Genomic DNA, 56,509 nt, shown 5'->3' on the forward strand with positions numbered 1-56,509 from the left:
GATGCCGTTCTCGAGCAGGTTCTGGACGAATGGATCGGCGATCCGCCGCCAATCATGCTCCTGATGGCCGCGGCAGTTGACGACGCCGTCGAAGCGCAGCCGTTCGACCGCGCCGGTATCACGCCAGCGGATTTCAGCGACGATGCCATTTGCCTGCGGATGGAGTGCCAGCACCCGTCCCGCTCGACCCGTCCAACGGCCTTGGCTTCGCGCCAGTGCCACGCGCTCAAAGCTCGGTGGCGCCGCGCGGTGCGCGGTGACATCCCAGAAGGCGCGCAGATGGCGTGCGAACTTCAAGCGCTCCTTGTCGGTGGCGCCTTGCCACAAGGCCAGGATCCACGGCCGGATCGTCAGCGGCAGCCCTTGCCAGTCCAGGCCGGTGGGTTCGATTGCCCGGCGTTCGGCCTTGACCAGTGCGAGAAGCGCCCTGGTGGTTTTCGGCAGCGGCCGCCCGGCGAGGAAATCGCGCCACGCTTCCACGTTGCGCCGAGGTTCGACGATCTGTCCGCGCCGCGACACGACGCGATAACCGCCCTTGAAGCCGCGCGCTTCCATGCTGGCGACGACGTCGACCATGCTGAGGCTGGAGCCGATCAGCAGCAGTTCCTTGCTGCCAGCGAGCCGATCGAGCGCCGCCGAATCCCAGGGATTGGCGATATAACGGGGATCGCCGACGACGGCTGCTTCCGTGGTGGACGGCTGGCTCTGGAACACCCCGGTTGCCAGTACCGCCTCATCCGCCAGCAATTGCTGGCTATCGCTGGTGCCGACGCATACCCCGGACGGACCCGTCAGCATGTCGACGGCGGATGCCTTGATGTGGCGCAGCGAAGAACGCGGATCTGCTTCTCTGATCGCTCTCGTCAGTTCCGACAGGACATAGCTGCCGAACAGCCAGCGCGGCGGGCTTGAGTCCGGGACATCCTCGGGCGGTGTCCAGCCGTGCTCCGGCCCATTCGCCATAAGCCAGCGAACGAGGTGATCGGGATCGTCCGGATGCAGCGAGAAGATGCGCGCCGCGCCGTTGACGAGGTGTTGTGGATCGACGGTGCTATAGGCGACGCCGCGACCAAGCTCGGCCCGGCGCTCGATGATGGTGATTGCCAGCGGCTCAGTTGAACGGTCGAGCAGCTTGATCGCGGTAACCGCGCCGGCAAAGCCGCCGCCAACGATGATGATTGAACGAGGGATCGAGCGTAGCGGGGAGGAAGGGGTATGAAGCATCAAGAACCTTTGCGACGCCGGTGGTCGTGGCTCCAGCCCATCGCCCCGGCAACGATCATCGTGCTTTCCCGTAACCGATGTCAAAAAACAATAATTGCCAGCTGGCGAAAGGCATTCTTTCACTCAGCGGGTTTGGCAGGCGCTAGATAGGAACGCCCTTTGCGACCAGCCCGAGAACCGCTGATGACTGAAAATCGAAAGATAAGGCTTGGAGCCTTTGTTCGCGGACCGGGCCATCATGTCGCTGCCTGGCGCCATCCCGATGTGCCTGCCAATCCGGGCCTGAGCTTCCAGCACTATGCGGACGCCGCGCGCACTGCCGAGCGTGGCCTGTTCGACATGGTGTTTCTGGCCGACAGCCTCAGCGCGCGCAATGGCGAGCAGCCGATCGAGACCTTCGAGCGCACCGGCCATGTCGTGCATTTCGAGCCGCTGACGCTTTTGTCGGCGCTCTCGACCATCACGCAAGGGATCGGGCTCGTTGCGACCGCCTCGACCACCTATTGGGAGCCGTTCCACTTGGCGCGGCTGTTCGCTTCGATCGATCATCTCAGCGGCGGCAGGACAGGCTGGAATGTCGTCACCTCAGCCGATGCGCCGGCGGCGGCGAATTTCAGCCTCGACCAGCATCCCGTTCATGCCGACCGTTACGCCCGCGCCGAGGAATTCGTCGCTGTCGCGCAGAAGCTTTGGGACAGCTGGGACGACGATGCCTTCGTCGCCGACAAGGCTTCGGGGATCGCCATCGACCGGCGCGGCATCCACGCCCCGGACCATGTCGGCCGGCATTTCCGCGTCAAAGGGCCGCTCAACGTCGCCCGCCCGCCGCAGGGCCATCCCGTCATCGTTCAGGCCGGCTCTTCCGATGCCGGCCAGCAGCTGGCGGCGCAGACGGCGGAGGTGGTTTTCACCGCCCATCCGACCATCGAATCGGCCCGAGGTTTTTACAGCGAGCTGAAAGGCCGGTTGGGCTCCTTTGGTCGCTCTGCCGATTCTTTGAAGATCATGCCCGGTGTCTTCCCGGTCGTCGCGCCGACGCGCACGGAGGCCGAGGACAAGTTCGATGCGATCCAGCGCCTGGTCGATCCTGTGGTTGGTGTGGCGCTGGTTTCAGGATTGCTCGGCGGTGTCGATCTTTCCGGCCATTCACTCGACGGACCGTTGCCGGAACTGGGCAGTTCCGATGCCGTGAAGAGCCGCCTGAAAGTCGTTTCCGAATTGGCCGCGAGCCGGAACCTGACCATCCGCCAATTGTATCTCGCCGTTGCCGGCGCGCGCGGCCATTTCCAGATCGTCGGCACGCCAAAGGATGTGGCCGACATGATGGAGGAGTGGTTCGCCGGTGGCGCGGCGGACGGCTTCAACGTCATGCCGCCGATCCTGCCGACGGGCCTCACCGATTTTGTCGACCTCGTCATTCCGGAGCTGCAGCGGCGGCGTCTGTTCCGGACTGCTTACGAAGGCGGGACGTTGCGCGAGAACCTCGGCCTTGCGCGTCCGATCCGTGGCGCCGCTGAACAGCAAGAGAGGAAAGCATCATGAGCGACAGGACGATCGATTCGAAAATGTTTCGCCAATGGCTGGCGGATGGCGAAGAACTGGCGGTACTAGACATTCGCGACAGCGCGACTGTCGGATACGCATCGCCGCTGTTCGCCACCAACCTGCCCGCGGCTCAGGTCGAGGCCGAGATCGACCGCTTCATCCCGCGCAAATCGGTGCGCACCGTGCTGGCGGACGACGGCAGCGGCGTTGCCGAGCAACTTGTCGAACGACTGGTGGGGTATGGCCGTACTCAGCTGTTTTCGCTGAACGGTGGAATTCCGGAATGGACGCAAAGCGGCGTTGAAGACCTGCCGACCTTCGATACGCCGGGCGTCGATTTTTCGCTGGCGATCCGCGACGAGAAGGGAACCCCGGTCGTCAGCGTTGAAGAGCTCGCGGTGCTCAGAGGCCGAGGCGCCGACGTGGTGGTGCTCGACAGCCGCACGGTGGCGGAGTTCGAAAAGGACCATGTGCCGGGCGCCATCAGCGTGCCGGGCGCCGAGCTGGTGCTACGCTTCGCCGACCTGGTGCGTTCACCGGAGACGAAGGTTGTCGTCTCCTGCGCCGGCCTGCCGCGCGCCATCATCGGGGCGCAGACACTGATCGATGCCGGCGTGCCCAACCGGGTCGCCTATCTGCACGACGGCACCAGGGCATGGCGCGAGGCCGGTCTTGCACTCGAAACCGGCAAGACCGCAATCTATGGTCCGGCAAGCGAGGATGCCAAGCGTTTCGCCGGGGAGCACATCGCAAAGCTTGCCGAAGGCGACAGCTTTCCCCGCATCAATGCGGCCACGGCCGCAAACTGGGCGAAGGACGAAACGCGGACGACCTACCTGCTTGACGTGCGCACGCCCGACGAGTTCGCCGAAGCGCATATTCCGGGGTCGATCGCGTCTGAGGGCGGGCAGTTGCTCGGTGTCGCCTATCGCACCATCGCCGTGCGCGGCGCCCGCGTCGTGCTGATCGACGATCTGCTCGGTGTCCGCGCGGCGACGACGGCGCATTGGCTGCAGCGGCGCGGCTTCGAGATCGCGATCCTCTTGTACGACTTCCAGTCGACCAGCCTGGTGGAAGCGGCGTAGGGCAGGAGCACTGTCAGGCGATTTTTTCGGGGGCCACTATTCGGCGGCTTCCGATTGGCGGCGACGGCCCGCCAGCACGTTCTTCTGCATCGCCGTCAGCGAAGACCGCACGGCTTTGGCGCCGTGCTCCAGCATCTTGGCCTCATACTCCGACAGCGCCTGGAGAAGCGGCTTGTCGCCGCGTTTGGCGGCCACCAGCTCTGGCACCAGCAGCCCGGCGTCGTAGATCGCGGTGTTGCCGCCAAGCGCGCGAAAATAGGTCATGGCGTGGATGGCATCGCCAAGCAGCGTCACCGGTTTCGTCGGCCAGGGATCGACAGGTTCGGAGCTGTGGACATGAAGCAGCGCCACCGTCGATGGGTCGGTGTAGCGGATGAGGTTGAGGATTTCCGGGTGCCAGTGGGCGATCTTCGAGATCAGCAGGTCAATCAGTTCTGAACCGGAGAGCTTTGCCAGCGCGTCGTCTGTGGCAAGTTCGTCCTTTTCATAGGCGGTGTTCCACCAGACATAGCTGGTGGTGTTGTTGAAATGGAAGCCGGAAAAATCCTTGTGGGTGGCGTCGTCCAGCCCGATCAGTCCATGCTTTCGGAATGCGTCGACATTGACCCTGTGGCTGGTGACCATAAGCCCATGACCTTCGGTTGGCCTGACGCCGGCATTGTAGTCGAGTAGCAGCGGCGAGATCTGGTGAAGGGCTGCGGCATGCAGCGTCATCTTGCCGGCCAGACGCCTGACGCCGGTGTCGAAGCTTCGCGCATGCGGCACCAGTTGCTGGCGCACCCGCGAGCGGGCGCCGTCGGCACCGACCAGCACGTCGGCATGGATTGCCGAGCCGTCCTCGAAATGCGCGACGACCGAACCATCCGGCTGCTCGTCGTAGCGAGAGAAGACCTTGCCATAGCGCATGATGCCGTCGAGGCCGGACAACAGCACCTGGCGCAGCGTGATACGGCTTACCGATTTTTCGATATGCGTGTCGTCGGCCTCGCCCGGCGCGTTGCCGCCGCCCCAGGCATCCTCGCCCAGGATGTTGAAATTCTCGTCGAGCAGGATGTTGCGATCCGGCGCCTGGCCGAGCGTGGCGACAAAAGCGTCGTAGAGTTCCGGCGGCAAATTGGCGATCAGGGAATCGATGCCGCGCTGGCGGATGCGCAGACGAAAACCCTGGACATAGTCGGTGCGGGCGCGGTCCTTCTCGAAGACCGCGACACTGATGCCGTTCTTCTTCAGGCCTTGCGCCAGTGTCAGGCCGCCGGGGCCTCCGCCGATGATGGCGACTTCGACATGTTCTGTTGTCATGGCGCTCAACCGACCGCCGCGAGCTTGGGCTTGCCCGCGGCAATAGCCGGCGTCTCGGCCAACTGCCGGGCGATATGGCGGCTGAGCGTCGCCTTGGCGGCGATCGTGCGGATCATGTGGTTCTGCGGTGCGTGGGAACGGGCGGTCAGCGCATCACGGTGGTGGCGCTCAAGCTGGAAATCTCTGTTAAGGCCTGGATTGCCGGCAAGCTCCAGCGCCAGCGAGGTGACGGCAACGGCATTGTCGATGACGACATGCCTGACCGTCATGCCGTCGGTGCCCACAGGCCGGCCGGCGTCGACATCTTCGGCGAGTGAACGCAGCAGCCGCGCGCTGCTCGCAAGCCGAACCTCTATGTCGCCCAGCCCTGACTGGATGTGCGGCACGGTCGACAGCGGCGCACCAAGACTTGCCGGCGCGTGCGTGCTGACAAAGGAGACCAGCCGGTCACGGGCAGCACGGGCGGCACCGTGGTAGACAGCGCCGATCAGCGAAAAGAAGAACGCCGTCGCGCTTTCCTCGCGCCTCAGCGGCTCGGATGCCGGCTGCGCCTCGGTGATGTCTTCGGCAGGAACCGCAACATTATCCAGAATGATGTCGTCGCTGGCCGTCGCCCGCATGCCGGCGGCGTTCCATGTCTTTTCGACGCGAAATCCAGGCGCGTCGGTCGGCACCAGGAATGAAGCCAGACGCGGCTGCGGCTCGTCGGTCAGCGCCAGCAAGTTCACCCATTTCAGAATAGGAATGCCGGTGACGTAGTTCTTGTGGCCGGATATCCGCCAGACGTTGCCGTCCCGCCGGGCAATGGTTTCGGGCGGCTTGCCATGAGCTGGCGAGCCGATCCGGGGCTCGGCCTGGGCGGCGTTGATCAGGGCAGGGCCAAGGCGCCCGGCCTCGACAATCCGCTGAACCAGATGGCGCGGCCATTTTCCGGATTTCCGCATCGCATACTGGCTGTTGTAGTGCATGGCCAGCACCAGCGCTGTCGACGGCTCGCCACGACCGATCTCGGCGATCACCGCCTGTGCTTCCGTCAGCCCGCCACCGAAGCCGCCATGTTCGCGCGCCGTGACCAGGCCAAGCAGCCCCGCCTGGTGAAGCCGGTCGAAATTGGCGAATGGGAATTCCCCGGTCGCGTCGTGATGCGCGGCGGTCAGCGCGAAGTCGTCGGCGAGGCCGGCCACTTTCTCGAGGAGTTGCGGAAACTCGGCAATTGTCGACATCATGACGTTGGCTTTCTCTCAGGCGGCGGCCCGAATGTTCACCAGATCGAGCGGCCGGCGATCGACCCAGTGCTCGACGTCGAAATCGCCGGCGAGGAAGCCCCAGTCGCGCAGGAAATCCTTGTAGTGGGAAACCGCTGCGACGAGCTCAGGCTGCAGTCCGAGGCCGAGATGCTTATGGACATCCGGGCCATTGGCGGCCAGCACCTGTTCCTCGGTGGCCCCGGCTTCGCGGGCAACAAAGCGCTGCGTCTCTTCCGGATGCGCCTCGGCCCAGGCACTGGCGCGCAGGATGGTCTCGATCAGTCGCGCGACCAGATCGGGGCGTTGTTCCGCCAGCAGTTCATCGACGGTCAGCACGCGCGGCGAACCGGAATTGATGCGGATGTTCGGGTCGGGGTGGAAGCCGAATTCCACGACCTGGATGGCGCCGATCAGATTGGCGACATTGATCCCGGCCGTGCCCTTGACATAGATGGCGTCGACCTCGCCGCGGATCAGGGCTGCGGCTTCCTCGCCATAGGGCTGCTTGCGCTTGAGGCCGAACAGCGACGGTCCTTCCTGGCCGTCGAGCACGCTGTCGGCCAGCGCTATGTCGACGATCTCGACGTCGCCATAGCCAAGGCCCTCGAGCGAGAGCGCCGAGACCAGTCCCTTCAACGCCGTCGCTCGCATGAAGTCGACGATTCCCTCGGGGCGCCGGGCGATGCCGAAGCGACGGCCTTTCAGGTCCTGGATTGTCCTGATGCCGGAACCGGGCAGGGCGATGATTGCCTGGAATTCGTCGGTCCAGGTGATGCCGACGAGACGCGTCTTGCGCCCTTCGGACCGCGCGCGGATCGGCGGCACGTTGCCGCCGTGGCGGAACGACCAGTCGAGCGTATGGTTGAAATGGCTCTGGCGGATGTCGCGATTGGGCGAATCGATGATCGACTTCAATTCGATCCCCTCCTTGCGAAAGGTCTCGTCGAGAAGCCCGAGCTGTGCGGCGAGCCCGACAGGCGTCGGCACCGGGCAGCGTGTGTACCAGATTTCGGAGATCGCAGTCGCGGTCATGATGGCTCCTTAGGTGTTGCGCAGGCCGGCCTGCTTCATCAGCGGCAGGATGTTCTCGCCGAAGAATTCGAGGTCAGGCTTGAAATCGAAGAAGGACAGCTGCAGGCCGTCAATGCCGGCGTCCTTCAACTTGACGAACTGGTCGACGATCTGTTCGGGCGTGCCGATGAGATAGATGTTGCCGCCGACCTTGGCGTAGGGATCGTCGCGGCCCTCGCGTCCTTTCCAGGCCTGGGCATCGCTGTTGAAGGTCTGGAAGCCTTTCGGCGTGCGGCTGTCGGCATGAGCGACGATCTCATCGGCGACCGCCCAGGCCTCCTTCTCGGTCGGCCTGCTGATGACCAGCGGGTTGAGCAGCGTGCGCACGGTGCGGCCGACGCCGAGGGCTGCGTCCTTCACCTTCTTCGTATGCGCCGGCAGCGCTTCCAGCGCGCTGGCGATGTCGGAGCCGGCCGGGCTGGTGACGAAGACGATGTCGGAATAGCGGCCGGCAAAGGAAATGCCGGCGTCGGAGCCGGTGGCATTGACCAGGATCGGCCGGCCGTAATTCGGCTTGGGCGTGACGAAGCCGCCATTGAGCTTCCAGCTCGATTCTCCGGAGAATGAGAAATTCTCGTCGTCCTGCCACAGTCGCTGCAGCACTTCGACGAACTCGGCGGCGAGTTCATAGCGGCGGTCGTGCTCGATGCGGTTCCAGCCGAACATTTCATGTTCGACGGCGCGATGGCCGGTGACGACGTTGATGCCCCAGCGGCCGCCGGAGATGTGGTCGAGCGTGGCGCCGAATTTCGCCAGATGCAGCGGATGCCAGGGACCGTAGAGAACATGCATGGTCGAGATCAGCATGATCTTCTTGGTGATCGCGGCCATGGCCGCGACGGAGACGAAACTGTCCAGCGCCTGGCCGTTGAAGACACCGCCATAACCGCCCTTGGGCAGCCACTGGCTGAGCGCGAAGACGAGGTCGAAGCCAAGCTCCTCGGCCTTCAACGTCAGGTCGCGATTGTAGTCGAAGCGCCAGTCGGTCGAGCGCGGCAAGGTCGAGTTGGTCCAGCCACCGGCCTGGATCGGCAAGAATAGCCCGAGCAGCACCGGCTGCTGAAGCGCTTTCGACAGCGGGCTGTCCGGATAGTCGGTCGGCGCCTTGAAGAAGGGCGTGCCGACGATGGAACCAGGCTTGTGGGCGAGCGTCATGGCGAACTTTCTCGGGTGGAGGAAGGGAACCCGTGCGAAGGACCGCGCACGGGTCAGGCTCAGGCGACGATATGGGCGGTTGCGAGGGAGCCGGCATTGCCCTCGGCGCCCACCGTGTGACCGGCTATGCGCCTGTTGTAGAGGGTGATTTCCGGTTGGCTGACGATGCCGATATCGGGCAGGTCCTCGACAAGGATCTGCTGGATCGCGGCCCATTGCTCGAAGCGCTTTTCGTGGTCGACCTCGACGGCGGCCGCTTCAAGAAGTTCGTCGACCTTGGCATTGCTGTATTTCGAACCGTTGGAGAACGGCACGCCGGGTTTGAAATTTTTCGACCAGTAGAGGCGCTGTACGCCTACCGTCGGGTCGAACAGATTGCTCATGCCGTTGAAGGTGAAGTCGAAGTCGCGGTCGGTGTAGATGCGCTTGGTGTAGGTGGCGAAATCCTGGCTGCGCACGGTGACCTCGATCCCGACCGCGGCCAATGCCTGCTTGATGTAATCGGCGCCGCGCTTGTAGGTTTCGCCGCTCGGGACATAGTCGTGGACAAGCTTGAGCCGGGTACCGTTGGCGTCGCGCGGCAAGCCTGCTTCATCGAGCAGTTTATCGGCGGCGGCCGTGTCGACCGGATAGGTCTTCAGGTCGGCGACGAACCACTTCTTCAGATTGGGGTTGATCGGGCCTGGAATGGTTTCGCCATAGCCATAGTTGATCGTCTCGCGGATGACGTTGCGGTCGATGACATGGGCGAAGGCACGGCGGACGCGAACATCCTGGAAATAGGCTTTCTCCAGGTTGAATTCGACCCGGCTGATGCCATTGGAATATTGGTAGCCCTGCTTCTCGAAGCCGATATGCGGCAGCGTCTCAAAACGCTGCAAATCGCTGTACGGAATCGGCGTTGCCGGCGCCAGATCGATCTCGCCGGTCTCCAGCGCCAGCGCGCGCGCCGAAGCGTCCGGGATGAAGCGCACGATCAACCGGTCGAGATAGGGGCGCGGTGCGTCCCAGTAGTCAGGATTGCGTTCGTAAACGATGTGGCTGCCGCGCACCCATTCTTTGAAGACGAACGGGCCGGTGCCGACCGGAGCGACGTTGACCGGATTTTCGGCTGCCTTTGTGCCGTCATAGAGGTGCTTCGGCACGATTGGCGTTTCGGCCGCAGCCAGGGCCGTGATCAAGTAAGGCGCCGGCCTCGACAGAACCAGCGCTACGGTCAGCGGATCCGGCGTCTGGATGTCTACAAGGTTGAGGAAGGTGTTGCGGCCGCGCGGATGAACCTCTCTGATCGTGGTGATCGAATAGGCGACGTCGGCGGCGGTGAACGGCTGGCCATCATGCCACTTCACGCCTTCGCGCAGCTTGAAGGTGTATTGCAGCCCATCGCCACTGACTGACCATTGTCTGGCCAGGGATGGGCGCGGCGTGAGATCGAAATCATAGGTCAGCAGGCCCTCGGTGGTCTTTGCCGAGACGTAGACCGAATTGAATGCCGTGTGGGCGATGGTCGTCAGCACAGGCGGCTCAGCCGAGAGCACCAGCGTCGCCGTTCCACCCTGTTTCGGCTCGGCGGCGTAGGCGCTGCGCGATGCAGGCAACAGGGTCGCTCCGAGCGCGGCCGCCGAGATGCCGAGGAACCTGCGGCGGTTCGGACTGAGGAAATGAGACATAGCGTCCTGGTCCTTTTTTGCTGCCGGACCCGATCGGCCGATCGTCGGCCGCCAGGCTAAAAATCCGTCGTTCCAAGAGCGGGCCCGTTTGCGAAAAGATTTGGCCGACCTGCTCCCGCGCTTAAGATTTCATACTTCAAACAGCTAAGTTTGTAGTATGAAATAAAATTCTATTCTGCAATGAAGCCATTTGCAGGATAAAATTTCTTAAATCAGGTTTGACAATGTCTATAAATCTTGTCAACTAAAAAGCGCGGAACTTTCCGGGAAACAGCAAACCCGCATCGTCAGCCACAGCCGGGATAGCGAAAACGATGTCGACCCTGACGCGCATTGGCAGAACCTTCCGGCGCACCGCCATCCAGGCGGTGCCGACCGTTCTGGGCATCGTCATCCTGAACTTCTTCCTGCTGCAGCTCGCGCCCGGCGATGCCGCCGATGTCATGGCCGGCGAGGCTGGCTCGGCCACTGTCGAAACGATGGCGGCGCTTCGCCAGCGCTTCGGGCTCGACAATCCGCTTCTCGTCCAGCTGTTCAACTATCTCTACAATCTGGCGCATTTCAGCCTCGGCTTTTCGCCGCGCTACGGCATGCCGGTCGCCGACCTGATCGGCCAGCGGCTGCCCGGCACGCTAGTGCTGATGGCGGTGGCTCTGGCCGTCGCCATTGTGCTCGGCCTCGCCCTTGGATCGGTGATGGCGGTGTTTGCCGGGCGCCTGCCGGATCGTGTGCTCTCCGTTATTTCGCTGCTGTTCTATTCAATCCCGGGTTTCTGGATCGGCTTGATGCTGATCGTGCTGTTTTCGGTCAAGCTCGGCTGGCTGCCGAGCGGCGGCTCGGGAACCATCGGCAGCAACCTGACCGGCCTTGCCGGGCTCTGGGACAGGGCGCGCTACATGATCCTGCCGGCACTGTCGCTGGCGCTGTTCTACGTGGCGATCTATGCGCGGCTGACACGAGCGGCGATGCTGGAGGTCCAGTCGCAGGACTACGTGCGCACCGCCGCAGCCAAGGGCCTGCCGCCGGCCATCATCACCATTCGCCATGTCCTGCGCAACGCGCTGATCCCCATTACCACCATGGCCGGCATGCATGTCGGCGGCATGCTCGGCGGCGCCGTGGTTGTCGAGACTGTCTATTCCTGGCCCGGCCTCGGGCGTCTCGCCTTCGAAGCGGTCATGGGCCGCGATTTCACCGTGCTGCTCGGCATCCTTCTGTTGTCGTCGCTGCTGGTGATCATCGCCAACGCGACCGTCGATCTTCTGCACGCCTGGCTCGATCCCCGCATCGGAGTACGCTGATGGCTTCCACCGATTTCGCCGCGGGCGATGCCCGTTCCCGCCGTCTCCATGCCGATGCCCGCGGGCCCGCGGCACCGCCTGAACCCGAGGCAAAGAGTTGGAGCAATCTCCACGCGCCCGACGCACGCTCCGCTTCGGCAGCGTCGGTGCCGATAGCCGCTGGCGGGCGTGCGCTGAAGGTTTTCCTGCGCAATCCCAACGCCATGTTCGGCGTTGTGTTCCTGTCACTGGTCGTGCTGGCCGCACTGCTGGCACCAGTCCTCTATCCGGCCGATCCGCTATCGATGGTGGCGCGGCCCTTCCTGTGGCCGGGCCAGAACCCAGCCTTCCCACTGGGCACGGACTCCATGGGCCGCGATGTGCTTTCGGGCATTCTGCATGGCGCACGGATTTCGCTGTTCGTCGGCCTGGTGGCGACCGCGCTCGGCCTCAGCTTCGGCATCCTGGTCGGCGCCGCCGCCGGCTACTTCGGCGGCTGGATCGACGACCTGCTGGTGCGCCTGATCGAGATCTTTCAGACCATACCGAGCTTCGTGCTGCTGGTCGTCATGGTGGCGATCGCGCAGCCGACCGCGCCTGTCGTGACAGTGGCGATCGCCGTCATCACCTGGCCGACGGTGGCGCGGTTGACCCGCGCCGAGTTCCGGGCCATCCGCGAGAAGGATTTCGTCATGGCCGCCCGCAGCCTCGGCTACGGCCATGTCCGCATTATCTTCCGCGAGATCCTGCCCAATGCGCTGCCGCCGTTGATCGTGACCTCGTCGGTGATGGTGGCGACCGCGATCCTGATGGAATCGGCGCTGTCCTTCATGGGCCTCGGCGATCCCAACGTCGTCAGCTGGGGCTCGATGATCGGAGCGGGCAGGGAATTGATCCGCACCGCTTGGTATCTGACAGCGCTTCCGGGATTGGCGATCGTCTTTACCGTGCTGGCGCTGAACCTGATCGGTGACGGCCTCAACGACGCGCTCAACCCGCGCTTCTCACAGGAGCGATAGAGATGGCGGCTCCTTTGCTCAGGATCGACAATCTGACGGTTCGCTTCCCGACCGCCGAGCCGGTCAGCCGGCTGAGCTTCGAGGTCGGTGAGGGCGAGACGCTGGCGATCGTTGGTGAATCAGGCTCCGGCAAGTCGCTGACCGCGCTCGCCCTGATGCAGCTTCTGCCGCGCTCGGCGAAAATACCCAATGGCAGGATCGAATTCGCCGGCAAGGATCTGCTTGGTCTCGACCAGAAGGCTATGCGGAGCCTGCGCGGACGCGAGATCGCCATGATCTTCCAGGAGCCGATGACGTCGCTCAATCCGGTGCTGACCATCGGCCGGCAGATCACCGAGGTGCTGACGCTGCACGAAGGCATACGCGGCAAGGCAGCGCGGAACCGTGCCATCGAGCTTCTCAATCTGGTTCGCATTCCCGATCCGCAGCGGCGCATCGATGACTATCCGCACCAGCTTTCCGGCGGCATGCGCCAGCGCATCATGATTGCCATCGCCGTCGCCTGCCGGCCGCGCCTGCTGATTGCCGACGAACCGACGACGGCGCTCGACGTGACCATCCAGGCGCAGGTGCTCGACCTGCTCGATACGCTGCGCCGCGAACTGTCGATGGCTGTCATGCTCATCACCCACGATCTTGGTGTCGTGGCACAATGGGCCGACAAGGTCGTCGTCATGTATGCCGGCCGCAAGGTTGAACAGGCGCTGCCGGACGCACTGTTCAGAACACCCCTTCACCCCTATACGCGCGGCCTGCTGGCGGCGTCGCCGCGGCTGAAGACCAATCTCCACTACCGCGACGCCAGGCTGACGGAGATTCCCGGCAGTATCGTCTCGGCCGCCGGCGAAAAGGGCTGCCCGTTCCGCCCGCGCTGCGCGGTGGCGCGCGACAGCTGCGCCCATTTCGTACCCGACCTCGTCGAGGTGAGCGAGGATCGTCTAGTCGCCTGCCCCTACAGCTTCATTCCGGAGGTTGCGCATGGCGCTGCTCTCGGTCTCTGACCTTTCCACCCATTTCCACGCCCAGGGCGGCACGCTGCGCGCCGTCGATGGCGTATCCCTCGAAGTCGGACGCGGCGAGACGGTTGGTCTCGTCGGCGAAAGCGGTTGCGGAAAATCGACGCTAGGCAAGACCATCATGCGGCTGGTCGACCCGACTAGCGGCAGGATCGAGTTCAACGGCACCGACATCACCGTTCTCGACACGCGCCGGCTGAAGGCGGCGCGCCGTAATATCCAGATGATCTTCCAGGATCCGTTCGCATCGCTCAATCCGCGCCACACGATCGGCGACATCCTGACAGCACCACTGAAGGTCCATGGCATCGGCAACACGGCCGAGCGGCGCACCATCGTCGAGGACATCATCGAGCGTGTCGGTCTGCCGAGGGATTCGCTTGGCCGCTACCCGCATGAATTTTCCGGCGGGCAACGCCAGCGCATCGGCATCGCCCGGGCGCTGATCCTCAATCCGGAACTGGTTGTGTGCGACGAGCCGGTGTCGGCGCTCGACCTTTCGATCCAGGCGCAGATTCTGAACCTGCTGGTCGACATGAAACGTCAGCTCGGCCTGTCCTATCTCTTCATTTCGCACGATCTATCAGTCGTTCGCTATTTCGCCGACCGGGTGCTGGTGATGTATCTCGGACGCATTGTCGAAAGCGCCGACAATGCGGCGCTGTGGACCTCGCCAAAGCATCCCTACACGCGCGCGCTGATGGATGCCGTGCCGGACCCGGCGCGCCGACGTCAGGCCGCGCCGATCCATGGCGATCTGCCAAGCCCGCAGAACATCCCCAGCGGCTGCCGTTTCCATACCCGCTGCCCGCTGGCGACCGATCTGTGCCGTTCGCAGGAACCGGCGTTCCGAGCGATCGCGCCGGGACACCATGTCGCCTGCCACTACGCCGAACCAACCATCAACTGAAATTCAACGGAGCAGAAAAATGTCCGACTACCGCTATCTTGGCCGCAGCGCCCTGAAGGTTTCGCCGCTCAGCCTGGGCACGATGATGTTCGGCGGGCCGACCGAGGAGACGGTCGCGCATCGCATCATCGACAAGGCGCGCGAGCAAGGCATCAACTTCATCGACACCGCCGACGTCTACCACAACGGCAAGTCCGAGGAAGTCGTCGGTCGCGGTATCAAGGTGACGCGCGATCATTGGGTCGTGGCGACCAAGTTCGTCAACTCGCATGACAAGGGGCCTAATCTCGGCGGCCATTCGCGCAAATGGGTGATCCAGACGGTCGAGAACAGCCTGCGGCGCCTGGGAACAGACTATATCGACCTGTTCTACTTCCACCGCGCCGTCTTCGATGCGCCGCTGGAAGAGCCGGTGCGGGCGATCGCCGACCTGATCCGCCAGGGCAAGCTGCGCTATTTCGGCGTCTCCAACTTTCGTGGCTGGCGCATCGCCGAAGTCGCGCATCTGGCCGATGAACTCGGCATCGACCGGCCGGTAGCCAGCCAGCCGCTCTATAACATCGTCAACCGCACCGCCGAGGCCGAACAGCTGCCGGCGGCCGCCTACTACGGTCTTGGCGTCGTCTCCTACAGCCCGCTGGCGCGCGGCGTGCTGACCGGCAAATACGAGCCGAACCAGGCGCCTGCCGCCGACACGCGGGCCGGCCGTGGCGACAAGCGCATCGCCGAGACCGAGTGGCGCCCGGAATCGATCGAGATCGCCAGGCAGATCGCGGCGCACGCAAAGTCACGCGGCGTCTCGGCCGCCGATTTCGCGCTGGCCTGGGTGTTGAACAACCGGCTGATCACGGCGGCGATCGCCGGCCCGCGTACCGAGGAACAGTGGGACAGCTATGCGAAGGCATTGGACTTCAGGCTGAGCGCCGAGGACGAGGCCTTTGTCGACCGCCTCGTCACTGCCGGTCATGCCTCAACGCATGGGTTCAATGATCCGAGCCATCCGGTCGAAGGCCGCGTGCCGCGTTCGGAGCCGGCCGCGCCGATCCCGCTGACACGGCCTCTGCGCGCCGCCTGACGGTCGCCGACGAAATGGCGGGGCCGGCGGCCCCGCCCGCGTTTCCAATTGCTTTGGACAGATGAGAGAGCCCATGAATTTCCACGTCGAACGGCTGCGCCAGAACATCGTCGTGCTTTCGGGCAACACCCACAGGCCGTCGAAGTCGCGGACGCTGGCGCATCATCTCGGCGAGGCGCTGCGCGAAAGATTGTCTGTCACAGTAAATTTCCTCGATCTTGTCGATGCCGGCCGTGGTCTGGGTGCTGCGTTTACGCGAAGGGAATTGACGCCGGAGGCGCTGAATGTGGTAAACGCGGTCGAACAGGCCGACGCGCTGATCGTCACGACGCCGGTCTACAACGGCTCCTATGCTGGCCTGTTCAAGCATCTGTTCGACCTCATCGATCCACTGGCGCTCGTCGACCGGCCGGTCCTGATCGGCGCGACGGGTGGTGGCCAGCGCCACGCGCTGGTAGTCGAACATCAGCTTCGCCCGCTGTTTGGCTTTTACTCCGCCCTGACGGTGCCGAGCGCCGTCTATGGCAGTGACAGCGACTTTGCCGACGGCAAGCTCGTAGATTCGCTGGTTCTGGCGCGGGCCGGGCAGGCCGTGGATCAATTCGTTGCCCTGCTTTCAGCGCGCCAGCCGAAGAGCCAACCGGTCCGGGCGGCTTCGGGCTGACGGATAAAGTGCCAAGGCAAGTGCCTGATAGGCGATATATGGCCAAGGCGCGGCCCGTAAGCACTCCGCATTTTGCGCCTGAATAATCCCGCGGGCGACAGGGTGCCGTCTAAATCCGAATTCTTTTTTAAGCGCGAGCTGATTTTAAGAATTCCATTGCTATCTAAGTCTATAATATCAGTGGACTTTAATCCAACGCTCTTTGAATAGGGCGGTCGAGGGGTTTGCCCTCTGTTCAAAAGGATTAAGGCTCCATGCGAAAACTTATTTCCGCCGCCCTTGTCGGGCTTGCCATAGCGGCCACATCCGCTGCAGCGCATGCCGACGACAAGAAAGTCGTCATCGCCTACCAGACCGGTGCCAATCCCTACAACCTCGGTATTGCCAACGGCGATCTTGCCAAGAAAACCGGCTGGAACATCGAATACCGCCGCTTCAATTCCGGTGCTGACATCTTTGCTGCCATCGCATCCGGCGACGTCCAGATCGGCGATGTCGGATCAAGCCCGTTCGCCGCAGCCGTCAGCAGGGGCATCGACGTGAAGGCCTTCTACATCTCCTCGGTCTCCCGTGACGGAGAAGCCCTGGTGGTGCGGCCCGATATCAAGTCGCCGGCCGACCTGCGGGGCAAGAAGCTCGCGGCCGCGCCAGTATCGACGGACCATTACCAGCTTCTCGCCGTCCTCAAGCAGGAAGGCATTTCGGAGAAAGAAACCCAGGTCATCGCCATTCCGCAGCCCGAAATCGTCGCTGCCTGGAAGCGCGGCGACATTGACGGGGCCTTCGTCTGGGATCCGGCACTCTCTGAACTCAAAAAGGACGGCAAGGTTCTGCTCACAGCCGGCCAGGTCGCCGACCGTGGCGCGCCGACCTTCAGCGCGCTGGTCGTGACCGGCGAGTTCGCCAAGGCCAATCCCGACTTCCTCGGCCAGTATGTCCGGCTGATCGACGGCTACAACACCGCCTACCTGAGCAACCCGGCCGCATGGGGACCGGACTCAGAGAGCGCCAAGCTGATCGCCAAATTGCAGGGCGGCACGGCGGCCGAGAATTCGGAGCAGTTGAAGACGACTGTGGTTCCGCCGCTCGACGAGCAGGTGTCCGACAAATGGCTGGGCGGTGGCGACAAGAGCGCCGTTGCGAAAATCCTCAAGGACACCGCAGGCTTCCTGAAGGACCAGCACAAGATCACCGCCATCAAGGACAGCTACGCCGCGTTCGCCGATCCGGAATACGCAGACGCTGCCAAGGCCTCGAACTAGAAATCACCTGACGAAATTCAGGTTCTGGCTGGCGGAATTCTCGCCAGCCAGACTGCTTGGAGGCCCACCATGCTTCGGATCCGCGATGCCAGCGTGACCTTTCCGGCCTCGGATGGCCAGGACGTACACGCGCTTGATCACGTCTCGCTCGATATCGCTCCAGATTCCATCGTTGTCGCGGTTGGTGCTTCCGGATGCGGCAAGTCGACATTGCTCAACGCGATCGCCGGCTTCCTGCCGCTCACCGAAGGCACGATCACACTGGACGGAAAAGAAATTGTCGCGCCCGGCGGCGATCGTGGCGTCGTCTTCCAGAAAGATACCTTGCTGCCCTGGGCCAATGTGCTGGACAATGTCGCTCTCGGCCTGAAATACCGAGGCGTGCGGCGCGGCGAACGCCATGAGCGATCGAGGCGTCTGCTGGAACTGGTCGGGCTCGCCGATTTCGCCGAAAAGCCGCCCTATGAACTGTCCGGCGGCATGCGCCAGCGAGTCGGCATCGCGCGGGCGCTGGCCACCGATCCGAAGATCCTGCTGATGGACGAGCCGTTCGGCGCCCTCGACAGCCTGACGCGCGAGACGATGCAGCAGCTTCTGGCCTCGGTCTGGGCCAAGACCGGCAAGCAGATCCTGTTCATTACCCATTCGATCGAGGAAGCCCTCACGCTCGGCACCACCATCGTTGTGATGTCGCCTCGACCAGGCCGCATCGTTGCCCGGTTCGACGCCGACTTCGTTCGCGACTTCGCTGAGAGCGGCGACATCGGGCCGATCCAGTCCCACCCGCGTTTCATCGAACTGCGGCAGGAAATCCGCTCGCTCATCCACCAGCCGGAAGGCGCCCGCACAGGAACCTTGCAATGACGCTCGCCGCCAATTCCGGAACCTCTTTTTCGTCTTCGATAGCTCAGCGCGCGCCGTCTCCCAAGACGCGCCGGTCCGCTTCGACAAGCACGCTCGGCATCAGCCTGGTCACCCTGGCGTCGCTCATCGCCTTGTGGTTTTTGGCCACGCGCTTCGGCTGGGCGTCGCCGCTGTTCCTGCCGTCGCCCGCCGAGGTACTGACCCAGTTCAGCGCCGTCTGGGCCGATGGCTATGCCAACGGTACGCTCCTCGAGCACACACTCGCCAGCCTCGGCCGCATCGCCGCGGCGCTCGGTGTCGGCATTTTCCTGGGCATTCCGCTCGGCCTGCTGATGGGACTCAATCGCTGGGTCAAGGGCATTTTCAGCGTTCCGATCGATCTCTACTGGGGTCTGCCGCCTCTGGCCTACCTGCCGCTGCTGATCATCTGGCTGGGCATCGGCGAAACGTCCAAGATCGTGCTCCTGTCGCTGTCGACCTTCGCCCCGATCTGTTTTGCCGCACAGGCCGGCGTCCGGTCGGTGCCGGCCGAACGCATCAATGCCGCGCTGTCGCTCGGTGCGAGCCGGCTGCAACTTTTCACCAGCATCATCCTGCCGTCCGCGTTGCCGGAAATCATGACCGGCCTGAAGATTGCCATCGGCGCCGGATTGTCCACGCTGGTAGCGGCCGAGCTGATCGCGGCCCAGTCGGGCCTCGGCTACATGATCATGTCGGCGGCCAATTTCCTCGCCACCGACGTCGTCTTCGTCGGCCTCATCGTCATCGCCATCCTTGCCTTCGCCTTTACCAGCGGCATGCGCTGGCTGGAGCATCGCCTCATCCCCTGGAAGGGCAAGATCTGACGCTTGCCTAGACATTCCGCAATCGCTGAAGGAAACAATCCGATGTCCAGCAACACCCGTCCGCTCGACCTCTACTGGTATCTGCCGACCCATGGCGATGGACCGTATCTCGGCACGGACGAGCGGCACCGCCCGGCAACCTTCGGCTATCTCAGGGAGATCGCCCAGGCTGCGGACCGGCTTGGCTTCAAGGGCGTGCTCCTGCCGACAGGAACGCGTTGCGAAGACGCCTGGATCGTGGCGGCCGGGCTGATCCCGCTCACCGAACGGCTGAGGTTCCTCGTGGCACTTCGGCCGGGCAGCGGAACACCGGCGCTGTTTGCGCGTCATGCGGCCACTCTGGACCGCATTTCCGGTGGTCGTGTCCTGCTCAATGTCGTCACTGGAGCCGACCCGGCCGATCTCGCCGGCGACGGCAACAAGCTCAGTCATGACGAGCGCTATGCACAGACCGACGAGTTCCTGACGATCTGGCGGCGGATCCTTTCGGGTGAGCCGGCGGATTTCGACGGCAAATATCTTTCCGCCCACGGCATCGACATTTCCTTCCCGCCGGTTCAGCGGCCGCATCCGCCACTCTGGTTCGGAGGCTCTTCGGATGCCGGCATCGCGATCGCCGCCAAGCACGTGGACACCTATCTGAGCTGGGGTGAACCGGTGGACCAGCTTGCCGAAAAGATCGGCCGCGTCAGACAGGCAGCAGCGGCGCAAGGCCGAACGATCCGCTTCGGCCTTCGCATTCACCTGATCGTACGCGAAACGGAGGATGAGGCGTGGGCGGCGGCCGACCGGCTGATCAGCCACGTCACCGACGACCTGATCGCCGAAGCCCAGAAGGGATTTGTCCATATTTCGGAATCCGTCGGCCAAAAGCGCATGTCGGCGCTGCATCAGGGCCGCCGCGACCGGCTGATCGTCGGCCCGAACCTGTGGGCGGGACCGGGGCTGGTGCGTGGCGGTGCGGGAACGGCCCTGGTCGGCAATCCCGACAATGTTGCCGCGCGCATTCGCGAGTATCAGGAGATCGGCATCGAAACCATCATCGCGTCCGGCTATCCGCATCTGGAAGAGGCGTTCAACGTCGCTGAATTGCTTTTCCCCAAACTCGGCCTGAATGGCGAAGCCGCACCCCAGGAGCGCAGCTGGGACGTCGAGTTCGGACGCCCCAAAGTCACCGCGTCCGCTTCGTGACGACCTGCCGACAGCGTTGGCCAGAGCGATGTCCTTTCGCTTCGCGACGGCGATCGGAGCGAGGCTGCGGCCAGGTCCAATGACATGGCTTTCGGGAATCGACCGAGAGCAACGAGCGTCCTGGCTAACCGCCGGATAAAGTTAGGATAGGCCATATCCGGCCGCTCAAGCGAGCTCGGCTGGCGTTATCCCAGGAGCCCTCCTGGGATAACTGCTATTGAGGCCGCGGCCGGTCCCTCCGACAGCCTCAGGCGGTAACGAGGTCGCTCACATCGGCCCCGGCACCATCTTGGTGGGCTGCTCCGGCATCGGGAACGCATAATTGTCGCATTTCACGTCCGGGTTCGTCGGGCTGAACATTCCGAGCGGGTTGTCCTTGAACAGCCAGGCGTGAAGGTCGTAGTGGTGGAACTCCTTCGGGATGAGCGGATAATGCCCCTCCATCGGCCCCTGGAATGTCTGGCCGAAGAGCTTCGGCGGCTCCTTGGTGTCGGGCGTCAAGGGCACGAGCCATTCCGCGCCGACCAGGCGCAATTCGCCGCCGACCGGCTCATAGATCAGCACATTGGGGCGCGTCGGATCCGCGGTCGGGCCGACAGTCGTGACGTTGACGAAATGGATGCCCATCGCGCCCTTCGGGTAGTCCATCGCCCCCTCTACCTTTTCACCGCTGTAGAAGACGCATCCTACCGTCGATAGATAAAGCTCGCGAATGGCAACCTTGTAGTCTTCATACCTGGACAGCGATTTACGCAGGGCATCGATCTCGGCTTTGTCGGGTTCGGCCGCCCGAGGCGTGGCGGCGTTCAGACACGCGCCAACGAGACCTGCCAAGGTGAGGATACCGACACGCCTGAGGTGAGTTGTTTTCATCATGCATTCCTCCCAGATTTTTTTCTTCTGGCCGTGCAGGACCGAGGCGGCAGTGATGCTGGACGCGCGGCCGTAATTGATCGCCTCATCCCGGTTGGGACTGCGTCGATGCTAATCCTTTCCGCTGATCGGGAGAATTAACCCTGACGACCTAGGCCCGAGAGAGCCGACGGTGCGGAGACGGACGGTCGGGCCCACTTTGGACCCCATGCACTAGCGCCGGCGCAGCAGGCTCCTCATCCGGTTGCGCAGCAGGCGCGCCATGTTGCGGGTTTCGCGGTAGAGGTGAAGCTGCGACGCCGCCTGGCGGGCGGGGCGGTCGGCGTCCGGCGTCAGCCCGATCACCAGCGTGCCCATCGGCTTGCGTTCGCTCCACAGCCGGCTCATCACCGGATGGTCGGGCACCGCGCAGGAATCGGTCATCATGATGTTGGGGTCGTCGAGATGCTGCCTGGTCACCTCGATCATCAGCAGCGTGCCCGGCGAATAGGCAGCGAGCGTCTCGTCATAGGCGGTCTTCCAGGTGTAGGCGACGCCGGCCTCGACGAAGACGACCAGGCAGGCGATGGTGCGGCCGTCGAGCGTCAGCGAATGGATGCGGCAAAGATCCTGTTCGGCCAGCCGGTGCACCGCTTCGCGGGCGAAGGCGGCGCGGTAGCGGTCGATGGCCATGGCGGTGCGCTCGCGGCCTTTCCAGCCGGCGGCCTCCAGTGTCAGGAAATTCTCGATGGCATGGCGGATCTCGTCCGGCCCGCGCGCCACGACATGCTCCAGCCGGCCGAGGTCGGCAAGGCGGCGCTTCAGGCGGCGGAACTCGCGATAATGGTGCGCGCGCAGCGAAGCTTTCAGATATTCCTCGCCATTGAGCTCGCTTTCGAGCACCGGGCGCTCGGCCTTGCCGGTGGTGACCAGCGTCAGGCCGCGCGTTTCGGCGACGCTGGCGAGCAGGCTCGCCACCGGGCCATCCAGCCTTATGTCGGGCAGCACGAAGACTTTCGGCAGTTTGAGATGCGGCCTGGACAGCATCGAGAAGAAATCCTCGATCACGCCGATCGGATCGTCGCGGTCGACCAGCGGCGTGCCGATCGGGCCGAACGGGCTCGACCAGGTGCGCATGACGGGAACTCCGAGCGGCACCGCCGGCCGCTCGACCGAGAACGGCACCAGCAGGCGCAGCCGGTTGCGATACTGGTCGCCGTCGCGGATGACGGCCAGCCGCACCTCACGGTCCTCGAGCCTGGGCATGGCCGGCGCCAGGAAGCGCGGATTGAAGAAGACGTTGGGCTCGATCGTGCGGGTACAGAGATAGTCGAGCTCCTCGACCAGGTCGAAGCCGGCGGAGGCCGGATAGATGGCAAGCTTGCGCTCGGGCCGGTTGTTGGCGAGGATCTCGACATGGGCGGGATCGGCTTCGCGGGCAAGCCCGGCAAGGCCGGACACCATGGCGCCGGCCGGGCCGCCGCTGGTTTCCTCGAGCAAGGGGACGGCAGCCATCAGGCGGCTCCTTTGGCGGGAACGAAAATGACCATGGCGATGCCGAGCTTGCGCCAGACCGTAAAGGACAGCGCGCCGGCCTCGAAGATCATGGCGAAGACGGTGGCCATCGCCGCGCCCCACAGGCCGAAGAGCGGGATCAGCACGACGCTAAGCGCGATGTTGAAGGCCAGCGTCATGGCATAGACGGCGGCACAGATATTCTGGTTGCCGCTCATGGTGAGCAGGCTTTCGCAAGGGCCGACGGCGGCCCGCGCGACGACGCCGAACACCAGCAGGAACAGCAGCGGATAACCGGCGGAAAATTCGGGGCCGAACAGGGTCAGCATCGGCTCGCCCAGGGCCAGCACCAGCAGCGCCATGACCAGCGACGGCCAGAAGGTCCACGACACGGTTTCGCGGGCAAAGGCGGCGAGCTTTTGCGGCTCGCCATGGGTGAACTGGGCATAGCGCTGGGCAACGCCGGCCTTGACGGCGAAATAGACGAAATGCACCAGTGCCAGCGTCTTGACCGTGGCGAAATAGACGGCGACGTCGTTGGGATCGAGATAGGCGCCGACCATCAGCACGTCGGCGTTGGTGAGCAGGAAGAAGAAGCTCTCGACCAGGAAGATCGGCAGCGAGACGATGAACCATTGGCCGAAATGCAATTTCATCGGTCCGGCCGGGATCCTTTTGTCGATGCGCGACGTCACGCCGATAAGCTGGCCGAGCGTGGTGGCATAGGTGGCGGTGATCGCGGCGAAGATCGCCGTTCTGGCGTCGGGCGCATAGCCCGCCAGGAGCATCAGCGCCATGAACGCCAGGATCAGCAGCGGCCGCACCAGGAATGTCGGCGACAGCGCAAACAGCGCCCAGGAATTGGCCCGCGCCAGCCCTTGCAGCAGGTCGGACATGGCGATCATCGGCAGGCAGATGATGCCGAGGATGAACGGCACGACATAGTAGTTTTCGATATAGGCCGACAGCAGCCAGACGCCGAGCGCGCCGAGGCCGGCGATCACGGTGGAGGCAATCAGCACGAACAGCCGGCTGGCCCGCACGATGCCGCGCAGTTCGGCCATCATGCCGCGCTCGCGATATTCGGGAATGAAGCGGATGATCGAGGTGTGGAAGCCGAGGCAGGCGAGATTGCCGACGATGACCATCGTCACCCACACGAGGACGAAAATGCCGTATTCGAACGAGCCCATCCAGCGCGCCATCAGGACCTGGCTGACGAAGGCGATGACGGCGCTGACGATGCGGACCGAAAAGGCGATCAGCGACATGCGGCCGGCCTCGCCGCGCGCGCCGGCGCTGAACAGGACGGCATCGATCAGGCCAAGCAGCGGCCTGATGCGCAGCGCAAGGCGCTGCGGCAGGAACCGCCCGGCTGTCGTCGCCGCGGAAAAGCGCACCCCGATCACACTCCGTTTTCCGCCAATTTACAGGGGTTGGGTGTAGCGGAGACACATTAAGAAACGGTTGGGTGGGGAGTTCCCTTCGCCCCGTCTCTATACGGGGAGAAGGTGCCGGCAGGCGGATGAGGGGCGGCGCTGGCTTTCGAAAATTTGCCTTGCCCTACCGTTGTTGCAGACGTTCTCAAAATAAAGCTTACTAACGAAGGTAGGGAGTCGCAAAGGTATAGACAAATTTTGCTTTAGGGGACAAAGTTCATTGCCCAATTTTGGATTGTGCGACGTTTTTCTGAAAAAATCAGTTGAGCTCATCCGCTTAGTTCACCCGACTGCCAGATGTCTAGATCGAACAACATTCGCGAAAAAATATTTGGCGGGGAAATGATTGAATTTACGCCGCAACTGCTCCACCTCCATACCCTAGAGTCTCTGTTGACAGATCTGGTTAGTGATCGGGCGGTTGCTATTGACGGTGACGTATTATTTGCGTTGGCCGATAACCGGGCACGCAGCGCTCTACAATGGTACCGGACGCGAGGCGCGGCAAATTGGATAGCCAACGTAAGTGCTGCGCACGCTGAACAATTGGTGGATGCAATTCTCGCTGAGCCGCCAGAAGTGGCGGCAATTCCGGCGCGCGCGGCTAATACCAACAATAGGCGTCTGACGTTGGTAAAGCTCGAAGCTCATAGGTTTGCGGGGCTTCACAAATTTGGAACTCCTGGCGCGCCTCCGCAAAACTATGTTCATGAATTTACAGCGCCGGTGACCCTGTTCGAGGGCCGCAACGGCTCCGGAAAGACCTCGCTAGCAAATGCCATTATTTGGGGTCTAACAGGTGAGATCCTTCGCCCACAGCGCGAGCCAGAAAGGGCGGATGTAGACTTCGATTGCTGGATAGCAAATGCAGATGGAGAGGACGGTGAAACGGCGCACCGGCTCTCCCCAGTTACCCCCATGCCAGATGTTTCTCAATTTCGGCCTGATCAGGGGTGGGTTCCAGCTGACACATGGGTTGAGTTGACCTTTGCTGACGAAGAAGGGGAAATATTGCCCCCTGTCCGCCGCATTCAGAGGCGAACCGCGCGAGGTGTCCTTGAGGAGATTCCGCCGGAGCTAGCTGGCCTCGCCATTGATCCGATAGCCGTGCGGATCGGGACAGTTATGCCAGGCCTTCTCCCACTCATCAAAGTTGGAAGTGAATCCGAACTAGGCCGGGCCGTCGCCGAGTTAACGGGCCTATCGGCGCTGGTAGACCTCGCCGGGCACGCTCTGCGCGCCAAGAACAAGATAAAGGAGTTTATTAAGGCCAAAACTAAGGAACTGGAGGGAATTGATCGGATTTACAGAACTGCGCGGGACGACTTTACTGCGGAGCTAAAGCCCTATCCGGCGCTCGTGCCGCCAAAGGCGATGCCGGAACCTTCTAGTGATGCGACTGCTGAAGAAACCCTTGACGAAATCACCGGGTATTTTGAAGCCACAAAGGCGACAGCCTATGAGTCCGTTCGCGATATCCTTGGTGAAGGGTTCGATCCCGTTGACCCCAAACGGAGCGCCGATCTTGAGACTTCGATTGCGCCCGCACTCAACGAAGTAGGTCAGCCCCAACGACTTCCCTCGATGGCAAGGTTGCGGGGTTTTCGCGAACTCTCGTCGGAGCAGCTAAGCACCGCCGAGACCAAAATTGCCGAGATAGTACGTGAGGCAAAGTTACTCGACGCTTTGGCGCGAGATCCATCGTCTGCGGCTCGTTCGCGCCTTTACGCTCATGTGGCTACTTGGATCGAAGAACATCCCGACGCTGTTCGCACTGAAGATCAGTGCGTTGTGTGTGGCGGCTCTCTGGTCGAAGCCCAGGACCCCGTCAGTGGCCGGCTTGTAAAGACGCATATTCACGAGGCTAGCCTGGACGCCTCGCTGATTGCCCAAACCCTAAATCGCTGGTCACAGATCGCTCTAGGTGAACTTAACAGCGTTCTACCCGAAGCATTGCAAGCTGAACTCAAACGCGATCTGCCGACTCATCCCATCGACCTCATACGCAAGGCTCTGGTCGATGAACTTTTCGCTCTTGACGCGTTCGGAGGCGAATTGGTCGCTCTCAAAAGTGAGACGGCCAAAGCCTTTGACGAAGTCGTCAAACAGAGCCCCGACCTCCCTGCCGCTACCCCGATCTCGCTTCCTGCGACTTGTGCGGCCCTCACGGAGGGATTGAAGCGTCTCGACTTGGCATTGCGTTTTGCCCGATGGCGACAAGAAAACGAGGTCTTCGCACGTCAAGTCTTTGAAAACGTCGTTGGTCGTAGGCGCAAAACGGGTGAGCTTCCAGAAAAGGTCACACTCATGGGCAAGCTCTTAGAGCTTGATGTCACTGTGAAAGGCGCGGAGCCAATTACCAAGGCCCTAGCAAAGTGCACTCGTTTGAAAGATGAAATCAAACTTCGGCGTGCTGCCGAAAAACGGATCGCCGAGTACGAAACCGCGGGCACCGCGCTCGTAAATCTTTCAAAGTTAGGCGAGTTGGCGGATCGGCAAGTCGATCAACTGCGTAAGACCCTCCGCACCGAAGCAGCGCTATGGCGGTCGCGAATTTATGTCAGCACGTTCCCCAGCACCGCACACGAGTTGGTCGACGCTTCTATGGGACGGAAGGGCAAACTCGATCTTGTTGTTCGTGCAGGTGGTGTGTCTGCGCCTGCACAGCACGTGACAAATGCGTCGGCGCTGCGGGCTAGTTTGGTTGGTTTCTTCTTTGCCTTTTGGGAGCATGTGCTGAAAACCCGTGGGGGTCTTAAGACCCTTTTGCTCGATGATCCGCAGGAATTGCTCGATGATGAAAATCGGCAACAGCTAGCCAACTCCTTTGGAACCCTTATCGAGCTAGGCGCACAGCTAATTGTTACGTCTTACGATAGGCGCTTTGCCGGCGTGGTTGCCCGGCTGCCGGTTCGTCCCGCTGTGGAACACCTTGCCGTTCATCCGGCTACGCTGAACCAACCTGTAGTTAGAACAACACCCCATCAGGCAGAGATCGAGGCTCGCAAGGAATTGTATGATAGAGACCGAAATGCTGAAGAGCCTGCTCGATCTTATGCGGACGGTTGCAGAGTTTTCTTTGAAGCAGCGTTGGGTGATGTGTTCGATGATCCCGCTCATTTGGTTTGGGCAAAAGCAAATCCCGATCCAACATTGAGAACCTTTGCAGATCGCCTGCGATCTTGCATAAAAGCCGGTCCGCAAGGGATGTTTGCGATGCAGGTGTTTTCAGACTTCATCTCGCACCCAGCGTTGGCCGAAGGCTCGCTCGTGCTGCAATTGATGAACAAAGCGCATCATGGGAATCGTCAGGAAATTCGTCCGGGGGAGGTTGCGCAATGTGCCGATGATCTTGGGCAACTCGTTGTGCTTACCGGGCGAATGTACGAGGAATGCGATCGATGGAAGCGCCGCGCGGCCATTTCACCAACCCCCACTGGGGCAGTTGACGTGCCGCCGGCCTTAGATCCGATGACGCCGCCGTCACTTAACCTGATAGTCTACCCTGATCTTGCGGCATTTACCCAACACTCTCCCGCCATGGGTTCGCAAGAGGCCACAGAACCGTTCGATCCTAAGCTATTGGTTGGAAAGGCTGTATTCTATCTACGTCGCCATAATTTTGGCTTTGCGGCTCCCCAAGGATCTCTAGCAATTGTCGAAGCGCAGCCCGGTCCGGTCCTCGACCGCCGTCTCGTCATCGCGCGTCACGGTCAGTCGATCTTCGCGCGCCGGTTCCTTCGCTCGAAGGGCTCGGACTTTATTGGGTTAACAGCGGAAGTTCCGGATCCTAGCGCAAGAAGTCCTTACACAGTATTTTTTCCTGAAGCAGAAGTTTCCGTCCATCAGGTTGCGGGTGTTTTGTTCGATCACGACATCAAAGTAGATCAAGGGCAGGATGAGGCCGTTCTCGTTGATGCATCTAAAGTTCTGGCTCGCGTTGAGGTCGGGTTTCGCGTTGTAGATGAGAGCGCTGTGCCGCTTGCTCTTCCAAAGCAGATAGTGCTCGGAGGGCCTTCAATCAGTCTTGCCGAAATTGGGCACCATGAGGGAACGTTGGTTGCGCTGGCTCTCGATAGCGGAGCCGGTATATTCAAGCGGATAGGGTCCGCTCTCCCCGGAAATCTCGCTCATCTGCGTCAATTCGAGAGCATAGGCGGTCTTGGTTCATCGGAAGTCCTATCTGTAGGAAAGGCGCAACCTGGCGTCCCACAAGTGCAACACGTGCGCCGAATAATCGGTGTGATCTATAACGGTTGAAGCTGGTGCGTGAGATCCGCTTGGCCAAAAAACCCTCCGGCCAGCCGCCCCCCTCAGGTGGGGAGATTGGCCAACGCCGGTGCTGCCCGTCATCCGCCCGTCGGGCACCTTCTCCCCGTAGAACGGGGAGAAGGAAGAGCCCCGCCTACGTCCCCTTCATCGCATCACATGAAACATTCGGGTTCATGTCGGCGAAGGCGCCGGTCGGGTTGCCCTTCCAGGCCCAGACATGCAGCTCGTAGAACGGACCGAGGCCATAGCGATTGGGCGCGCTGTTGAAGTTGAACAGATGTCCATCGAGCGAGGCCGGGCCTTTCGAGGTGATGTATTCGACCGCGATCAGTTTTAGCGTGCCGTCGGCCATCGGCTCGTACATCACCGCTTCCGGCTTGGCGACATCGACAGCGTCGTCCTTGAGGTAGCCGGGATTGACGTAATGGATGCCCATGGCGCCGCCGGTGATGCCGCTGGCGCAGGGGATTGGCGCGTAGCCCTCAGCGGTCGCCGCCGCCACATTCTCGAAGCGGCTGTTGGCGGCGCGTACCTTGTCGGCCAGCGGATTGCCGTCCTTTGCCTGGGCAGCGGTGGCGGCGATCGACAGGATGGCCAGGGCGGCAAGGCGCCCGGTGCAAAGATTGATGTTCATGTTCTCTCCGGTTGTTTGAGGACGCGCACCGATCGGGTCTGCTCAACGCTGCGGCGTCCGTTGGAACTTTGCGAAACAGGTCGCTCGTCCTGTTTTCATGTCGGCCGCAATGATGCGGCCGGTTGCACGGCTTGTCTCAGCCCGTCCAAACGGCGCGGCGTACTAATAGTCCCACCAATAATATTCCCAGTATTCGCGCCGCTGCTCGCGTTCGGGCAGTCCGATGTCCTGCCTCAGATAATCGTCTTGCGGGGGCAGCCGGCGCCGCCTGCCCAGCAGACGCGAAGGCAGCGCCGCCGCGATCCGCCATAGACGGCCAAGCAGGGAACCGCCGGGGTTTCCCACGACAGGCGCCGGTTCGCCGACCGGCATGCCATCAGGCATGTCGCAATTGCCGCGAATGGCAGTTTGATACTCATCCTTTTGTCCGCCACTTGGGGTTTGCCTGCCATCAACGGTAAAAGTAGGGGTCAAGAACCCGCACCTCCGTGATCTTGTCGACAGGCAGCGAATTCTTCTGGGCGGTGCTGCGGATCGCCTCGGGCGAGGGCGCGTCGTAGATGCAGAAGCTGCGCTTCTTGTCCGGCGACACGTAGGACTGCAGCCAGGTAACGCCCTTTTCGGCATTGCGCATGACGACACCGCCCAGCGCGTCGGCGCCGGCTTCGTTCATCGGCACGTTGAGGCCGTCCGGGAATGTGCGTTCAATCAGATAGCGAGGCATGGAAGCCTTCCTTTCTCCAGTGGGTCACGCCCGGTTTGAGCGCGGCTCGACATTGATCACGCCCGGCAAGAGCGCACATCGGAGCCTTTCCCCATTTTTGGCGGGACGATTCCCTATGTTGGCAGCGTTATGAGCGGGGGATATGTTGGCGGGTCCATCGCGGGTCCGCCTTTTCGGCGAACTCGATCTGCGTGAGCGAATGATGCTTCTGGAACGGCAGAAACAGCTGGAGCGACTCGACGGGCTGCTGGCCGATGCCGGGCGCGGCCGTGGCTGCGTCGCGGTGCTTGCTGGCGAGGCCGGGGCCGGCAAGACCGCGCTTGTCGAGGCCTTCATCGACCGGACTGCGCAAGCCACGCGCATATTCCGCAGCGCCTGCGAGGATCTGTCGATACCCGATCCGCTCGGGCCGCTTTACGATCTGGCGCGGGACGCGCAATGGGCGCTGCCGCAGGCGATCGATCATCGGCAGGGACAGAGGCTGCCGCTGTTTTCGGATGCGCTCGACATCTTCGAGACAAAGGCGCAGCCGACCCTGCTGGTGATCGAGGACTTGCACTGGGCCGATGATGCGACGCTCGATTTCGTCCGCTTTCTCGGCCGGCGCATTGCCAACAGGCATCTCTTGCTGCTGCTGACGGCGCGCACCGATCGCAGCGAGGGACAGATGCGGGTGCGCCGCGCGCTCGGCGAGATACCGGCAGGCAGCGTCGCGCGCATCGACGTGCCGCTGCTCAGCGAGTCGGCGGTGCTGTCGCTGGCCGAGGCGGCGGGGCGTGATGGCGACGCCATCTACCGGGCGACGGCGGGCAACGCCTTTTTCGTCACCGAACTGTTGTGCAGCGGATGCGAGGAAAAAACGGCGCTGCCGGCAAGCGTGCGCGACGCGGTTCTGGCGCGCGCCGAGCGCCTGTCGGCCGGCGCCCGCGCGATGCTCGACGCGGTGTCGGTGTTCCCGCGGCGGGCCGATGCCTGGGCGTTGCGGGGCCTATGCGGCGTCGCCAGCGCCGGCCAGCTTGCCGAATGCGTCGCCAACGGCTTGCTGGAGGATCTGGGCGATGGCTATGCGTTCCGGCACGAGATCGCCCGCCGCGCCATCGAGGCGATGCTGACGACGAGCCACCGGCGGCAGTTCAACCAGCGCGCCCTGGCCGCCCTGCTCGAAAACAGTGAGGTTTCCACCGGCCGCCTGGTGCATCACGCGGTGGAGGCGCACAATCTGCAGGCAGTGCGCGAGCTGGCCCCGGTTGCGGCGCGCGAGGCCTCCCGCGTCGGCGCCCATCGCGATGCGGCCGGCTTCTATGAAGCCGTGTTGCGGCAGGCCGACGGCCTGCCGGTGGAGGAGCGCACGGCGCTCCATGAGAAATATGCCTTCGAGTGCCACCTCATCGGCAAGATCGACGAGGCCATCGCCGCGCAGGACCAGGCGCGCCGGCTGCATCAGGCCCAGGGGAACACGGCGAAGGAAGGGGATTGCCTCAGGTGGCTGTCGCGCCTTGCTTACCTGCTTGGCGACCGCATGGCTGCCGATGCCCTTGGCGAGCAGGCGGTTCAGCTGCTGGAGACCGCGCCGGCCGGGCCGGAGCTCGCCATGGCCTATTCCAACCTCTCGCAACTGGCGATGCTGGCCGAAAGGCTCGACGACACGCTGCGGCTCGGCAACAAGGCGATTGCGCTCGCCGAACAACTGAACCGGCCCGACATCGTCTGCCACGCGCTCAACAATGTCGGCAGCGCCGAGCAGTGGCTGGATCTGGCAAACGGACGGCTGCACCTTGCTCGCAGCCTGGAGATCGCGCTGGAGCAGAATTTTCAGGAACATGCGGCGCGCGCCTTCACCAACAGCGCCTGCAGCGAGATGAACCAGCTCGGCTTCGCTGAGGCGCGGTCGTTCCTCGATCGCGGCATCAACTATTGCGTCGAAAACGATCTCGTCACCTGGCGCGACTATATGCGCGGCGTGCTGGCCCAGTTGCTGCTGCGCCAGGGGCAATGGGAAGAGGCTGCCGGCGAGGCACTCGAGGTGATCGCCAACGACCAGGCGACGATGCTGGTCCGCTATCCCGCCGTGGTCGCCCTGGCAAAGCTGCGGATACGGCGCGGCGACCCGTCCGCCGAGCCGCTTTTTGCCGAAATGACGCAGTTCCTGGACAAGGGATTGGAATTGCAGCGGCTGGCGCCCTATGCGGCGCTGATGGCCGAACGGGCGTGGCTCGGCCAGGCTGACAAGGATGAGGCGCTCGGCCTGATCGCACTGGCTGAGAGCTTGTCGACGACGCGGGCGGGTTTCGGCGAGCTGGCGACGTGGCGGCAGAAGCTGGCGCCGGACATGGATCCAGGCGACACCATCGGCATGGCTGCGCCCTACCGGCTGCTGCTCGCCGGCGACTGGCGGGCGGCGGCAGAACTATGGGCCGAGATAAACGCGCCCTACGAACGCGGGCTTGCGCTGGCGCAGGGTAACGAGACCGCGCAGCGTCTGGCGCTGGAGATTTTCGAAAGCCTCGGCGCCCGGCCCGTCGCCCTTCACCTGCGCGATATCATGCGCCGCAACGGCGTCAACGGCATCGCAAGGGGGCCGCGCCGAACTACGCGCGCCAATCGCGCCGGCCTGACCCAGCGCCAGATGGAGGTGCTGCAACTGATCGAGCGCGGCTTCTCCAACAAGCGGATCGCCGAGCAGCTGACCATCTCGCCGAAGACGGTCGATCACCACGTCTCGGCGGTTCTGGGCAAGCTGGACGCGGTTTCGCGCGGCGAAGCCACCGCCGCGGCGCGCGATTCGGGGTTGATTTGAGAAGCGAATAAATCAAAGGCCGGCGGGACAGCGCCCCCCCTCTGGCCTGCCGGCCATCTCCCCCTCAGGTGGGGAGATCGGCTAGTCGCAAGCGCCGGCGCTGCCCCTCATCCGCCCTTCGGGCACCTTCTCCCCGTGAACGGGGCGAAGGAAAGCAGTGCCTTACGCAAACGCCCCATGACAATGCTTGTATTTTTTCCCTGACCCGCACGGGCAAGCCTCGTTGCGGCCGACCTTGCCCCAGGTCGCCGGGTTCTTCGGGTCACGGTCTTCGGGGGCGACGATGGCGTTGGTCTCCTGGCGGACCAGCACGGCCGTCTCGCCGCCTTCGAAATCGTCCTCGCCGGTGAAGCCGTCGATGTGGCTGCCGAACATGTCGGGGGCCTCGGGCGGCGGCGCTTCCGCCGCCTGGCGGACCAGTTCGACGCGCATCAATTGCGCGGTGACGGCCTGGCGCAGATTGCCCAGCATCGCCTGGAACAGCTCGAACGCTTCGCCCTTGTACTCCTGCAGCGGATCGCGCTGCGCATAGCCGCGGAAGCCGACGACCGAGCGCAGATGGTCGAGATTGACGATGTGCTCGCGCCACAGATGGTCGAGCGTCTGCAGCACCACCGAGCGCTCGACATAGGTCATCACGTCGGGGCCGAAACGCTCGGCGCGCTCCTTGGCGGCGGCCTCGGCTGCCTGGCTGACGCGCTCGCGGATGTCGTCCTCGGCGATGCCCTCTTCCTTGACCCAGTCCTCGACCGGCAAATCGAGGTTGAGGAATTCGGCGATCTCGGCCTTGAGGCCGGCGACGTTCCACTGCTCGGCATAGGCATTTTCGGGAATGTTCTTGGCGACGATCTCCTCGATGACGCCTTCGCGCATCTCGGTGATGGTCTCGGACAGGCCCTCGCCGTCCATCAGCTCGATGCGCTGCTCGAACACCACCTTGCGCTGGTCGTTCGAGACGTCATCGTATTTCAAGAGGTTCTTGCGGATGTCGAAGTTGCGCGCCTCGACCTTCTTCTGCGCCTTTTCCAGCGCCTTGTTGATCCACGGATGGATGATCGCCTCGTCTTCCTTGAGGCCGAGCTTCTGCAGCATGCCGTCCATGCGCTCGGAACCGAAGATGCGCATCAGGTCGTCCTGCAGCGACAGGAAGAATTTCGACCGGCCGGGATCGCCCTGGCGGCCCGAGCGGCCGCGCAACTGGTTGTCGATGCGGCGCGATTCATGGCGTTCGGTGGCCAGCACGTAGAGGCCGCCGGCGGCGAGGGCCTTTTCCTTCAGCCGGGCGATGTCGTCGCGGATTTCCTTTTCCCTGGCCTCGCGCTCGGGGCCGGCTGGCATGTCGCCAAGCTCCTCGGCGATGCGCATGTCGGCATTGCCGCCGAGCTGGATGTCGGTGCCGCGGCCGGCCATGTTGGTGGCAATGGTGATGGCGCCGGGCTTGCCGGCCTGGGCGACGATCGCCGCCTCGCGCTCGTGGTGGCGGGCGTTCAGCACCTCGAAATCCTTAAAACCTTCCTTGCGCAGGCGTTCGGCCAGCTGCTCGGACTTCTCGATGGAAGTCGTGCCGACCAGCGTCGGCTGGCCCTTGGCGCGGGCTTCCTTGATTTCCTTGACGATCGCCTTGTATTTCTCCTCGACCGTCCGGTAGACCTCGTCGTCTTCGTCAATGCGGATGACCGGCAGGTTGGTCGGGATCTCGGTGACGTCGAGATTGTAGATGTTGGCGAATTCCTCGGCCTCGGTCAGCGCCGTGCCGGTCATGCCGGCGAGCTTCTTGTAGAGGCGGAAATAGTTCTGGAAGGTGACCGAGGCGAGCGTCTGGTTCTCCGGCTGGATCGCCACATGCTCCTTGGCTTCGAGCGCCTGGTGGAGGCCTTCCGAATAGCGGCGGCCGGGCATCATGCGGCCGGTGAACTCGTCGATGATGACGATCTCGCCGTTGCGTACGATGTAGTCCTTGTCCCGCTGGAACAGCCGGTGCGCCTTCAGCGCGTTGTTGACGTGGTGGACGATGGCGACGTTCTCGACGTCGTAGAGCGACTCGCCCTTGAGCAGACCCGCATCGCGCAGCATGTTCTCCAGCTTCTCGGTGCCTTCCTCGGTGAAGATCGAGGTCTTCTGCTTCTCGTCGATCTCGTAGTCCTGCGGCTGCAGCTGGATGATGAAGGTGTCGATGGTGTTGTACATTTCCGAACGGTCCTCGAGCGGACCGGAAATGATCAGCGGCGTGCGCGCTTCGTCGACCAGGATGGAATCGACCTCGTCGACGATGGCGTAGCTGTGACCGCGCTGCACCATCTGGGCGCGCTCGTATTTCATGTTGTCGCGCAGATAGTCGAAGCCGAGCTCGTTGTTGGTGGCGTAGGTGACATCGGCGGCGTAGGCGACGCGGCGCTCCTCGTCGGACAGGCCGTGGACGATGACGCCGACCTTAAGGCCGAGGAATTTGTAGACGCGGCCCATCCATTCGGAGTCGCGCGTGGCCAGATAGTCGTTGACGGTGACGACATGGACGCCATTGCCGGCGAGCGCGTTGAGGTAGACCGGCAGCGTCGCCACCAGCGTCTTGCCTTCGCCGGTGCGCATCTCGGCGATGCCGCCATTGTGCAGCACCATGCCGCCGATCAGCTGCACGTCGAACGGCCGCATGCCGAGCACGCGGCGGGCGGCCTCACGCACGGTGGCGAAGGCCGGCACCAGGAGGTCGTCGAGACTGGCGCCGTTGGCGATGTCCTGGCGGAATTTGTCCGTGCGGGCCTGAAGCTCGGCGTCGGAAAGCGCCCGCATCTCGTTTTCCATGGCATTGATCGCCTCGACGCGCGGCCGGGTCGATTTGACCCGACGATCGTTGGAGGAGCCGAAAACCTTACGGGCGAGACCGCCGAGACTGACCATCCAATGGCCCTTTCGATAGCATTCCAAGTCGTTGCGACAGGCGCCGGCTGGCCCCATCAACTCCACGTGAACGCGGACAAACGCAAAAAGCGCCCGGAAAACGGTTCTGGACGCAAAGTCGTTGGACAGATAAGAGGGGGCTCATTCGATGTCAACGCCGCGCTCGCCCTGTCGACCGCGCCAAATTCCGCCACAATCTTGCTGGTCTGGAAGCCATTCCGCTCTAGCTACCCCGCTTTGGAGATAATCGTAATGTCAGTATTGTTCCGCCGCGCGTCGCTCGCCAGCCTTGGTCTGGCATTCGGGCTATCGGCCCTCTCGCTGTCGCCGCTGATGGCACAGGAGGCCGCCCCTGCCCAGCCGGCAGCACCCGCTCCGGCGGCCAAGCCGGTCGATCCGAACGCCGTGGTCGCCACCATCAACGGCCAGACGCTGACCGAGGCAGACCTTGGGCTTGCCGAGGGCGAGCTGTCGCAGCAATTCGCGCAGCTTCCGCCCGAGCAGCGCCGCGCCGCGGCGCTGTCGGCGGCGATCGAAATCCGCGTGATGGCGGCCCAGGCGGTGACCACCGGCCTCGACAAGGATCCCGACTTCCAGCGCCGCATGGCCTTCCTGCAGCAGCGCGCGCTGCATGGCGAAATGGTCGAGAAGGGCGTCGTCGACAAGGTTACCGATGCCGAGGTCCGCGCCCGCTACGACCAGGAAATCGCCAACACGCCGCCCACCAATGAGGTGCACGCCCGTCACATCCTCGTGAAGACGAAGGAAGAGGCAGACGCCATCATCAAGCAGCTCGACGGCGGCGCCGACTTCCAGAAGCTTGCCAACGAGCACACCAGCGATCCGAGCGGCAAGACCAGCGGCGGCGATCTCGGCTGGTTCGGACCTGGCCAGATGGTGCCGGAATTCGACAAGGCCGTGTTTGCGCTGGCGGTCGGCAAATATACCGACCAGCCGGTGCAGTCGCAGTTCGGCTGGCATGTCATCAAGGTCGAGGACAAGCGCACCAAGCAGCCGCCGGCGTTCGACCAGGTCAAGGACCAGGCGCGCCAGGCGGTCATCCGCGACAAGTATTTCGCGCTGGTCAAGTCGCTGCGCGCCAACGCCAAGGTCGACATCCCCGATGCGAACCTGAAGAAGACGGTCGACGCACTGGAAAGCGCCAAATAGGGCTAGACTAGATTGAGCTACGACAGGGCGCGCTGCCGCCCTGTCGCTTCTATTTGGTAGGGCGAGCGATGATGCGTCGACGCCGCCGCCGGACCGCCGTGGCGTCGCCGGCATCGTCAGCGACTATGCCTTTCAAGACATAGCCGACCGCCCTGCGCAGCGTTGCTTCGTCCTCGTCCAGGCGGTTCGTCAGAAGATGCGTCCAGGCGAACGAGGCAATCAGGTCGGCGACGACAGTGGCATCGACGTCGGCTGCCACCTCTCCCCTTGCCTTGGCGCGTTCGACCATCTGGCCGGTGTGGACACGACGCCCTCTTGCGTATTCGGCGAGGGCGGCGGCGGCTTTTTCGTCCGACTGCGCCTCGGCAATCAGCGATCTGAACACGCTACCCGACGACGTGTCGCGCCAATGCGCGAACAAGCTCTTCAGGAAGCCGACGAGATCCTCCGCAAGGTTCCCGGTGTCGGGATTGTCGACGCGCTTTTGCCGTTGATAAACGTCGAGCAGCAGGGCGGCCTTGCTTGGCCACCAGCGATAGATCGTCGGTTTTCCGGCGCGTGCGCGGCGCGCCACCGCCTCGATCGAGAAGCCGGAATAGCCAGCTTCGACCAGTACCGCCTCGGCGGCATCGAGAATGGCATCGGCGCTTTCCGGGCTGCGCCGTGCGCCAGCCGACTTGCGCCCGGGATCGGTGATTTCGCCCATCTTTTCTTCCTTACCCGCGATTTCAGCAGCCATCATATACAACTCTTGACGAAACGGAACGATCCGTTTTATATGTAACGGAACGTTCCGTAACGATAAGGAGAGTTTGATGAACTCGACCGCCGTGACCCGCTTTTCGCGCCTGCGCTTCGCCCTGCTTGTGCTGCTCGGCGTGTATCCGCTGATCACTGCCATTCTGTATGTGGTTTTTCCGCTGACGCAGGAATGGCAAATCTGGCAGCGTACGCTGGTCATCGCGCCGCTGATGGTCTCGATCATGATCTGGGGACTGATTCCGGGCGTGCAGCGGGCGTTTCGCGGGTTCATCAACCCAGCGGTCCGCTGATGTTCATTCCAGCGCTTGCGACGTTTCCGACGCAACGCGCCACGCGCCATCGGCCAGCACGAGTTCCAGCGTCACCCGCGCCTTGCCGGTCAGGCGCTGCGCCGATTTGTCCTTCGGCACATAGTCGTAGCGCATGGCGAAAACCGCATCGGCACGGTCCTTGCCGTGCGGCGTCACCTCAAGGCTGCCGGGCTCGAGACCGAACGACCATGACGCCCATTGCGCGAACCAGTCGGTCTTGACCTTGACGATCGCCTCGCTGTCGTAGCGCGTGCCGTAGATGATGGCCGACGCACCGTAGAGCCGCTTGACGGTTTCGCGCATTCTCTTGGCATCAGGCGCCAGATAGTCCTCGCGCAGAAACTGCTCGATGGCGCTCTTGTCGCCGACGGAGCGTTCGAGCGCAGCCACCTGCGACGCGGGAGCCGGGCTGACAGCCGGTTTCGGTTGCTGGGCAGTGTCTGCGCCCGGAACGAATTCGAAACGCTCGAGCAGCGACCCCTGCTCCCAGGGACGCTGCGCCTCGCGCGTTGCGGAAACGACGTCGCGGCGCACCGCGATCATCATGTCGTTGATGCTCTGTCCGGGCTCGGCCATATGCCGCAAAAGTGCCGCCGCAAAGGGCGAGTTGCGCCCCGTCCCGTCCATTGCGACGGCGCCGGGCGCCGTCGAGAAGGCGATGAACGAGCCGCGTGTCGACTCGAACTGGGCAAGACCGGCGAGAGCCGTCGCCGAGCGCGTCGTGGTGCTGCGGCTGAGACTTCGGGCAAACGGGTTGTTGCGGCAGGCATCGAGGAAGACCAGGCTGACCTTGGTCTGCTGCTCCATGATGTCGAGAACCTCGTCGATCGGCACCGCCTCGAGCTGCAGCTTGACCGGCATGTCCAGCCGGGCGTCGACCGGCACGATGAAGTTGCGCCCGTCGACCTGCAGGCCGTGGCCGGCATAGTAGAACAGCCCGGCACCGGCGCCTTGCAGCGCATCGGAGAATTCGCCGATCTTGCGTTCGAGCTCGCGCTTGCCGAGATCGTTGCCTTCGATCACCTCGAAACCGATGGCGCGCAGCTTGTCGGCGATGTCGAGCGCATCGTTGACGGGATTGGCCAGCGTGCCGGCTTCGGCGTAGCTGCCGTTGCCGACCACAAGCGCCACGCGCCGCGCCGTCTGCGCATCGGCGCGCAGCAGCAGAAAGCCCAGAAACGCCAGTGCCAAGACCACAAGCCTGCCCATGGGGTAGGATCATAGCGCTATCGGTCGCAGCGACGCCAACAAATTTGCAACAGCCTGCTTGCTGCATGAGGCGGTGTCAGGCTTCCGGCACCCGTAATGGCTGTGAAACGCCTTGCGCCGGCGCGTGCTATCGGGCAAACCGGCGTTCATTTCGCGATTTTTCCCGCCCGGGGTCTTCCATGTCCACACAGGTTTCGCCGCTCGCGCCGAAGAAATATGCCAAGATGCCGGTGATCGAGGGCGTGCGCATCGCCACCGCCGAGGCCGGCATAAAATACAAGAACCGCACCGACTTGCTGGCCATGGTGTTCGACGCCGGCACCACCGTCGCCGGCGTGTTCACCAGGTCGAAATGCCCGTCGGCGCCAGTTGATTTCTGCCGGCAGAACCTCGTGGCTGGCAAAGCACGCGTGCTGGTCGTCAATTCCGGCAATGCCAATGCCTTTACCGGCCAGAAAGGCCGCGCCTCGACGGCACTCACGGGCGAGGTGGCGGCGAAAGCGGCCGACTGCACAGCGGGCGAGGTGTTCCTGGCCTCGACTGGCGTGATCGGCGAACCGCTCGACGCCGGCAAGTTCAGCCATCTGCTGGCCGGTCTCGTCAAGGACGGCAAGCCGGAATTGTGGACCGAAGCCGCCAAGGCGATCATGACTACCGACACCTATCCCAAACTGGCGACCGCGACGGTCAAGCTCGGCGATGCCGACGTCACCATCAACGGTATCGCCAAGGGCGCCGGGATGATCGCGCCCGACATGGCGACGATGCTTTCCTTCATCGCCACCGATGCGCCGATCGCAGCACCGGTGCTGCAGGACCTCCTGTCGCGCGGCACGGCCAAGACCTTCAACGCGGTTACCGTCGACAGCGACACCTCGACCAGCGACACGCTGCTGATGTTCGCCACGGGTGCTGCCGCCAGGCGCGGCGCGCCGGCAATTTCCGACCCCAAGGATGCGCGCCTCGGCGCGTTCCGCCGTGCCCTCGGCAAGGTGCTGAAATCGCTGGCACTACAGGTGGTGCGCGACGGCGAGGGCGCCCGCAAGCAGGTCGAGGTCACCGTCACCGGAGCCAAATCGGCCCGCTCGGCCAAGCGCATCGCGCTGTCGATCGCCAATTCGCCGCTGGTCAAGACGGCAGTCGCCGGCGAGGACGCCAATTGGGGCCGCGTCGTCATGGCTGTCGGCAAGGCCGGCGAACCGGCCGACCGCGACCTTCTGTCGATCTGGTTCGGCGACAACCGCCTGGCCTATCAGGGCGAGCGCGACGCCGCCTATTCCGAGGAGGCGACTTCGGCGTATATGAAGCGCGACGAGATCCGCATCCGCGCCGATATCGGCATCGGCCGCGGCAAGGCGACGGTGTGGACCTGCGATCTCACCAAGGAATATGTCGCAATAAACGGCGATTATCGGAGCTGATGGCGTTGGCTTCCAGACATCCGGCAAGCGTGTTGGCGATCGTGCGCCGCTATGAGGCGGCCGGCTTTCGCGCCTGGCCGGCGGCCGCCGTCCATTATGACGGCACCTGGGTGGTGCGGCTGACGGCCGGCCACCCGGCCAAGCGGCTGAACTCGGTCAATCCGCTCGATCCGGGCGACATCCAGCACATTGCCGAGCGCATCGGTCGCGCCAGCCGCCGCTTCGACGCCTATGGCAGGCCGCTGACCTTTCGCATCTCACCGCTGTCGGGGCCTGATCTTTCGAAGTACCTCGACAGCGAAGGCTGGAGTACGTTCGCGGAGTCGCTGGTCATGCGGCTGCCGCTGGCGGACGCCGCGCTCGACGACGCCATGGACCAGATTCCGTTGAAGGACATCAGCCGTTTCATCGGCGCGGCGCTCAAGGTGAGCGGCTCGGATGTGTCGCTGCGGCCGGGCCTGTCGGAGATCATCGGCGCCATCCAGCCGGAGGCCGGGCTGTTTGCGCTGGAGGCCGGCAGCGAACCGCTGGCAACGTTGATCTGCGTGCATGACGGCGACCTTGCCGGCCTGTTCGAGATCGCCACCGACAGGTCGGTGCGCAACCAGGGCCATGGCCGCCATCTCATCCGGTCGGCGCTGAAATGGGCGCGGCTGCGTGGGGCGCGGGAAGCCTGGCTGCAGGTCGAGGCGGACAACGCGCCGGCGCTGGCGCTCTACCGTTCGCTCGGATTCGACGAAGTCTATCGCTATCGCTATCGCCGGCCACCCGGCGCATGAGCGGCTTGGATACGATCGGCAAACGCCTGCTCCTGGTCGCGGCGTGCGCGCTGGTCGACGCCGACGGGCGCGTGCTTTTGGCGCAGCGGCCCGAAGGCAAGCAACTCGCCGGCCTGTGGGAGTTTCCGGGCGGCAAGGTCGAGCCCGGTGAGACGCCGGAACAATGCCTGATCCGCGAATTGTACGAGGAGATCGGCATCGAAACCGACATCCCTTGCCTGGCGCCACTCACCTTCGCCAGCCATTCCTACGATGATTTTCACCTGCTGATGCCGCTGTTCGTCTGCCGTCGGTTCCGCGGCATTGCCCAGCCGAAGGAAGGCCAGGTGCTGAAATGGGTGCGGCCGCGCCAGATGCGCGATTTTCCAATGCCGCCGGCCGATGCCCCGCTGATCCAGTTCCTCATCGATCTGCTGTAGCCGCCGACCTGCCGTAAATCGGGCAGCGCCGCAACGCGCCGGCAGCAGCGTTAATGAAAGATTTATCTGACCGTGAAAAATTGACGCTAGGCGGTTTCGCCGATTCCACCGCTGGGGAGCGATTTGCATGAGCCTTGAAAAGGACTGGGACTCGCCTTGGCCCGACCGCCTTCCTGGCGCCGCCAATGCCGGCATGGGAATATTGCGCATCGCTCTCTTGTTCGGCTCGGCCGCGGTGGCTCTGGCCTTGATCGCGACGCCCTACCTCGACAGCCGGACCCGCTCGCAGTTTGCCCGCGACGGGCTGGATACGATGAGCACCGGCTCGATCGGCCAGCGCGACAGCTATACGCTACGCAAGAGCGTGCTGCAGCCGCTGCCCAGTTCGGTCTGCGTTATACGGGCCGATGGCAGAAGCAGCGGCGACTGCTGACTCCTCAACAGATCTCTAGGATTCGGCTGTTTCCTAGAATGCAGCTGGTTCACCGCGCGTTAAGCCTGTCGCATTAACCTTTCTTAACGGGTCGGCGCTAGGTTCGGGCAAGAGGGATAGGCGCCCATGAAAATGTTGCTGCAACGATTTTTAGAAGACGAGAGGGGTGCGACGGCTATCGAATATGGTTTGATCGTCGCCGTGCTGTCGCTTGCCATTGTCGCTGGTATTGGCCAGGCTGCCGGCGCCATCCAGTGGTTGTTCAGCGACAACAGCAGCAAGCTTGCCAACGCTTTTGCACAGTGACCTGCTTAGCTTTTGCGTGGGATACGCTTAGCTTTTGCGCAAGGATGCGCTCAGGGGCCGCCGGGGTTTTCCAGGATTGTCTTCAGCGATATTTTTGCGGAGCCCGGCTTCAGCGGCTTTTGCTGAGAGGCATCGGGCGCCCAGCCTGACATCCAGACCACCGAGAAACTCGCCCTGACGCGGCCATCGGCATCCGAAAACCGCTCCGCATAGATTTCGGCGGCGCGCGCGAACAGCGCTCGCGTGCCCGGCCGCCTGCTGCGGTCGACAAGCGCGCTGGTCTCGCCCATGGCGCGCAGATCGGCGACCAGGCCAAATAGCGAATCGTAGCGCACCGTGATCGTCTCGACGTCGGCAACTGGCAGTGCCAGGCCGGCGCGCTGCAGCAGCGCGCCGGCGTCGCGGACGTCGGTGAACGGGATCACACGCGGGCTGGCGCCGCCATAGAGCTCGGTCTCGGCGGCAAGCAGGCTTTCGCGCAGTTCGGAGAGTGTGCCTGTGCCGGCGAAGGCGCCGAGGAAAAGCCCGTCCGGCTTCAGCGCCCGGCGGACCTGCACCAGCATGCCGGGAATGTCGTTCATCGCCTGCAGCGACAGCAGCGAGACTGCGAGGTCGAGGCTTTCCGGCTCGAATGGCACGGTTTCCAACGGCGCCAACAGTCCTGGCTGGCCACCCAGGAAAGCGGCGTCGGCCTCGACGCGCACGTTTTCCGTCACCTTGCCGCTTTCGGCGAGCACCTCTGCTGCTGCCGGCGTCTGGCAAAACAATGAGGCCGCCTTGCCGAACCTGCGTTCGACGGCGCCGAGCCGGTCGGCAAGATCCTCGGCCGCCCGCCGCATGAGGAAATCCGCGCCGGCGATGGGACGGGCCAGTGCCCGGCGCTTGCGCGCCAGCCAGAGCGAGGTGTCGATTACAGGCTGCAATGGGCAGGTCCTTGTGCTTCGCTCTCTGATATAGTGATGCGGAGGACCAACCACGTGGCCGATCCCATGCCAGAGATCAAGCGTATTGCGATCAAGAGCATTGCCCGCAAGGCATTGGGCTGGCCAGCGCGCCTCTTGTTCCCGCCGGTCTGTGCCGGCTGCCGCCGCCATGTCTCGCAGCCCGGCGTGTTGTGCGGTGCCTGCTGGCCGAAACTCAGGTTGCTGGAACGGCCATGGTGCCCGGTGATGGGCACGCCGTTCACCCACAATATGGGTGAAGGGTTCCTTTCGGCGGAGGCGATAGCCGACCCGCCGCCGTTCGAGCGCGCGCGGGCGGCGGTTGCCTATTCCGGCGTTGCCCGCCAGATGGTGCAAGGGCTGAAATACCAGGACCGCACCGATCTGGCGCCGTGGATGGCGCGCTGGATGCTTCGCGCCGGTGCCGAACTCATCGCCGAGGCCGACGTGGTCGTGCCGGTGCCGCTGCACTGGCGGCGTTTCTTCCGACGGCAGTTCAACCAGTCGGCGGAACTGGCGCGGGCGGTGGCGCAGCTCGGGGAGCGACCTTTCGCGCCATCAGCCATCAAGCGCATCAAACTCACGCGCCAGCAAGTCGGGCTGGAGCGGCGGGAACGCGAGGAAAATGTTCGCGCCGCATTCAAAGTGCCTGATGAGGCGGAGATCGAAATCGCCGGCCGCCGGGTGCTGTTGATCGACGATGTCTACACCACCGGCGCCACCGTCCGCGCGGTCGCCAGGGCATTGAAGAAGGGCGGTGCCGGCGCGGTCGACGTACTGACCTTCGCGCGTGTGCTGCCGGGGGACTTTCGGGCCGACGAATCGGCGCCTATATAGCCTAGATGACAGCGGAACGAGGCAGGGTTGCTGACCGATGGTCGATGTGACGATCTACACGCGGATGATGTGCGGCTATTGCACCGCGGCCAAGCGGCTGCTCGACAGGAAGGGTGTCGCCTATACCGAGCACGACGCCTCCTTCTCGCCGGAACTGCGCCGGGAAATGATTTCCCGGGCCCACGGCCGTTCCACCTTTCCGCAGATATTCATCGGCGACACGCATGTCGGCGGCTCCGACGATCTCCACGAATTGGAGGCGGAAGGACGGCTGGACAGATTGCTCGCCAACGGCTCGACCAGATAAGGACATGACGATGGGTGCTTTCAAGGCGGCGGCGATCCAGATGCGTTCGGGAACCAGCCCGGAGCGCAATGCGGTCGATCTGGAACGGCTGGTGCGCGAGGCGGCAGGCCTTGGCGCGAGCTACATCCAGACCCCGGAAATGACCGGCGCGTTGATCCGCGACAGCCAGGCGCGGGCCGCTTCCTTCACCTCCGAAGACAAGGACGTCATCGTCTCGATTTCGCGGAAGCTGGCCAAGGAGCTCGGCATCTTCCTGCATATCGGCTCGACCGCCATTCTGCGCGCCGACGGCAAGCTTGCCAACCGCGCCCTTCTGTTCGGGCCGGACGGTGCCACCATTGCCACCTACGACAAGATCCACATGTTCGACGTCGATCTCGACAATGGCGAGAGCTGGCGCGAATCCGCCGCCTATGAGCCTGGCACCGAGGCTGTCGTCACCGAAATCGAGGGCGCGAAGCTGGGCTTTGCCGTCTGCTACGATCTGCGCTTTCCGCAACTGTTCCGTGCCGAGGCGCTGGCCGGCGCCGATCTGCTTTCGGTGCCCGCCGCCTTCACCCGCCAGACCGGCGAAGCGCACTGGCATGTGCTGCTGAGGGCGCGCGCCATCGAGAACGGCGCCTATGTGGTCGCCGCCGCGCAAGGCGGAGTGCACGAGGACGGCCGCGAAACCTATGGCCATTCGCTGATCGTCGATCCCTGGGGCCGCATTATCGCCGAGGCGGCGCATGAGGAGCCGGCAGTGATCGTCGCCGAGATCGACCCGGCGGAGTCAGTCGCCGCGCGCAAGAAGATACCGAATCTCAAGAACGCACGCGATTTTGCGGTAAACGCCGGTTCGGCGGAGGCAATGCCGCTCAGGGGTGCCGCCTCTTGATCCGCTTTTCCCTGATCTGCGAACACGAGCACGAATTCGAGGCCTGGTTCCGCAGCAACGACGATTTCGACACCCAGAAGAAGCGCGGCTTCGTCGACTGCCCGGCCTGCGGCTCGCACAAGGTCGACAAGGCGCTGATGGCGCCTGCCGTCTCCACCGGGCGCAAGCGCGAAAGCATCGCGCTGGCCATGGGCGAGGCGCAGAAGCAGGCGCTGGTGCAGCTCAAGGCCATGGCCGACAAGGTGCGCGAGAATGCCGACTATGTCGGCGACAAATTCGCCGAGGAAGCGCGCAAGATCCATTTCGGCGAAAGCGATCCGCGCGGTATCTATGGCGAGGCGACGCTGGACGAGGCCAAGAGCCTCGCCGAAGACGGTGTCGAGTTCATGCCTATTCCAAGCTTCCCCGACGACCGCAACTGAGGAAAGTCTTGCCCCATCCGGAGAAGACTGAAAAGCGGCGTGGTTCAGAGGTAGTGATCCGTGTTTTCAGCTGGTTGGCTATAAAGTCGATCGACAAGAGGACGATCGATGGGTTGCCAGTTTTCTATAATGGCGAGAGCGGCGGGAAAGATGCAGATAAGGTTGCCGCCGCGCTGCGGTTGATTCAGAAATTTGACCCTGTTCGATACAGCCGTCTGGTCCGCGATCTCAAACGGATCTGGATTACAATCAATCCAGGTGCCGCTGCGCAATTTGTGAAATCGACTTCGACTTGCGAGCTCGATCGGCGATTTGTTCTAGGCGAGCACACGCTGAGCGACCAGATCGCCAGCGCGATAGTGCATGAGGCGACGCATGCGCGTCTCCATCAGCGAGGCATTGGCTATGAGGAGGAATTGCGCTACCGGGTGGAGTGGGTTTGCATGAGACGTGAACTGGCTTTTGCGGCGAAACTGCCGGACGGGGCGAGTATTCGTCAATGGGTCGAAGCTCGACAAACGGAACCCTCGGATTTTTCCAATGTAGCGATGAATGGTCGGCAAATTGATAGCGCGCGTGATGCCTTGCTCCATCTCAATGCTCCAGGTTGGCTGGCAGACTTGATCGTCTTTTTCGCCCGGCGGCGATATCAGAGGCGTATCAGGCGACAAGAAGCTGAAGCGCATTTCGACAAGCGAAAATGATGCTCCGTTTCGCTTGTGGGATTCGCTTCCGCCCAGAGCGGCGATGCCGCCCCCTGCACAAGCGTCCGCAATTTCAGGCCGAGCAGCAAGGATGGGGCTCGCGGGCAACCGTTTCGCTGCTTCTTTCATGCCCACTGCCTGACGGGCTTGCTTCACTTGACGGAGTTGCTTCCGCATAGGCTGCAAACTGGCGTTCAAGCGCCTTGACTGCACTGCTGCGCCAGCCCTCCGCCAGGGATTCCGACATGGGATCGGGGAAGATTTCCTCTTCGCCGTTCTCCACGCCGTCCAGGATCGCTCGTGCGACAGACTCCGGAGAGGCTTTCGCGATGTCCAGGCCCCGTGTCATGTCCGTGTCCACCGGGCCGGGAAGGACCCTGTGGACGCTGACACCCCGTCCGGCCAAAAGGGTGCGCAACGACTGCGACAGCGAAAACGAGGCCGCCTTCGAGATGGAGTAAGCCGGACTGAACGGCACGGCGGCAATCGAGGCCAGCGACAGAATGTTGACGATGGCTCCCCGCGACCGGGCGAGCAACGGCAGCAGAGCCTGGGTAACGTCGTACGAGCCGAAGAGGTTTACGGCGAGCTGTTGTTCGAGCACACGACGGTCGCTGAGGTCATCGATGGGCGATACGCCGGCGTTGTTGATGAGGATATCGAGAGCATCGATCTTCTCGACGGCCTCCCGGATCTGCGCAGCGTTGGTCACATCCATGGTCAGGGGCGTCACACGCCGGTCCGGATGAGCCATCGGTTTGCGGGTTGCGGCATAGACGCGCTTTACGCCTCTGCTCAGGGCTTCCTCGACCAGTGCCCGACCGATGCCCCGATTGGCTCCAGTCACCAGGATGGTTGTACCTTCGATCTTCATTGCGTCTCTCCTAATGCTTATCGTTGTGTTCGAGCGTTGGCGCGCCGCAACTCAGGTTGGCTACAGTCGCCGTTGTCGATACGACTGGTTGGTGAGATGGACTTAGCGCCGGATGTCGAAGCCATGGGAGTGACAAGTGTGACGGGATTCCGATGGACTCGCTGATCACCGCCGCGGCGCATGCGCTTGCGGCGGGCGATCCGCTCGGCGCCTTGAAGCGGGTTGCGCTGCGCGACGATGCGCCGGCACTGGCGTTGCGCGGTATCGCGATGGCGCAGCTTGGCGACCTGGTTCGGGCGAAGGTTCTTCTCAAGAGGGCGGCGCGCGCATTCAGCCCGAGGGAGGCCGTGGCCCGCGCGCGGTGTATCGTCGCCGAGGCCGAGATCGCGCTCGTCTCGCGCGACCTTACCTGGCCGGCCAAGGCACTCGACGCCGCACGGGCGACGCTTGAAAAGCATGGCGACCGTGTCAACGCCGCGCATGCGCGCAACCTCGACGTTCGGCGCCTGCTGCTGATCGGCCATCTCGACGAAGCCGAGCGCAGGCTGGACGGCTTCGATCCCTCGCCGCTGCCGCCGGCATCGCGGGCCGCCCACGAGCTGGCTGTCGCCGGCATCGCCATCCGCCGCTTGCGGACCGGTCCTGCGCGCGCCGCGCTCGGGCTGGCGGCGCGGGCGGCGCGCGCGGCGGGCATCCCCGCGCTGATCGCGGAGGTGGAGAGCGCATCGCTGGTGCTGGACACGCCGGCCGCGCGCCGTGTCGCGCGTGGCGGGGAACGGCCCCTCCTGCTCGATGAAGTCGAAGCGCTCCTGGCGTCGGGGGCGCTCGTGGTGGATGCATGCCGCAATGTCGTGCGTGTCGCAGACACCGTCGTCTCGCTGGCGACCCGCCCGGTGCTGTTCGCGCTGGCCCGCGCGCTGGCCGAAGCCTGGCCGGGGGACGTGGCAAGAGCGACGCTCATTGCGCGCGCTTTCCGCGGAAAGGACGCGGACGAATCACATCGCGCACGATTGCGCGTCGAAGTCGGGCGGCTTCGCGCGGAGCTTCGGAGCTTGGCGGATGTGAGCGCGACGAAGCGGGGCTTTGCGCTGGCCCCGCGCCGCGCAGGTGAGGTCGTCGTGCTGGCGCCACCCGTCGAAGAAGAGCATGCCGCCGTGCTCGCCTTCCTCGCGGACGGCGAGTCTTGGTCGAGTTCGGCCCTGGCGATTGCGCTTGGAGCCAGTTCGCGTACCGTGCAGCGAGCGCTCGAGCAGCTCGCCCAGGCCGGCAAGGTGCAGTCGTTCGGCCGCGGACGGGCGCGTCGCTGGATGACCCCGCCGCTGACGGGTTTCCCGACAATCTTGTTACTCCCCGGCCCACTGCCGGGCTACTAGGATGGAATTATGGAACGATCCGCAGCCGAAATCCTTCGAGAATATGGACCCTTTCCGGGTGTCGACCACGTGGACGGCGTTACCTTCGACGGTGAGCATGTCTGGTTTGCCTCAGGCGACAGATTGAACGCCTTCGATCCGGCGAGCGGCAAAGTGGTGCGCTCGATCGACGTCGCGGCACACGCCGGAACGGCCTTCGACGGCCAGCACCTCTATCAGATCGCCGAGGATCGCATCCAGAAGATCGATCCGAAGAATGGCCAGGTCCTGGCGACGATCCCGGCGCCCGGCAATGGCGGTGATTCCGGGCTCGCCTGGGCCGAAGGAACACTCTGGGTCGGCCAGCATCGGGGCCGAAAGATTCATCAGGTCGATCCCGAGACAGGGGCAATCCTTCGCACCATCGTTTCCAACCGCGTCGTCACCGGCGTCAGCTGGGTCGACGGCGAGCTGTGGCATGGCACCTGGGAGGGTGAGGAGAGCGATGTCAGACGGATCGATCCTGAAACGGGAAAGGTCCTTGAGAAGCTCGATATGCCGCCGGGAACAGGCGTGTCGGGGCTCGAATCCGATGGCGGCGACCAGTTTTTCTGTGGCGGCGGAAACAGCGGCAAGATCAGAGCTGTTCGCCGGCCCAAACGAGGCTCGGCGACCAGGATTTAAGCTTTCCACCCTCTCGGCCGGCCCTCTTGGCCGCCCTGGGTTAGCCTAGGCTCGCTATCAGTTTTTCGAGCAGGCGAGCCAGCATGATCTGCTCCGGGCGTATCAGGCCGGAAAGTATCTGGTGCTCGTTGGCGACGTGAGCGGTAACCGCCTCGTCAATCAACGCCAGACCCTTTTTAGTCAGCTGCACGACAATGCCGCGGCGATCGTCGGGGTGCGGCCCGCGCTTGATCAGGCCGGATTTCTCGAGCCGATCGAGGCGGTTGGTCATCGCGCCCGACGTTACCATCGTCGCCTCGTAGAGAGCCGTCGGCGTCAGCGCGTATGGCGGCCCGGAACGACGCAGCGTCGCCAGCACATCGAATTCTCCGGATTGCAGCCCGTAACTTGCAAACAGCGGCGCCAGCCGCTCTCGTGCGATCAGCGAGGCGGCCTCGTTCAACCGTCCGAGCACGGCCATCGGCGAGACATCGAGATCCGGCCGTTCCTTTTTCCATTGCCCGATCGCTTTTGCTGCGCGATCCATGTCTCTCACCGTTATGTATCTTGACGTGAAGAATCTTTACCTTATCTTACCTCAGCTTGCGATATTGGCCAAGTGCCGCGAACGGGCGACGGGACGGTGCGATGAAATTTCTCTGGGACTCGGCGCTTGGCCTTCTGGTTGTCACCGGTGGACTGCTCGGCCTGACGCTGCCGTTCGGCAAGATCGCGACGGCGGCCGGCGTGGCCGCCATGGTCTGGGCCTTCGTCATCTCGCTTGGTGCCGGCGGCGTGCTTTTGTGCGCATTGCTGCTCAACGGGAAGCGCATGCGGCTTACGCCGCACAGGCTGCGCTATTTCTTCGTCACCGCGGCCGTCTCATATGCAATCCCCAATCTGCTGATGTTTTCAGCCATTCCGCATCTGGGCGCCGGCTACAGCGGCATCATGTTCACGCTGTCGCCGGTCGTCACGCTGGTGTTCTCGATGCTGCTCGGCGTCAGGCGCCCGACCATGCTGGGCATCGTCGGCATAGTCGTCGGTTTCGTCGGCGCAGTCATGGTGGCGGTGACGCGCGGCGAAGCGGGCCAGCCGGCCGAATTTTTCTGGGTTGCGATGGGCCTGCTCATCCCGGTCAGCCTCGCCGCCGGCAACATTTACCGTACCGTCGACTGGCCCGAAGGCACCGGCCCGATCGAGCTCGCCGTCGGCAGCCACCTGGCAGCAGCCTTGATGCTGTTTGCCGGCATTCTGGTCCTGCTTGGCGGCAATGCATTCGGCTCGCTCGGCGGCGTGCCGCTGGTCGCAGCGGCACAGGTGGCATCAGCCTCGGCGATGTTCGCCTTCTTCTTCCGCCTGCAAGCGGTCGGCGGCCCGGTCTATCTCAGCCAGATCGGCTATGTCGCGGCGGCGGTCGGGCTGTTTGCCGGGACCCTCTTCCTCGGCGAGCGCTATCAACTGCTGACCTGGGCCGGTGCCGTCATCATCACCGCCGGCGTGTTCATCACCACCAAGGCGCAAAGCCAGAGGCCATAGAGGCCAGAAGGCGTAAGCTTCAGACGGATGCCTTCTCCGCCAGCACCATGTAGTTGACGTCCATGTCCTTCGAGCGCTGCCAACGGTCGGCGAGCGGGTTGTAGGTGACGCCGGTGCGGTCGATGACGGTCAGGCCGGCGCCGGCAAGCGCCTTTTCCAGTTCCTCGGGGCGCACCAGCTTGCCGAACTGGTGGGTGCCGCGTGGCAGCCAACGCAGCACATATTCGGCGCCGATGATGGCCAGCCCCAGGGCCTTCAGCGTGCGGTTGATGGTGGCGACGAACATGATGCCGCCGGGCTTTACCATCTCGCCGCATTTGGCCAGGAACAGATCGACATCGGCGACATGCTCGACCACTTCCATGTTGAGGATGACGTCGAATTTTTCGCCGGCATCGGCAAGGTCTTCCGCGGTCGTGGCGCGATAATCCACGCTCACGCCGACTTCCGCCGCATGCAGCTTGGCCACTTCGATGTTGGTGGCGGAGGCATCGGCGCCGACCACTTCGGCGCCAAGCCGCGCCATCGGCTCGCACAGGAGCCCGCCGCCGCAGCCGATGTCAAGGAAGCGCAGGCCTTCGAACGGCCGTGCCGCACGCGGATCGCGGCCGAAGCGGGCCGCCACCTGGTCGCGGATATAGGCAAGCCGGATCGGGTTGAACTTGTGCAACGGGCGGAACTTGCCGTTCGGGTTCCACCATTCGGCGGCAAGGGCGGAAAAGCGTTCCACCTCTCCGGCATCGATCGTCGATCGTCGGGGCTCAGGCATGGCGTGGTCTCCTCGGACGCTAGGAAGTCGGGCGCGAGGCTGCGAATGTCAAGGCGCGAAATTCACCGCCGGCGGTGCGATGCGCGCGATGCCTTCCGGCGCCGCCTTTTGCCGGCTGCATTTGTGTCAGCACGTGTCAGTTGATGGTGTGCCGGAAGGAAACGCCTAGGCTTTGGCGGACGAAGCAGAGACATCGGGTTCGGAGGAGTGCGCAATGATGCGAGCGGTTGCTTCCATTCTTTGGCGCCGGCTTGACCAGGAAGGCCACGACGCTTGCCTTCTGTCGGAAGCGAGTTCCGGGTGGAACCTCAGGGGACACGCGCTTTTCGTCCAGGACGGCGAGCCGTGCAGCATCGCCTACGAGGCGGACTGCGACGCCGATTGGCATACACGATCGGCGCGCGCCGACGGCTTTTTCGGCACGCAACAGCTGCATTACAGGATCGACCGGCTGACCGAGCGCCAATGGACGCTGAACGGCGAGCATCAAGCGGAAGTCGACGGTCTCATCGATGTCGATCTCGGCTTCACGCCCGCCACAAACCTTTTGGCGCTTCGCCGCTTTGCCCTCGATGTCGGTATGGCGACGCCCGCGCCGGCAGCCTATCTGACATTTCCCGAACTCAGGCTCGTTCGCCTCGAGCAAACCTATCAGCGCGTCGATGCTGCACATTACGCCTATGCCGCCCCGATGTTCGGCTACCACGAGACACTGGAGGTCTCGCCGCTCGGTTTCGTCCTCGACTATCCGCGCCTGTGGCAGGCCATCGTGCGGACGGGCTGAACCGCCCGCGTTGGGAGTGCAGCTGGCCGGTGTGGCTTAACGGCAAATTTACGATATTGGCGGTTTCTTAACGTTGGGTCAGTGTTTGGCATTTAGATTGCTGTCCGAGTAGGGGCAGCCCGGTGCGCATAAGAACCCAGATAGTCGCGACATTGTTCAGCGCCGTGGCCTTGATCGGCCTGGTCGGCGGCGTTGCGATCGTCTCGCAGATATCGCTGACCAAATCCGTGGCGCTGGCCGAGGCGACAAGCGTCGCACGGCAGCTGGCCGAAACTATTGCCTTCAGGGCGTCGGACGCGCCGCGTTCATTATTCGAGAGACCCGATGGGCTCCGCGAATTCGTGACTTTGCAGCACGGCCGCTCGAAACGCGATCTCGTCATCGTAGACAAAAACAAGGTTATTTTCGCCGACGTTCCGGGAGAAGAGCAAAATATCGGCACGACGTTCGACTACGATCCCGGCAATGAAATCGCCCGGACGATTGACGACGGCGTGCCGCGCAACTTCGTCGAGGCCAGTGCCGACGTGGCCGATCCGATTGACCTGGTTGCGGTGCCGATCGAGGATGCACCCGGCAAGATCGTCGGCGCCGTCCTGTTCGAGTATACGCCGCTGCTGCGTGCCGCGCAGCAGCGCACGAACGATATGCTGTGGCTTGTGGGCCTGTGTACCGCGGCAGCCGTGCTGATCGCGGCGGCCTCCGCCTTCCTGTTGTTGCGAGGCTTCAGTAAAGGCCTTGCTGGTCTCAACCGCGGCATCGAATCGCTGGCGCGCGGCGACGCCGGGGCCCGTATCGGCCGCACCTCCGATGACGAGTTCGGACAGTTGGCGCAAGGGTTCGACACTATGGCCTCCGAAATCGAAGCCTCGCGCGCTCAACTTGTCGATCAGAAGGCCTACATCGAAGACATCGTCCAGACCGTTGCCGAAGGCATCGCCGTCATCGACGGCAAGGGTCAGGTCGTGTCCGTCAATCCGGCGGCAGCCGAGATCATCGGGCGGCGCAGCGACAAGGTCGTGGGGCAGGACTGGCAGTCGGCCCTGGATATCAGGGGGCCGTCGGGAGACAAGCCCGCGTCGGGAACATCTCCGGTCGAACTGGCCATGACCACCGGCCGCCGCCACCAGAATGAGGTGAGGCTGGCAAAGCCGGATGGGACCTCCTTGCCCGTGGTCGTCAGCTGCAATCCGCTCAACCGCGCCGATGGCGGCATCGTGCTGACGCTCAGCGACATCAGCGACCTGCGCAGTGCCGAGCGGGCGGTGCACGATCGTGCCGAAGAACTGGCGAGGCTCAATCGTGAACTGAAAGAGACATCGGAGGCCACGACCCGCCTGGTCAAGCTCGGCGAACTGCTTCAGGCCTGCGTCACTTTTCACGAGGCATTTTCCGTCGTCGGCTCCGCCATGCCTGATTTCTTCGGCGGATTGAGCGGAACCGTTCATCTGACCAGTGCGTCGCGCAACCTGGTGGAGGAGATGGCGCATTGGGGCACCATCCGGTCGAGCGTCGGCCAGTTCGGACCGGAAGATTGTTGGGCGCTGCGCGCGGCCAGGAGCACGTCGCCGGTCCAGGCATGCTGACGCCGCGCTGCAACCACATCACCGAAAATGGCGGCCGCGGTTATGTCTGTATGCCTCTAGCAGCGCAGGGAGAGACACTTGGCATCCTGCATCTGTGCGAGCCGAATGCCGTTGACAAGCCGGAGTGGCTTGCCGAACGGCAGCAGATACTGCGTGGCGTCGTCGATACGCTGGCGTTGGCGCTTGCCAATCTGCGCCTGCGCGAGACGTTGCGGCAGCAGTCGATCCGGGATCCCAACACCGGGCTCTACAATCGCCGCTACCTTGAGGAGACCAGCAGCCGCGAGCTCAGGCGCCTGGAACGTGCCGAGCAGCCGCTGACGTTGATCATGCTCGACGTCGATCATTTCAAGCAGTTCAACGATACGTTCGGCCATGAAGCTGGGGATCTCGTCCTCAAGCAGGTGGCCGCCACGCTGGTCGACCATGTCAGGGAAAGCGACGTGGTTTCGCGCTACGGCGGCGAGGAATTTGCCTTGATGATGCCGGGAACGTCACTGGCCGATGGCGCCGATCGCGCCGAAGCTCTGCGAAAGGCGATCAAGCAGCTGCATGTCACGCATCGCGGCCGCACGCTCGGCACCATCACCGCGTCGTTCGGGGTCGCCGCCTTCCCGGAGCTCGGCGCCTCATGGGCGGAGATCGTCAATGCCGCGGATCGCGCTTTGTATCAGGCAAAGGCTGAGGGCCGTGACCGCGTCATCGCCGGAGCGGGTCTCGCCCGTGTCGAGCAGCAAAAGCCAAAACTCACCAAGAGCGTGGCTTGAAATCTGGTTGATGGACGGGGCAAGGCGACGGAATCCTCACCGCCTTGCGAAACCGCTATCATTTGGCTAAGGAGGCCGCGCATTGAGCGCCCGGCCACAGCTTGGCGCATTTTTCCGCTTTTCGGCCTCCGGTCCGGCATCCAGTCAAAGGCATTTCGCTTCTATGGCGCGCATCGTGATGAAATTCGGCGGAACCTCCGTCGCCGACATCGCCCGCATCCGCAATGTGGCGCGTCATGTCAAACGCGAGGTCGACGCCGGCCATGAGGTCGCCGTCGTGGTCTCGGCGATGTCCGGCAAGACCAACGAGCTCGTGCAATGGACGCGCGAGGCCTCGCCGATGCACGATGCGCGCGAATATGACGCCGTGGTCGCGTCCGGCGAGCAGGTCACCGCCGGCTTGCTGGCGATCGCCCTGCAGAATATCGGCGTGCATGCCCGCTCCTGGCAAGGCTGGCAGATCCCGATCAAGACCGACAACGCGCATGGCGCGGCGCGCATTCTCGATATCGACGGCGGATTCCTGATCAAGCGCTTCGGCGAAGGCCAGGTGGCGGTGGTCGCCGGTTTCCAAGGCATCGGGCCGGACAACCGGATCGCAACGCTCGGCCGCGGCGGTTCCGATACCAGCGCTGTCGCCATCGCGGCAGCGGTCAAGGCCGACCGCTGCGACATCTACACCGACGTCGACGGGGTCTATACGACCGATCCGCGCATCGAGCCGAAAGCGCGGCGGCTGGCCAAGATTTCGTTCGAGGAAATGCTCGAAATGGCCTCGCTGGGGGCCAAGGTCCTGCAGGTACGCTCGGTCGAGCTTGCCATGGTGCACAGGGTGCGTACTTTCGTGCGGTCGTCCTTCGACGATCCCGATGCACCCGGAATGGGGGATTTGCTCAATCCGCCGGGAACGCTTATTTGCGACGAGGAAGAGATCGTGGAACAGCAGGTCGTCACCGGAATTGCCTATGCCAAGGACGAGGCGCAGATTTCGCTGCGCCGCGTCGGCGACCGGCCGGGCGTCGCCGCCGGCATTTTCGGGCCGCTGGCCGAGGCCAATATCAACGTCGACATGATCGTCCAGAACATTTCCGAGGACGGCAAGTTCACCGACATGACCTTCACCGTGCCATCCGGCGACGTCGACAAGGCGCTCGCCGTGCTCGAGCGGCTGAAGGCGACGATCGGCTACGACGTGGTGCAGTCGGAAGCCGGCATGTCGAAGGTCTCGGTAATCGGCATCGGCATGCGCAGCCATGCCGGCGTCGCCGCTACCGCCTTCAAGGCGCTGGCCGACCGCGCGATCAACATCCGCGCCATCACGACGTCCGAAATCAAGATTTCGATCCTGATCGACGGTCCCTATACGGAACTAGCAGTTCGCACTTTGCATTCCGTGTACGGTCTGGATAAGCAGTAGCAGACTGCATCGGCCCGAAAATCGGAATCGATTTTCGGAAGGCAGGATGCAGCGGATCGAAAATCTTGGAGCGGTCTTTATGCGTCCAATTGGACGACAGCGCTCTAATTGAGTTGTTGCGTTTGTGCCGCTGTGCAGGGCAACCTGCACCGGTTGAAATGCTATTGGAGGAAGAAGCCGCGATGCGTGATTCGGCCAGTGGCCCGCGCGTTTTGCTGAAACGGCTCCGCGAGCTCATGCAAGAGCCGCTGGAGCCGCAGGAGCGGCTTGACCGAATCGTGCGCGATATCGCCTCCAACATGGTTGCCGA

General features: G+C 63.4%; 53 protein-coding genes (2 of these 53 only partly in view). 34 read left to right on the top strand and 19 right to left on the bottom strand.

Translation table 11 applies throughout. From position 1 onward, the window contains the following. Positions 1 to 1,224 carry the 5' portion of an FAD/NAD(P)-binding protein gene (locus NKH60_RS14405; RefSeq protein WP_352831690.1) on the bottom strand. Its footprint begins 216 nt before the window's first position, so only the first 1,224 of its 1,440 coding nucleotides appear in the window; its start codon is at positions 1,222 to 1,224; its stop codon lies beyond the left edge, outside the window. 180 nt (positions 1,225 to 1,404) lie between these two features. Here NKH60_RS14405 and NKH60_RS14410 point away from each other — a divergent pair, with 180 nt between their 5' ends. Further along, positions 1,405 to 2,766, top strand: coding sequence for an LLM class flavin-dependent oxidoreductase (locus NKH60_RS14410; RefSeq protein WP_352616995.1), 1,362 nt, complete (start codon positions 1,405 to 1,407; stop codon positions 2,764 to 2,766). Further along, positions 2,763 to 3,854: a rhodanese-like domain-containing protein gene (locus NKH60_RS14415; protein ID WP_352616960.1), complete on the top strand. Its 1,092-nt coding sequence runs from the start codon at positions 2,763 to 2,765 to the stop codon at positions 3,852 to 3,854. The genes NKH60_RS14410 and NKH60_RS14415 overlap by 4 nt, the downstream gene beginning before the upstream one ends. Positions 3,855 to 3,890: 36 nt before the next feature. On the opposite strand, the gene NKH60_RS14420 is transcribed toward NKH60_RS14415, so the two are convergent. The 5 genes from NKH60_RS14420 to NKH60_RS14440 are packed head-to-tail and all read right to left on the bottom strand — an operon-like array spanning position 3,891 to position 10,296. Continuing rightward, the gene (locus NKH60_RS14420) at positions 3,891 to 5,153 is read right to left on the bottom strand and encodes an FAD-dependent oxidoreductase (protein ID WP_352616956.1); all 1,263 of its coding nucleotides are present in this window, start codon (positions 5,151 to 5,153) and stop codon (positions 3,891 to 3,893) included. Positions 5,154 to 5,158: 5 nt separating this feature from the next. Continuing rightward, positions 5,159 to 6,376: an acyl-CoA dehydrogenase family protein gene (locus tag NKH60_RS14425; protein ID WP_352820148.1), complete on the bottom strand. Its 1,218-nt coding sequence runs from the start codon at positions 6,374 to 6,376 to the stop codon at positions 5,159 to 5,161. 18 nt (positions 6,377 to 6,394) lie between these two features. Next, positions 6,395 to 7,432 (bottom strand): ABC transporter substrate-binding protein, encoded by a 1,038-nt coding sequence (locus NKH60_RS14430; protein ID WP_352820131.1) that lies wholly within the window; start codon positions 7,430 to 7,432, stop codon positions 6,395 to 6,397. Positions 7,433 to 7,441: 9 nt separating this feature from the next. Then, the gene (locus NKH60_RS14435; protein ID WP_352471360.1) at positions 7,442 to 8,626 is read right to left on the bottom strand and encodes an LLM class flavin-dependent oxidoreductase; all 1,185 of its coding nucleotides are present in this window, start codon (positions 8,624 to 8,626) and stop codon (positions 7,442 to 7,444) included. Positions 8,627 to 8,685: 59 nt separating this feature from the next. Beyond that, entirely contained in the window at positions 8,686 to 10,296 is a 1,611-nt protein-coding gene (locus tag NKH60_RS14440) for an ABC transporter substrate-binding protein (protein ID WP_352540160.1), read from the bottom strand. A 314-nt stretch (positions 10,297 to 10,610) separates the two neighbouring features. Here NKH60_RS14440 and NKH60_RS14445 point away from each other — a divergent pair, with 314 nt between their 5' ends. From NKH60_RS14445 to ssuD, 10 genes are all read left to right on the top strand, one after another. Further along, a complete protein-coding gene (locus tag NKH60_RS14445) occupies positions 10,611 to 11,597 on the top strand; it encodes an ABC transporter permease (RefSeq protein WP_352449708.1) in 987 nt (328 codons plus the stop codon). Beyond that, positions 11,597 to 12,595 carry an ABC transporter permease gene (locus NKH60_RS14450; protein WP_352471358.1) on the top strand — a complete coding sequence of 333 codons (999 nt, stop codon included), beginning with the start codon at positions 11,597 to 11,599 and terminating at the stop codon, positions 12,593 to 12,595. Before NKH60_RS14445 ends, NKH60_RS14450 begins: the two co-directional genes overlap by 1 nt. 2 nt (positions 12,596 to 12,597) lie before the next feature. Further along, positions 12,598 to 13,596, top strand: coding sequence for an ABC transporter ATP-binding protein (locus NKH60_RS14455; RefSeq protein ID WP_352471356.1), 999 nt, complete (start codon positions 12,598 to 12,600; stop codon positions 13,594 to 13,596). Continuing rightward, complete coding sequence (locus NKH60_RS14460; RefSeq protein ID WP_352471355.1) at positions 13,574 to 14,521, top strand: ABC transporter ATP-binding protein; 948 nt, start codon at positions 13,574 to 13,576, stop codon at positions 14,519 to 14,521. Before NKH60_RS14455 ends, NKH60_RS14460 begins: the two co-directional genes overlap by 23 nt. Positions 14,522 to 14,540: 19 nt before the next feature. Beyond that, positions 14,541 to 15,596 (top strand): aldo/keto reductase, encoded by a 1,056-nt coding sequence (locus NKH60_RS14465; RefSeq protein ID WP_352471354.1) that lies wholly within the window; start codon positions 14,541 to 14,543, stop codon positions 15,594 to 15,596. 73 nt (positions 15,597 to 15,669) lie between these two features. Then, positions 15,670 to 16,260: an FMN reductase gene (msuE, locus tag NKH60_RS14470; RefSeq protein WP_352471353.1), complete on the top strand. Its 591-nt coding sequence runs from the start codon at positions 15,670 to 15,672 to the stop codon at positions 16,258 to 16,260. A 254-nt stretch (positions 16,261 to 16,514) separates the two neighbouring features. Beyond that, positions 16,515 to 17,522: a taurine ABC transporter substrate-binding protein gene (tauA, locus tag NKH60_RS14475; protein WP_352471352.1), complete on the top strand. Its 1,008-nt coding sequence runs from the start codon at positions 16,515 to 16,517 to the stop codon at positions 17,520 to 17,522. 69 nt (positions 17,523 to 17,591) lie between these two features. Then, the gene (locus tag NKH60_RS14480) at positions 17,592 to 18,386 is read left to right on the top strand and encodes a taurine ABC transporter ATP-binding protein (protein ID WP_352471351.1); all 795 of its coding nucleotides are present in this window, start codon (positions 17,592 to 17,594) and stop codon (positions 18,384 to 18,386) included. Then, positions 18,383 to 19,231 (top strand): ABC transporter permease subunit, encoded by an 849-nt coding sequence (locus NKH60_RS14485; RefSeq protein WP_352542466.1) that lies wholly within the window; start codon positions 18,383 to 18,385, stop codon positions 19,229 to 19,231. Before NKH60_RS14480 ends, NKH60_RS14485 begins: the two co-directional genes overlap by 4 nt. Positions 19,232 to 19,273: 42 nt before the next feature. Then, complete coding sequence (ssuD, locus tag NKH60_RS14490) at positions 19,274 to 20,422, top strand: FMNH2-dependent alkanesulfonate monooxygenase (RefSeq protein ID WP_352831693.1); 1,149 nt, start codon at positions 19,274 to 19,276, stop codon at positions 20,420 to 20,422. Between the two features lie 267 nt (positions 20,423 to 20,689). Here the strand turns inward: ssuD and NKH60_RS14495 are convergent, their stop codons facing one another. The 3 genes from NKH60_RS14495 to NKH60_RS14505 all read right to left on the bottom strand — a co-directional run bounded on the left by NKH60_RS14495 (position 20,690) and on the right by NKH60_RS14505 (position 24,189). Beyond that, on the bottom strand, positions 20,690 to 21,298 hold the full coding sequence (locus NKH60_RS14495; protein WP_352831695.1) for a hypothetical protein: 609 nt from the start codon (positions 21,296 to 21,298) through the stop codon (positions 20,690 to 20,692). A 210-nt stretch (positions 21,299 to 21,508) separates the two neighbouring features. Further along, the gene (locus NKH60_RS14500; protein WP_352831697.1) at positions 21,509 to 22,789 is read right to left on the bottom strand and encodes a GNAT family N-acetyltransferase; all 1,281 of its coding nucleotides are present in this window, start codon (positions 22,787 to 22,789) and stop codon (positions 21,509 to 21,511) included. Next, on the bottom strand, positions 22,789 to 24,189 hold the full coding sequence (locus NKH60_RS14505; protein WP_352872568.1) for a lipopolysaccharide biosynthesis protein: 1,401 nt from the start codon (positions 24,187 to 24,189) through the stop codon (positions 22,789 to 22,791). The genes NKH60_RS14500 and NKH60_RS14505 overlap by 1 nt, the downstream gene beginning before the upstream one ends. Positions 24,190 to 24,570: 381 nt before the next feature. Here NKH60_RS14505 and NKH60_RS14510 point away from each other — a divergent pair, with 381 nt between their 5' ends. Further along, positions 24,571 to 28,488: an ATP-binding protein gene (locus tag NKH60_RS14510; protein ID WP_352872546.1), complete on the top strand. Its 3,918-nt coding sequence runs from the start codon at positions 24,571 to 24,573 to the stop codon at positions 28,486 to 28,488. 145 nt (positions 28,489 to 28,633) lie between these two features. Here the strand turns inward: NKH60_RS14510 and NKH60_RS14515 are convergent, their stop codons facing one another. The 3 genes from NKH60_RS14515 to NKH60_RS14525 all read right to left on the bottom strand — a co-directional run bounded on the left by NKH60_RS14515 (position 28,634) and on the right by NKH60_RS14525 (position 29,858). Then, the gene (locus NKH60_RS14515; RefSeq protein WP_352831704.1) at positions 28,634 to 29,134 is read right to left on the bottom strand and encodes a hypothetical protein; all 501 of its coding nucleotides are present in this window, start codon (positions 29,132 to 29,134) and stop codon (positions 28,634 to 28,636) included. 162 nt (positions 29,135 to 29,296) lie between these two features. Next, entirely contained in the window at positions 29,297 to 29,518 is a 222-nt protein-coding gene (locus NKH60_RS14520) for a hypothetical protein (protein ID WP_352683007.1), read from the bottom strand. Between the two features lie 67 nt (positions 29,519 to 29,585). After that, on the bottom strand, positions 29,586 to 29,858 hold the full coding sequence (locus NKH60_RS14525; protein WP_023677971.1) for a DUF4242 domain-containing protein: 273 nt from the start codon (positions 29,856 to 29,858) through the stop codon (positions 29,586 to 29,588). A gap of 142 nt (positions 29,859 to 30,000) precedes the next feature. Between NKH60_RS14525 and NKH60_RS14530 the strand changes: the two genes are divergently transcribed. Then, positions 30,001 to 32,655, top strand: a complete 2,655-nt coding sequence (locus NKH60_RS14530) for a helix-turn-helix transcriptional regulator (protein WP_352831706.1) — start codon at positions 30,001 to 30,003, stop codon at positions 32,653 to 32,655. A gap of 162 nt (positions 32,656 to 32,817) precedes the next feature. Here NKH60_RS14530 and secA read toward each other — a convergent pair whose 3' ends face one another. After that, positions 32,818 to 35,550, bottom strand: coding sequence for a preprotein translocase subunit SecA (gene secA, locus NKH60_RS14535; protein ID WP_352617241.1), 2,733 nt, complete (start codon positions 35,548 to 35,550; stop codon positions 32,818 to 32,820). Between the two features lie 252 nt (positions 35,551 to 35,802). Between secA and NKH60_RS14540 the strand changes: the two genes are divergently transcribed. Then, on the top strand, positions 35,803 to 36,720 hold the full coding sequence (locus NKH60_RS14540) for a peptidylprolyl isomerase (protein ID WP_352456658.1): 918 nt from the start codon (positions 35,803 to 35,805) through the stop codon (positions 36,718 to 36,720). Positions 36,721 to 36,769: 49 nt separating this feature from the next. On the opposite strand, the gene NKH60_RS14545 is transcribed toward NKH60_RS14540, so the two are convergent. Beyond that, the gene (locus tag NKH60_RS14545; protein WP_352821662.1) at positions 36,770 to 37,426 is read right to left on the bottom strand and encodes a TetR/AcrR family transcriptional regulator; all 657 of its coding nucleotides are present in this window, start codon (positions 37,424 to 37,426) and stop codon (positions 36,770 to 36,772) included. A gap of 109 nt (positions 37,427 to 37,535) precedes the next feature. Between NKH60_RS14545 and NKH60_RS14550 the strand changes: the two genes are divergently transcribed. Next, on the top strand, positions 37,536 to 37,772 hold the full coding sequence (locus tag NKH60_RS14550) for a putative antibiotic biosynthesis monooxygenase (RefSeq protein ID WP_352471336.1): 237 nt from the start codon (positions 37,536 to 37,538) through the stop codon (positions 37,770 to 37,772). A 3-nt stretch (positions 37,773 to 37,775) separates the two neighbouring features. On the opposite strand, the gene NKH60_RS14555 is transcribed toward NKH60_RS14550, so the two are convergent. Continuing rightward, positions 37,776 to 39,002, bottom strand: a complete 1,227-nt coding sequence (locus tag NKH60_RS14555) for a caspase family protein (protein ID WP_352831707.1) — start codon at positions 39,000 to 39,002, stop codon at positions 37,776 to 37,778. Between the two features lie 179 nt (positions 39,003 to 39,181). On the opposite strand from NKH60_RS14555, the gene argJ reads away from it, so the two are divergent. From argJ to NKH60_RS14580, 5 genes are all read left to right on the top strand, one after another. Further along, positions 39,182 to 40,423, top strand: coding sequence for a bifunctional glutamate N-acetyltransferase/amino-acid acetyltransferase ArgJ (gene argJ, locus NKH60_RS14560; protein WP_352831709.1), 1,242 nt, complete (start codon positions 39,182 to 39,184; stop codon positions 40,421 to 40,423). Next, the gene (locus tag NKH60_RS14565; RefSeq protein WP_352471332.1) at positions 40,423 to 41,202 is read left to right on the top strand and encodes a GNAT family N-acetyltransferase; all 780 of its coding nucleotides are present in this window, start codon (positions 40,423 to 40,425) and stop codon (positions 41,200 to 41,202) included. Before argJ ends, NKH60_RS14565 begins: the two co-directional genes overlap by 1 nt. Then, positions 41,199 to 41,621, top strand: a complete 423-nt coding sequence (locus NKH60_RS14570) for a (deoxy)nucleoside triphosphate pyrophosphohydrolase (RefSeq protein ID WP_023677979.1) — start codon at positions 41,199 to 41,201, stop codon at positions 41,619 to 41,621. Before NKH60_RS14565 ends, NKH60_RS14570 begins: the two co-directional genes overlap by 4 nt. Before the next feature lie 127 nt (positions 41,622 to 41,748). Next, positions 41,749 to 42,054, top strand: a complete 306-nt coding sequence (locus tag NKH60_RS14575) for a hypothetical protein (RefSeq protein WP_023677980.1) — start codon at positions 41,749 to 41,751, stop codon at positions 42,052 to 42,054. A 126-nt stretch (positions 42,055 to 42,180) separates the two neighbouring features. Next, positions 42,181 to 42,360 carry a Flp family type IVb pilin gene (locus tag NKH60_RS14580; RefSeq protein ID WP_023677981.1) on the top strand — a complete coding sequence of 60 codons (180 nt, stop codon included), beginning with the start codon at positions 42,181 to 42,183 and terminating at the stop codon, positions 42,358 to 42,360. Positions 42,361 to 42,410: 50 nt separating this feature from the next. Here NKH60_RS14580 and NKH60_RS14585 read toward each other — a convergent pair whose 3' ends face one another. Next, positions 42,411 to 43,283, bottom strand: coding sequence for a methyltransferase domain-containing protein (locus tag NKH60_RS14585; RefSeq protein WP_352577157.1), 873 nt, complete (start codon positions 43,281 to 43,283; stop codon positions 42,411 to 42,413). A 54-nt stretch (positions 43,284 to 43,337) separates the two neighbouring features. On the opposite strand from NKH60_RS14585, the gene NKH60_RS14590 reads away from it, so the two are divergent. From NKH60_RS14590 to NKH60_RS14610, 5 genes are read left to right on the top strand one after another with little or no spacing between them, the layout of a single operon-like run. Beyond that, on the top strand, positions 43,338 to 44,138 hold the full coding sequence (locus NKH60_RS14590; protein ID WP_352831713.1) for a ComF family protein: 801 nt from the start codon (positions 43,338 to 43,340) through the stop codon (positions 44,136 to 44,138). 37 nt (positions 44,139 to 44,175) lie between these two features. Then, positions 44,176 to 44,445, top strand: coding sequence for a glutaredoxin 3 (gene grxC / locus NKH60_RS14595; protein WP_352577153.1), 270 nt, complete (start codon positions 44,176 to 44,178; stop codon positions 44,443 to 44,445). A gap of 10 nt (positions 44,446 to 44,455) precedes the next feature. Next, positions 44,456 to 45,322: a carbon-nitrogen hydrolase family protein gene (locus tag NKH60_RS14600; protein WP_352831715.1), complete on the top strand. Its 867-nt coding sequence runs from the start codon at positions 44,456 to 44,458 to the stop codon at positions 45,320 to 45,322. Next, a complete protein-coding gene (locus tag NKH60_RS14605) occupies positions 45,319 to 45,744 on the top strand; it encodes a DUF1178 family protein (protein WP_352743859.1) in 426 nt (141 codons plus the stop codon). The genes NKH60_RS14600 and NKH60_RS14605 overlap by 4 nt, the downstream gene beginning before the upstream one ends. Before the next feature lie 8 nt (positions 45,745 to 45,752). Beyond that, complete coding sequence (locus NKH60_RS14610) at positions 45,753 to 46,448, top strand: hypothetical protein (protein ID WP_352816584.1); 696 nt, start codon at positions 45,753 to 45,755, stop codon at positions 46,446 to 46,448. Between the two features lie 73 nt (positions 46,449 to 46,521). On the opposite strand, the gene NKH60_RS14615 is transcribed toward NKH60_RS14610, so the two are convergent. Then, positions 46,522 to 47,322, bottom strand: a complete 801-nt coding sequence (locus tag NKH60_RS14615; protein WP_352831717.1) for an SDR family NAD(P)-dependent oxidoreductase — start codon at positions 47,320 to 47,322, stop codon at positions 46,522 to 46,524. A 152-nt stretch (positions 47,323 to 47,474) separates the two neighbouring features. On the opposite strand from NKH60_RS14615, the gene NKH60_RS14620 reads away from it, so the two are divergent. Then, the gene (locus tag NKH60_RS14620) at positions 47,475 to 48,695 is read left to right on the top strand and encodes a winged helix-turn-helix domain-containing protein (protein WP_352831719.1); all 1,221 of its coding nucleotides are present in this window, start codon (positions 47,475 to 47,477) and stop codon (positions 48,693 to 48,695) included. 9 nt (positions 48,696 to 48,704) lie between these two features. Then, complete coding sequence (locus NKH60_RS14625; RefSeq protein ID WP_352471321.1) at positions 48,705 to 49,358, top strand: Vgb family protein; 654 nt, start codon at positions 48,705 to 48,707, stop codon at positions 49,356 to 49,358. A gap of 40 nt (positions 49,359 to 49,398) precedes the next feature. Here the strand turns inward: NKH60_RS14625 and NKH60_RS14630 are convergent, their stop codons facing one another. Then, positions 49,399 to 49,884, bottom strand: a complete 486-nt coding sequence (locus NKH60_RS14630; RefSeq protein WP_352633862.1) for a MarR family winged helix-turn-helix transcriptional regulator — start codon at positions 49,882 to 49,884, stop codon at positions 49,399 to 49,401. A 101-nt stretch (positions 49,885 to 49,985) separates the two neighbouring features. Here NKH60_RS14630 and NKH60_RS14635 point away from each other — a divergent pair, with 101 nt between their 5' ends. After that, positions 49,986 to 50,876, top strand: coding sequence for a DMT family transporter (locus tag NKH60_RS14635; protein WP_352503215.1), 891 nt, complete (start codon positions 49,986 to 49,988; stop codon positions 50,874 to 50,876). A gap of 19 nt (positions 50,877 to 50,895) precedes the next feature. Here NKH60_RS14635 and ubiG read toward each other — a convergent pair whose 3' ends face one another. Continuing rightward, positions 50,896 to 51,645: a bifunctional 2-polyprenyl-6-hydroxyphenol methylase/3-demethylubiquinol 3-O-methyltransferase UbiG gene (gene ubiG, locus NKH60_RS14640; RefSeq protein WP_254816707.1), complete on the bottom strand. Its 750-nt coding sequence runs from the start codon at positions 51,643 to 51,645 to the stop codon at positions 50,896 to 50,898. 214 nt (positions 51,646 to 51,859) lie between these two features. On the opposite strand from ubiG, the gene NKH60_RS14645 reads away from it, so the two are divergent. The 5 genes from NKH60_RS14645 to ptsP form a co-directional block, all read left to right on the top strand. Then, positions 51,860 to 52,429: a putative glycolipid-binding domain-containing protein gene (locus NKH60_RS14645; RefSeq protein WP_352542483.1), complete on the top strand. Its 570-nt coding sequence runs from the start codon at positions 51,860 to 51,862 to the stop codon at positions 52,427 to 52,429. A gap of 122 nt (positions 52,430 to 52,551) precedes the next feature. Then, complete coding sequence (locus NKH60_RS14650; RefSeq protein WP_352872556.1) at positions 52,552 to 54,015, top strand: PAS domain-containing protein; 1,464 nt, start codon at positions 52,552 to 52,554, stop codon at positions 54,013 to 54,015. Next, positions 53,919 to 54,782, top strand: a complete 864-nt coding sequence (locus tag NKH60_RS14655) for a GGDEF domain-containing protein (protein WP_352872558.1) — start codon at positions 53,919 to 53,921, stop codon at positions 54,780 to 54,782. Before NKH60_RS14650 ends, NKH60_RS14655 begins: the two co-directional genes overlap by 97 nt. Before the next feature lie 163 nt (positions 54,783 to 54,945). Then, entirely contained in the window at positions 54,946 to 56,199 is a 1,254-nt protein-coding gene (locus tag NKH60_RS14660; RefSeq protein ID WP_352471486.1) for an aspartate kinase, read from the top strand. A gap of 182 nt (positions 56,200 to 56,381) precedes the next feature. After that, positions 56,382 to 56,509, top strand: partial view of a phosphoenolpyruvate--protein phosphotransferase gene (ptsP, locus tag NKH60_RS14665; protein WP_352453081.1) — the beginning only. 2,143 nt of this gene lie beyond the right edge of the window; only the first 128 of its 2,271 coding nucleotides appear in the window; the start codon lies at positions 56,382 to 56,384; its stop codon lies off the right edge, out of view.

The organism is Mesorhizobium sp. M1006, from assembly GCF_040318825.1.
Lineage (GTDB): Bacteria > Pseudomonadota > Alphaproteobacteria > Rhizobiales > Rhizobiaceae > Mesorhizobium.

Coding starts and splice junctions, on each gene's coding strand:
- tauA (WP_352471352.1), top strand. CDS start 16,515: ATGCGAAAACTTATTTCCGCCGCCCTTGTCGGGCTTGCCATAGCGGCC.
- ubiG (WP_254816707.1), bottom strand. CDS start 51,645: ATGCCTGAGCCCCGACGATCGACGATCGATGCCGGAGAGGTGGAACGC.
- NKH60_RS14500 (WP_352831697.1), bottom strand. CDS start 22,789: ATGGCTGCCGTCCCCTTGCTCGAGGAAACCAGCGGCGGCCCGGCCGGC.
- NKH60_RS14460 (WP_352471355.1), top strand. CDS start 13,574: ATGGCGCTGCTCTCGGTCTCTGACCTTTCCACCCATTTCCACGCCCAG.
- NKH60_RS14615 (WP_352831717.1), bottom strand. CDS start 47,322: ATGAAGATCGAAGGTACAACCATCCTGGTGACTGGAGCCAATCGGGGC.
- NKH60_RS14565 (WP_352471332.1), top strand. CDS start 40,423: ATGGCGTTGGCTTCCAGACATCCGGCAAGCGTGTTGGCGATCGTGCGC.
- NKH60_RS14580 (WP_023677981.1), top strand. CDS start 42,181: ATGAAAATGTTGCTGCAACGATTTTTAGAAGACGAGAGGGGTGCGACG.
- NKH60_RS14485 (WP_352542466.1), top strand. CDS start 18,383: ATGACGCTCGCCGCCAATTCCGGAACCTCTTTTTCGTCTTCGATAGCT.
- NKH60_RS14480 (WP_352471351.1), top strand. CDS start 17,592: ATGCTTCGGATCCGCGATGCCAGCGTGACCTTTCCGGCCTCGGATGGC.
- NKH60_RS14540 (WP_352456658.1), top strand. CDS start 35,803: ATGTCAGTATTGTTCCGCCGCGCGTCGCTCGCCAGCCTTGGTCTGGCA.
- NKH60_RS14435 (WP_352471360.1), bottom strand. CDS start 8,626: ATGACGCTCGCCCACAAGCCTGGTTCCATCGTCGGCACGCCCTTCTTC.
- NKH60_RS14625 (WP_352471321.1), top strand. CDS start 48,705: ATGGAACGATCCGCAGCCGAAATCCTTCGAGAATATGGACCCTTTCCG.
- NKH60_RS14450 (WP_352471358.1), top strand. CDS start 11,597: ATGGCTTCCACCGATTTCGCCGCGGGCGATGCCCGTTCCCGCCGTCTC.
- NKH60_RS14425 (WP_352820148.1), bottom strand. CDS start 6,376: ATGTCGACAATTGCCGAGTTTCCGCAACTCCTCGAGAAAGTGGCCGGC.
- NKH60_RS14645 (WP_352542483.1), top strand. CDS start 51,860: ATGATGCGAGCGGTTGCTTCCATTCTTTGGCGCCGGCTTGACCAGGAA.
- NKH60_RS14620 (WP_352831719.1), top strand. CDS start 47,475: ATGGACTCGCTGATCACCGCCGCGGCGCATGCGCTTGCGGCGGGCGAT.
- grxC (WP_352577153.1), top strand. CDS start 44,176: ATGGTCGATGTGACGATCTACACGCGGATGATGTGCGGCTATTGCACC.
- NKH60_RS14440 (WP_352540160.1), bottom strand. CDS start 10,296: ATGTCTCATTTCCTCAGTCCGAACCGCCGCAGGTTCCTCGGCATCTCG.
- NKH60_RS14550 (WP_352471336.1), top strand. CDS start 37,536: ATGAACTCGACCGCCGTGACCCGCTTTTCGCGCCTGCGCTTCGCCCTG.
- NKH60_RS14455 (WP_352471356.1), top strand. CDS start 12,598: ATGGCGGCTCCTTTGCTCAGGATCGACAATCTGACGGTTCGCTTCCCG.
- NKH60_RS14545 (WP_352821662.1), bottom strand. CDS start 37,426: ATGGGCGAAATCACCGATCCCGGGCGCAAGTCGGCTGGCGCACGGCGC.
- NKH60_RS14465 (WP_352471354.1), top strand. CDS start 14,541: ATGTCCGACTACCGCTATCTTGGCCGCAGCGCCCTGAAGGTTTCGCCG.
- NKH60_RS14660 (WP_352471486.1), top strand. CDS start 54,946: ATGGCGCGCATCGTGATGAAATTCGGCGGAACCTCCGTCGCCGACATC.
- NKH60_RS14530 (WP_352831706.1), top strand. CDS start 30,001: ATGTTGGCGGGTCCATCGCGGGTCCGCCTTTTCGGCGAACTCGATCTG.
- NKH60_RS14525 (WP_023677971.1), bottom strand. CDS start 29,858: ATGCCTCGCTATCTGATTGAACGCACATTCCCGGACGGCCTCAACGTG.
- secA (WP_352617241.1), bottom strand. CDS start 35,550: ATGGTCAGTCTCGGCGGTCTCGCCCGTAAGGTTTTCGGCTCCTCCAAC.
- msuE (WP_352471353.1), top strand. CDS start 15,670: ATGAATTTCCACGTCGAACGGCTGCGCCAGAACATCGTCGTGCTTTCG.
- NKH60_RS14515 (WP_352831704.1), bottom strand. CDS start 29,134: ATGAACATCAATCTTTGCACCGGGCGCCTTGCCGCCCTGGCCATCCTG.
- NKH60_RS14445 (WP_352449708.1), top strand. CDS start 10,611: ATGTCGACCCTGACGCGCATTGGCAGAACCTTCCGGCGCACCGCCATC.
- NKH60_RS14495 (WP_352831695.1), bottom strand. CDS start 21,298: ATGATGAAAACAACTCACCTCAGGCGTGTCGGTATCCTCACCTTGGCA.
- NKH60_RS14420 (WP_352616956.1), bottom strand. CDS start 5,153: ATGACAACAGAACATGTCGAAGTCGCCATCATCGGCGGAGGCCCCGGC.
- NKH60_RS14575 (WP_023677980.1), top strand. CDS start 41,749: ATGAGCCTTGAAAAGGACTGGGACTCGCCTTGGCCCGACCGCCTTCCT.
- NKH60_RS14555 (WP_352831707.1), bottom strand. CDS start 39,002: ATGGGCAGGCTTGTGGTCTTGGCACTGGCGTTTCTGGGCTTTCTGCTG.
- NKH60_RS14635 (WP_352503215.1), top strand. CDS start 49,986: ATGAAATTTCTCTGGGACTCGGCGCTTGGCCTTCTGGTTGTCACCGGT.
- NKH60_RS14430 (WP_352820131.1), bottom strand. CDS start 7,432: ATGACCGCGACTGCGATCTCCGAAATCTGGTACACACGCTGCCCGGTG.
- NKH60_RS14415 (WP_352616960.1), top strand. CDS start 2,763: ATGAGCGACAGGACGATCGATTCGAAAATGTTTCGCCAATGGCTGGCG.
- NKH60_RS14570 (WP_023677979.1), top strand. CDS start 41,199: ATGAGCGGCTTGGATACGATCGGCAAACGCCTGCTCCTGGTCGCGGCG.
- NKH60_RS14600 (WP_352831715.1), top strand. CDS start 44,456: ATGGGTGCTTTCAAGGCGGCGGCGATCCAGATGCGTTCGGGAACCAGC.
- ssuD (WP_352831693.1), top strand. CDS start 19,274: ATGTCCAGCAACACCCGTCCGCTCGACCTCTACTGGTATCTGCCGACC.
- NKH60_RS14630 (WP_352633862.1), bottom strand. CDS start 49,884: ATGGATCGCGCAGCAAAAGCGATCGGGCAATGGAAAAAGGAACGGCCG.
- argJ (WP_352831709.1), top strand. CDS start 39,182: ATGTCCACACAGGTTTCGCCGCTCGCGCCGAAGAAATATGCCAAGATG.
- NKH60_RS14510 (WP_352872546.1), top strand. CDS start 24,571: ATGATTGAATTTACGCCGCAACTGCTCCACCTCCATACCCTAGAGTCT.
- NKH60_RS14520 (WP_352683007.1), bottom strand. CDS start 29,518: ATGCCTGATGGCATGCCGGTCGGCGAACCGGCGCCTGTCGTGGGAAAC.